Consider the following 52,295-nt stretch of genomic DNA (forward strand, 5'->3'; position numbering starts at 1 on the left):
TGTTGCCGTTTTTGATTGGTAACTAAACAGAAAGTGTATTTACTCTCAAACCAAGGACTTACCTTGCAGGCTTACATTCAGACTTTAATTCAACGATTGGATAATCTAAATCAACAATGCATTGATCGTGCGTTGGCATTGATGGATTTACAAAGTCAGCGTGTATTCAATTTGATACCAGCACTTTTTCATTTTAACCACCCCATGATCCCAGGTTACTACGACCACAACGTTCCTTTTGGAATTCACAATTTCGAGTTAAATGAATTCCAAAAGCAATTTGTCGAAGATGCCGAATTGACTTTGGGCGGAAAGCTTGCAACAGATGACCAGCCTGAAATTCTAGGTCTGTATACCATGGGTAGCACGTCTTCAATTGGTCAAAGTACATCTAGCGATTTAGATATTTGGGTGTGCATCTCTCCTAAAATGGACAGTGCGACTCGCGATAGTCTCACCAACAAATGTTTATTGATTACCGATTGGGCTCAAACCCAAGGTGTTGAAGCCAATTTCTTTTTGATGGATGAAGAACGTTTTCGTTCAAATTATTCAGAGGAAATGACCGGTGATAACTGCGGTTCATCACAACACTTACTACTTTTAGATGAATTTTATCGCTCAGCTGTGCGTTTAGCTGGTCAGCGTTTGTTGTGGCAAATTATCCCGCCTGAAATGGAAGAGTGCTACGACGAATATGTAAGTGATCTTTGTAGTAATAACTACATTGATTGCTCGCAGTGGATAGATTTTGGCAAACTCAATCAAATCCCAGCAGAAGAATACTTTGGTTCTAACCTGTGGCAGCTCTACAAAAGTATCGACTCTCCGTATAAGTCTGTCTTGAAAGCTATCTTGTTAGAGGCTTACTCTTGGGAGTATCCACATACCCAATTACTCAGTATCGACACTAAACGCCGTTTTTTTGCTGATGAACCTGATCTGTATGGCATGGATACTTACTATCTAATGCTAGAAAAGGTAACTCGTTACCTAGAAAGAATTAATGATCATACTCGCTTAGATTTGGTACGACGCTGTTTCTATCTAAAGACTCATGAAAAGTTGTCTCGTGAAGCGGGTATTGGTTCCGTTCCATGGCGTAGAGAAGCACTCATTGAAATGACTCGTTCTTGGCAATGGGATGCAGAGACCATTGTTGAATTAGATGATCGCCGCAACTGGAAAGTGGAACAAGTTAAAGTGGTGCACCATGCGCTGCTTGATGCGTTAATGCTGAGTTATCGAAACCTCATTCAGTTTGCACGACGTAACGACATCACTTCCGCGATTAGCCCACAAGACATCAGTATTCTTGCGCGTAAGCTTTATGCTGCGTTTGAAGTGCTTCCTGGTAAAGTGACCTTGCTTAACCCGCAAATATCACCAGATTTACACGAATCAGATTTAAGCTTTATTGAAGTGCGCCAAGGGCAAACTAATAAAGCTGGTTGGTATTTGTATAAGCAGCCTTTGATTGCGCATCGTATTCTTGGGCAGCCATCGTTAGAGCACCATGAATATCTAAGTAAACTTGTGGCTTGGTCTTTCTTTAATGGGCTTATCACGGAGTCAACACGCCTTCATTCTGTTGTACGTGATGCTCAAATTGATATCGACAAGTTTTACCAAATGGTGAGTGACTTACGTAATACTTTCTCATTGCGTAAACGTCGCCCGAGTATGCAAGCTTTAGCTAGTCCTTGTGAAATAAGCCAACTGGCAATGTTTATTAACTTTGAGAATGACCCAACGTCAGAGCTAAGCGGTCGTTCGCTTAAAGTTGATTTGAAAAATGCTGATATTTTCAGTTTTGGTGAAGAAGGTAAAAGCTTAGTCGGAAGTGTTGATTTGGTTTATCGAAATTCTTGGCATGAAGTGCGTACGCTTCATTTCCAAGGTGAGACCGCAATGCTGGATGCTTTGAAGACGGTGCTTGGAAAAATGCACCAAGATGCTTTACCACCAGAATCCGTGGATGTTTTTTGTTACAGCAAAAATTTACGCGGTGTGATGCGTAATATGGTGTATCAACTTCTGGCTGAATGTATCGATTTACGTTTGAAGCCGATCGAACAAGAAAAACGTCGTCGTTTTAAAGCGATCCGCTTAGCGAATCAAATGTTTGGTTTGTTCTTTGAGCGTCGTGGTGTATCGGTACAGAAACTTGAAAACTCTGTGGATTTTTATCGCAGTATTTCATCGAATAAGCTACAAGGCTCTCCCCTGCTCATGCTAGATAAAGAGCAAGAATATCAGCTTCCCGATGTGGTTGATGGTTTTGCTAGTGAAGGGTTGATCCAGTTCTTCTTCGAAGACACGGAAAAAGGCTTCAATATTTATGTATTGGATGAATCTAATCAGGTTGAGGTATATCACCAGTTTAGTGGCGAAAAAGATGAGATGATCGCGAGCGTGAACTCTTTCTATACGTCGGTAAAAGATGAATCGAAGATGTCGTCTAAGTTGATTAACTTCAATTTACCTCAGTACTACCAGATCGTTCATCCGGAAGAAGGTAACTCTTATGTAGTGCCTTACCGCAATGATAATCAGGTTTGTTCTCGGGTATCAAAAATCGTTAATGCGTAAATAAACTAAATTTTTCAATAAAAAAGGAGTGAATCAATCACTCCTTTTTTGTTTTTATGGTTTAGGTTTTTTTTAAGGCTTAGGTTTAATGCGCGATTTTCCAGGATTACACCCAGTCAATCTCTTCGCCCGCATGCTTAACGCACTCTTCCTTAACCATCTCAAAAAGCTCCATCCCTGTTTTTGAACACGTCCACTTATCTTCAACAAGTTTGAAGTGGAAGCCTCCAGAACGAGACGCTAACCAAATTTCTTGCATCGGCTCTTGGCGGTTAATGATGATCTGGCTGCGGTCTTCAAATTCCAGAGTCATCACGTTTCCAGTCACTTCATAATCCACATCTGCCTCTGATTCATCGATAGCTTCTTCGATGTTTTGCATCTGTATATCGACCAGCTGATGAAATTCAGTATCGTTCATCCTTTCTATCCTATTGCTTTTCTTGAGTGTGGTGCGATTATAGGGGGCATTGAGTTAATAATCACGATATGCAAAATGAAAAAGTTAATTACTGCTCTATTTATGGTGTCCGTTATCGGTCTTTCTGGGTGTGGTCAGACAGGAGCGTTATATCTTCCTGATGAGCCACAGCAAAGCGAACCATCGCAATAAATGCCCAATCGCAACAAGTGAATAAACGCAACAATAGCAATCGTATTTATAAGGGATAAGAATTTTGGATTACTTTAACTATCAGGATGATGGTCAGCTTTGGGCTGAGAACGTCGCACTTTCACAATTAGCCGAGCAATATGGCACGCCTTTGTACGTCTATTCACGTGCAACACTTGAACGCCATTGGAATGCTTTTGACTCTTCTGTTGGAGAGCATCCCCATCTTGTTTGTTATGCAGTAAAAGCAAACTCAAACTTAGGTGTGCTGAATACACTTGCTCGTCTTGGTTCTGGCTTTGATATCGTATCAGGTGGTGAACTTGAGCGTGTTATTGCAGCCGGCGGCGAAGCGTCGAAAATCGTATTCTCAGGAGTCGGTAAAACAGAATCTGAAATGAAACGTGCGCTTGAATTAAACATTAAGTGTTTTAACGTTGAGTCTGAACCTGAATTAGAGCGCCTAAATAAAGTTGCGGGTGAACTAGGTGTGAAAGCGCCGATTTCTTTGCGTATTAACCCTGATGTCGATGCAAAAACTCACCCTTATATTTCAACGGGTCTGCGTGATAATAAATTTGGTATCGCTTTTGACCGTGCCCCTGCGGTTTATCAATTTGCACAAAGCTTAGATAACCTTGATATCCAAGGCATTGATTGCCACATTGGCTCTCAATTAACGGATATTGAACCTTTTATTGATGCGACCGATCGTTTGTTAGGATTGATTGATCAGCTACGAGCTGATGGTATTACGATTAAGCACCTTGATGTGGGTGGGGGTTTAGGCGTGGTATATCGTGATGAATTGCCTCCTCAACCATCTGACTACGCGAAAGCATTATTGGCTCGTTTAGATAATCATTCTGACTTAGAGCTGATTTTTGAACCTGGAAGAGCGATTGCGGCAAACGCTGGTGTATTATTGACAAAAGTTGAGTTCCTTAAGCCGACAGAGCATAAAAATTTCGCGATCATCGATGCTGCAATGAATGATTTAATGCGTCCTGCGCTATACCAAGCATGGCAAGATATTGTGCCAGTTAGCCCTCGTGAAGGTGAAGCAGTGACTTACGATCTCGTCGGTCCAATTTGTGAAACGGGCGATTTCTTGGGTAAGGACCGCGATTTGGTTCTTGAGCAAGGTGATCTATTGGCTGTTCGTTCAGCTGGTGCTTATGGCTTTGCGATGTCATCTAACTACAACACTCGTTCTCGAGCGGCTGAAGTGATGGTTGATGGCGAGAAAGCTCATTTGGTTCGTCAGCGTGAAGAGCTTGCGAGCTTATGGGAACTTGAAAACATTCTTCCGGAGTAATTTGAAGCGTTATGCATTTCCATTTTTCTAAAATGCATGGTTTGGGTAATGATTTCATGGTCGTAGACTGTATTACCCAAAACATTTTCTTTTCCCCTGATTTGATCCGTCGCTTGGCGGATCGTCATACTGGGGTTGGTTTCGATCAGTTGCTTGTTGTTGAAGCACCTTATGATCCTGAAACAGATTTTCATTATCGAATTTTCAATGCGGATGGCAGTGAAGTAGAACAATGTGGCAATGGCGCACGTTGTTTCGCTCGCTTTGTTCGCATGAAAGGCTTAACCAATAAATACAGCATCAATGTCAGTACTAAAAAAGGCAAAATGGTACTGAAGATTGAAGAGAATGACCAAATCACTGTGAATATGGGCGTTCCTGAGTTCGAGCCAAATAAAATTCCTTTTAAAGCAAAACAAACTGAAAAGACCTACATTTTACGTACTGAATCACACACCTTATTTTGTGGTGCAGTAAGCATGGGGAACCCTCATGTCGTGACGGTGGTAGATGATATTGATACTGCTGATGTTGATACATTAGGTCCACTTCTGGAATCTCATGAACGTTTTCCTGAACGTGTGAACGCTGGTTTCATGCAAGTGCTTAATCGCAATGAAGTTCGTTTACGTGTTTATGAGCGTGGTGCGGGCGAAACTCAAGCCTGCGGAAGTGGTGCATGCGGTGCTGTTGCTGTGGGGATTTTACAAGGTTTACTTGATGAAGACGTAAAAGTCTCTCTGCCTGGCGGTAATTTGCATATTAGCTGGCAAGGTCCTGGTAAGCCTCTGTATATGACAGGTCCTGCGACACACGTGTTTGATGGTCAACTATCTTGCTAGCTTCTGAGTAAGCTAGCTTTTATGTACCTCATTTGTATCAATAAGCCAACGACGAAAATAAGTTGGTATTAATAAAATAAAGGAAAAGTTGTGTCTTACGTAGAAGCAGACGCACTAACGGCAGAAGTGGTCGCCGAATATTTACGTGATAACCCTGATTTTTTTCAGCAACGTAAAGAGTTGGTTGATCACCTCGCGATTAATAATGTTGAGCAAGGTGCCGTTTCACTAGTTGAAATTCAGTTGAAAAGACAGCGCCAGCGAATTGAAGATTTAGAAGAAGAAATTACTAGCCTGATGTCCTTAGCGGCGAATAATGACAAAACGTTCTACGAATTCATGACGCTACAAGACCAGATATTGAAATGCACCGATTTTATTGAAGTGATTACGGCTGTTGAAAAAAAAGCCGTAGAGTTAGGACTAAAAGCCTATATTCGCTTACTGTCTCAAGATTCAGGCTATTATCATTTAAGTAAGACAGGATATTCTCGTTTCTCTACTAACCATCTAAATGGTAAAGAAGCCTACCTTGGTCGTTTGAGAAAGGCGGACAGAAGTGATCTCTTTGATGAAATAGCGGTACCAGAACTTGGCTCGTATGTTGTTTTACCGCTTATTAAGCAAAGCCAGTTAGGCTTTTTAGCTTTTTCAAGTGAAGACGGTGGTCACTTTCAACCTTATATGGATACGCTTTTCTTACGTCACTTATCTCTTGTGGTGGCTCACTTAGCCGCGACATTACCTTGGCAGAAACTCGATGAGCAACCAGCCCAAAATACCTCTTCCATCTAGCCTACAAAAGCCTCTGGAACGCTTCTATGAATATTTAAGAAGCGAAAAGGGGCTCAGTTTACATACCCAACGCAATTACAAGCAGCAACTAGAGACAATGGCATTCCATTTGGTGGATCTTGGTTTGAAAAGCTGGAACCAAGTGGATGCGGCTTGGGTGCGTCAATTGGCAAGTAAAGGCATGAGAGAAGGAATGAAAGCGAGCAGTTTAGCAACTCGCTTATCATCGTTACGCAGCTTTTTTGATTTTCTTGTGTTACGTGGCGAGATGTCTGCGAACCCTGCGAAAGGCGTATCTGCACCTCGTAAACAGCGTCCACTACCGAAAAACTTAGATGTCGATGAAGTAGGGCAGTTACTGGAAGTTAACGAAGATGACCCTCTGTCTATTCGTGATCGTGCCATGATGGAAGTCATGTATGGGGCGGGCTTACGTTTAGCGGAACTTGTTGGCATCAACATGAAAGATGTACTGAGCCGGCAAGGTGAGATTCGAGTCATTGGTAAAGGGGATAAAGAACGTAAAGCTCCCTTCTCAGGGCTTGCAAAAGAATGGGTTGATAAGTGGCTCAAAGTACGAAGTGAATTAGCTCATCCAAGTGAGAAGGCGCTGTTTGTTTCTAAATTAGGGACTCGAATTTCTCATCGTAGTGTGCAAAAAAGAATGGAGGAGTGGGGTAAGAAGCAAGCTGTTGCTAGCCACATAAGCCCACACAAATTACGTCATTCATTTGCAACGCATGTATTGGAATCCAGTCAGAATTTAAGAGCAGTACAAGAGCTTTTAGGGCATGAGAATATTTCTACGACTCAAGTGTATACCCATTTAGACTTTCAACATTTAGCTCAAGCTTATGACCAAGCTCACCCACGAGCGCGTAAGAAAAATAAAGAATAACGAGGTTTATTAGAATGCATGTTTACCGAGGCACTGCTCCCATTAAAGCGATGACGTTCGATTTGGATGATACGCTGTATGACAACTGGCCTGTCATTATGAAGGTTGAGCGTGAGATGGTGCTTTGGTTACATCAACATCATCCTGTTTCAGCTTCCATTAGCCTAGAACGGTGGCAACAAGTTAAACAAGACGTTGCAAGCATGAATCCAATGCTCAAGCACGACGTTACTTTATGGCGTCAAACTCAAATTGAGCAAGGCTTAATCATGTTAGGTTATGGTCAAGCGAAAGCGGAGAATGCCGCACGAGAAGGTATTGCTCATGCGTTATGGCTGCGTAACCAAGTTGATGTACCGCAAGAGAGCCATCGTGTTTTAGCTGAGTTAAGCCAGAAAATGCCGTTAGTGGCTATAACGAATGGCAATGTGGACCCTCATAAAATCGGTCTAGGATGTTACTTCCAATTGATTCTTAGAGCTGGGGCGGATGGACGAGCAAAGCCACATCCAGACATGTTTGACCGTGCTCAACAATTCTTAAATGTGAACCCAGCCGAGATATTACATGTTGGTGATCACCCTATTACCGATGTTTTAGGTGCAAAACAAAATGGCTACCAAGCTTGCTGGTTTAATGACCAAGGTAAAACCCCTTACCACACATCAAAAATGCGAGTGCTACCTGATTTAGAAATTACACAAATCAGTGATTTACTGATATTAATGTAAATCACTGAACTTACTTAATAATTCGCATTTATAAGACTGAGTTGATACATTGGTAATTAGTGAGGCATTATCTATAGGGTCACCACAGCATTAAATATTAGAACCAGTGGTTGCCAACACGTTAATAATTATAAATTGTGAACAAGGCTTGGCATGCAAACGTATACTTTTTTAGCTCATACTGAGGAATTATTAGAGTCTCAGTTGATGGAACATCAATGGAATAGTAACCATAGTTATCTCATTCAATTATTTTCTACTCAACCTGCTGATGTAGCTCAAAGCTTTGCTCGTGTTGCCCTTTCTAATATACCTTCCCCTGTTATTATTGGGCAAAGTGCTTGCCACATCATTCGTGATAACCTTCTTCAAAATACTGGAACGATACTGATTATTAGCGAGTTCTCACAAACTCGTTTAACTTCAGCCGTGCAAATCTTTACGGAACAGCCGGAAAGAGATAGCCAATTTCTTGTAGAACAACTGAAAATTTCCTCTGACACACAAGCGGTGATTAGCTTCAGTGATCAGCTGTATGCGCGGGATTATCCAATTTACAGCGCATTTGAGCAGCTTCCTTATGTAGTTCCTGTTGCTGGTGGATTATGCCAAGAGAACAAGTTTGGTCGATGGGTTTTACATAATACGGATGTCTACCAACATGCTTGTGTCGCGGTCTCACTGACAAATCCAGATTTAAAAGTATGGTCAGACGCTTATTCGGAGTGGAATCCTATAGGGATGAAGTTACGTGTAACCAAGGCTGAAGGTCATCGAGTGTACTCCTTAAACGACAAACCAATCTTTGAAGTATTTAAGCATTATTTGTCTGATGGGAAAGATTTACCTTTGAGCCAGATGATGAGCTTTCCGCTTTATCGAGAGTCCAGAAAAGACAAAGGCATATCAACACCACTTCGGATTAACAGTGACGGCAGTATTGAGTTCGATAGTGTTTGGGAAACCGGTCAGTATGCTCAGTTTTGTTATAACCACCCATCTCTTACCTCTGAAAAAGTACGCCATGGGGCAGAAGTTCTGTCCATTCATCAGCCCGAATCCGTCTTTATTTACAACTGTGCTTCTCGGCTAGAGTTTATTGATGGCACAACAGAATTGATGCCATTTAAAGGGGTTGCTGAAACGACAGGGGCCTATTGCATGGGGGAGTTGTATTGCGATAACGGTAAACAAGAGATCCTCCATCATAGTTTAACCTATCTCGCGATACGTGAATCTCAAGATCTTAGGGAGTTTTATCGCTCTGAGCAAAAGTCAGAATCAACCGTTTCTCCATTATTGAATTTAGTTCGAAATGCAGTCGCAGACCTTGATCAGATAAATGCTGAAATGGAAAAGAAGTTACATCAACAAGCAAGAAAGTTGACGGATAACTACCGCATTGATTCTAGGACTGGTTTGCCGAATCGGATGGCTTTAAAAGAGCGGTTGGATGAACTGGCATTCAGTGAGCACTTGTTGACTTTAAAGCTGACCAATTTTAATCATGTGAATGAAAAGTATGGCTATCAGGTTGGTGACCAACTGCTGCTCGACCTTTCTAGCCACTTTATTCATCGCCTTGAAAAAAGGCTGAGTCAAGTTCCACTAAAGATAAGCTTGTTTAGTATCGGAGTGGGAGAGTGGGCTTTGATTTTTAACGCCAACACTGAAAGTCATTTGATTAAGCAAAAATTTGTTCAATTTGCTGATGCTATCGAGCGAATTAACTTTGAGCCTTATGGTTTATCGGACGTAGATTATCTTTCTGTTTCTTTGTGCGGTGGGTTTGCTAGCCGATGTGATTTCTTAAATGAAACTGGCGATGAAATCTTGCTTAAAGCCATTGAAGCTAGGCGTTATGGTGTTCGAAACAATACCCACATTACCAATGCAAAAGATATTCAGGTCAGTGAGGAAGATCGTAAAGAGCGCATAGGGTGGCTAAGTTGTGTGAGCCGCGCAATTTTAGATCAAAAAATCATTACCTACACACAGCCAATTGTTTCTGCCAGAACCCATGAAGTGGTCGCTCAAGAATGCTTAGTAAGAATTATGGAGTCTGATGGCAAGATAGTCATGCCAGGTAAGTTCTTACCTATTATCACTGACACGCATTTATACACTCGCCTCAGCCGACATATGATAAAGAGTACTTTAGGGTATATGGCTGATAAGCAAGGTGCATTCTCCATTAACTTATCACCTCAAGATTTGTTTAGTGATAAAACGCTCGAAGTGCTAGAAAGTTCAATTCTTAATATGAATGATCCAACTCGACTTGGGTTGGAAGTTTTGGAGTCTGAGCAGATAAAAGACTACGGGCGCATGATTGAAGTGTGTAACCACTTTCGTTCATTAGGCGCTCGAATTATTGTGGACGATTTTGGTGCAGGATATTCGAATATCGATGAGATCATCAAACTCGAACCGCAAATCATTAAGCTAGACGGCAGCTTGATTCGCAATATAGATCAAGACATTAAACAGCGGAAAATCGCTTCGCAGCTAGTTCGGTTATGCCAAGTTTTCAATGCGAAAACTGTGGCCGAGTTTGTTCATAATCAAGCAGTATGTGATATCGCAAAGGATATGGGTGTCGACTATTTGCAAGGTTATCATTTAGGTAAACCGAAACGCTTGTTTTAGCAAAAAACGAAAGAAATTAACTGTATATTGGTGGCGCATTCCATAAACTGGATGACACGAACCTCACATTATTAATAAAGCTATCAGTTTTATTGCGTGCATAGCACTAAAAATGCGAGCAGAATAACAAGTCATTAACTTAAAGATTAATGTGAATATGCAGTCTATTTCAATCTTGGTACAAGATTTTGATCAGCTCCAAACGGAGTTAAGTCAGGTCTCTTTTTCATCTAATGAAAAATTATTAATTCAGGTCTTTTCTTCATTTGAAAAGAGTCGAGTTGAATCTGCATGTCTGGAGGTTAAAAAGACTTTCCCCAACGCTCAGCTCATTGGCGCAAGCGCAAACCACTTTATTCGTGAAGGTGAGATTGAGTACCAAGGTCTCTACCTTATTATCACTCGTTTCTCTTCAGTTTCCCTTTCTTGCAGCCTTGTTTCTTATAGTGATGACTTAGCTGCAGACAGCGCACAGATGTGGCATCAATTAGAGTGTACTAAGAACACTCAAGCCATTATTTGCTTTGCTGATCGTATGAATATGAGCAAACAGGCACTTTTCTCTTCTTTCAATCATTCTCGATTACAAATCCCAATTGCTGGTGGTGCTTCCACGATTACTGATTACGGTCGTTGGGTAATGTTGGATGGTCATTGCTTTGAAAATGCTTATGTAATGGTTGCCTTGCATGGCTCCGATTTGGCTATTTCCAAAGGCTTTTATACTGAGTGGAACCCAATAGGGAAAACTTTCCGTGTGACCGCTGCTGATGGAAAGTTGGTGTATGAATTGGATGGGCGTCCTGTTAGGGAACTCTACAATCATTATTTAGCGGATGGTTTGGAAGTACCTTTAGAACAACTGCATGATTTCCCATTAATGGTCGGTGAGCCTAAAGATCAAAGTATCTTTTTACCGATGAAAATCGTTGATGGTAATGCACTTGAGTTTAATGGGGAGTTTAATGTCGGTGATGAAGTACGCTTTTGTTACGACCACCCATCACTGACCCTTGAGCAAGTGCGAAATGGTGTCCAACAAGTGGCTCACCAAGCTCCTGAGCAGTTCTTCATTTATAACTGCACCTCTCGTCTTGATTTCATTGAAGGCAACCAAGAAGTCGCTATGTTCCAAAATTTGGCAGACAGCTTTGGTGTGTATTGCATGGGAGAGCTGTACAGAGATGATGACCAACAGCGTTTATTGCATCACAGCTTGACCTATATAGCGTTGAGAGAGGGAGAACGTTCCAGCGATCAAGCGACACCTACCAATAAAACGGCAAGTGCAATATCTCCACTATTTTCTTTGATCCGAAATGCGCTCGTTGATGTTGATGACATGAACCAAACCATGACGAGCAAAATACAAAAACAAGCGACTGAGTTGACGGTGAGTTATCGAGTCGATCGCCGAACTGGGTTGCCTAATCGAACTGTATTGAGAGAAAAGCTCGTTAAGATGAAACCTTCAAGCCATTTATTGAGCTTAAAGGTGAGTAACTTCAGCCAGATAAATGAAAAATACGGTTATCACGTTGGTGACCAATTACTGAATGATTTAAGTGAGTACTTTCAAGCGGCGCTCTGGAAGTTATTCGATAAAGACTGCTTGTTGTACTGCATTGGCATTGGTGAGTGGGCGGTTGTATTTGAAAGTATGCAAAGTGAAGAATTTATACAGATGCGCTTCTCTGAATTTGCAGATACAACAGAACATGTAAACTTTGAGCCAATGGGATTACCGGATATCGATTACTTATCGGTGTCTTTAAGTGCTGGCTTAGCGAGCCGCTGCGATTTCCCAAATCTATCAACTGACGATTTGTTACTTAAGTCGATTGAAGCACGTCGTGATGCGGTGCGTAATAATAAGCACCTAGTGAATGCTCGAACCTTAATTAAGTTAGAGCAAGAAAGACAAGAGCAGCTTGGCTGGTTATCTTGCGTCAGCCGTGCGGTTCTTCATAAAAATGTGGTTGCTTGCGCTCAGCCTATCGTGGCTGCTCATACCCACCAAGTGGAAAGCTATGAGTGTTTAGTTCGTATTGAAGAAGACGGACAGCTTATAGCGCCAGGAAAATTCCTTCCCATTATTGAAGGCACACACTTATACACTCGCCTCAGTCGACAAATGATTACTCGAACGTTTGAGTGCATGAGTGAAAGAACTGACTCATTTTCAATAAACTTATCCCCTCAAGATTTAACCAATGAGAAAACTTTATATCAATTGGAAGATGCTATTGGATTAATAAGCCATCCGCAGCGTATTGGGCTAGAGGTACTAGAAACCGAACAAATTAAGGATTACAGCCGGTTGATCGAGGTGTGTAATCACTTCCGTGATTTAGGAGTAAACATCATTGTGGATGATTTTGGATCTGGATATTCGAATATTGATGAGATATTAAAGCTAGAACCACAAATCATCAAATTGGATGGAAGCTTGATTCGTAATATCGATAAAGATGAGAAGCAAAGGAAAATCGCACAACAGTTGGTGAGTTTATGTCAGATATTGAATGCAAAAACGGTGGCTGAATTTGTTCATAATCAGCAGGTCTGTGAAATTGCTGAAGATATGGGTGTCGATTATTTGCAAGGCTTTTACTTTAGTGAGCCGAAACGTTTATTTTAGTTGCTCCGGTTTGAACCTAGTGGAATTGAAGCGGCATGGTGATAAGAGAGATGCTTTAAATAGAGTGGATTAAAGGGGCTGACGTTCCACGTGAAACACTCTTCATTTGATTGATGAAAAAAGGGAAGCGCTGGCTTTCCTTTTTTGTTGGCATCAACCTTTCGTTGCTTACTACCTATTTGAGTTTATGTCCGCATTTATCTGCTTTATACATTTGAAGGTACTGTGCAAAGTACCGCTCAATTTGATCCGCTTGCTGTTCTTGGTCAAGCTCTCTAAGTAATTGAATTCCCACTTCACAAGTACATAAATGCCCAGCCTCTTGGTTTCGCCTTAGTGTATACATGGAGTCTTGATTGGTTTGCAGATGAATCGCGGGTAATGCTTTTAGCCATGAACTTTTATTAAGCATCTTTTTAGCTTCTTGCCAGGTTCCATCCAGCATAATAAATATTGGTTGAATCTGATTCTTGCTCGCGGGCAGGTTTTTTATTGCTTGCTGACAAGGTTGGCTAGTCTCACTAGGGAAAAGTACAAAAGCCTGAAACTCAGGCTGTGCAATTTTATGAAGCAGTTCTGCTGGTGGCTCTTTTCTCTGCCACGTATAAACATGGCAGTTTTCTAATGTTTGATTGAGTAGCTTACCGGTATTGGTTTCGCGAGAGAGTTCATTCTCATGAGTTAAAAGGACCAAATCAATCGAGCTATCCACCTGTGGTTTCTGATCACAGATGCATTGGTGCTTAAACCCACAACCAGTGCATGCTTTAAGTGCTTGCTCTTCTTGTCGCACTTGCGGCTCTTGCATTAGAGCATGACTCCGTCTTGTGCTGGAGTGATTTTGTCAGCGAAGAGTATTGCATCGGTCACATCATTATTCTGAGCGACAGGTGCAACGCTAGGGTTCATTGGGTAGCTTACACCTGTGTAGCTTAATTTGTGCTGAGCTGGTGTTGCTCCGCCACCTCGAACATTGAAGATAAGATCTTGCCAGCCATGGTGTTGAGCTTTGCCTAATCGAATATCGTCTTGAACTAAGGTAATGCGGCTGTTGAAGCGCCAATCATCGTTATAGTTTTCGAAAATCAGTAATGTACACCCGCCAGAGCCACACCAATCTAACTGAGCTAATAGCTCATCATTACCATCGCCATTGAGATCATAGGTAAGCCAACGATACTTTGTGTTATCAGGAGAGGTTTGATGAATCTTGAAATAGTGGCGAATAGCATTGTCGACATCTTGATTAAACTCAGAACTGGAGTTGATCTGTTTTGCTGATAAATCTACAGATGTGCTTGGTGCTTTTTCAACTTGAGTGTTTAGCGTTGGCTTTGCTCTAAATAAGGTAAGTCCACCATTGGAGATAGGGTAAACCACGTTACCAACTTTCTCTTTTTCTGCCGTTATCTGATAACCATTCCGAGTAAAGATACGTTCAGAGATTAAGTATTGCTGTTGATGCTGCGTCATCACAACTTGTACTTGGTCTTTATTTAACTGCTGCCAAAAGCCTTGCTCGACAATCGAGGGCTCGCCAGAAGTATAAGAGTAAGTTGTCGTTGCACTATGGTTATCATGCAGCTCTAGTTGAACAGAAAACCCTACGTTATCGGTAGAGCTTGCAAAATATAGCCCAGACCAATCTAGAGTTGAGTCGACGTTAGCTACCGTTGCACACCCCTCTAAGTCTTTACTCCCGATAGCCAGTTGCGATTTCCAACCGTATATAGAATCGCTCATACCGTCGTTACAGGTTCCTTTTTGTAACTCAAGGGAACCATCATTCAGGCTATATTTCCTTTTATCAGAGCTTACGCGGCTTGATTGAATCGCTAGGTTCTGCGGCTTATCACCCATTGGTGTATAAGTGATTTGGTCTTTGTTAAAAGAAGCAGACCAAAAAGGTTCGGTACCAAAGGCGCGGGTTGAGCGTAACGGTTGAGAGCATCGTTCAGGGTTCTCAGTGGTCAGTAAATTAACTTGTTCTACAACAAAGCGTGCTGTGAAATCAGCATTATAACCAGTTTGGCTTGGCACACTAAGGTGACCAATCATTTCACCATACATGGTTTGATAAGGTCTTGAAGGCAAAATAAGAGCTTGCTGAAGCGACTCTTTAGGAAGGTCTAGCCAGTATTGTTGTTTACTGCCGCAAGGAGTGAAGGTACGAGTTTCATGCCCAACAACCACTTGTCCACGCATGATGAAGGTTTGAGGCTGAATGCTTTTGGGTTCATCTAAGGTTGCTGGTGGTAACTCAGGTTCAGTCATCACTTCAGGTGCAGTACTGCAACCTTGAAGTGCCAGAATAGCCAGCCACGTCGCTGGGTTTTTAAATGCCTTCATGTTATATCTTCCTATGAGCAACCGTTAACTGGATTTATTATGGCATATTGGTTATTTAAAACTGAACCCGACACATTCTCAATTAACACTTTACGGACACAAAACTCCTCCTGTTGGGAGGGGGTGCGCAATTATCAAGCAAGAAATATGATGCGAGATGATGTAAAGCTGGGTGACTTAGTGTTGATCTATCATTCTTCCTGCAAAAAGGTTGGGGTTGCGGGTATTGCTAAAGTGACCCGGGAAGCGTATCCCGATCATTTTCAGTTCGATCCAGAAAGTGATTACTACGATCCAAAATCTACTCAAGGAAACCCAAGGTGGATCATGGTCGATGTGGAGTTTGTACGAGTAACAGAAAGGCTCATACCGCTTGCGACATTAAAAGCTATGCCAGAGCTTGAGAATATGCCTTTGGTCAAGCGTGGAAATCGCTTATCTATCATGCCAGTTTCAGAGGCGGAATGGACGGCAATTTTAAGTAAAGAGACTTTACCTAAGCGCGGTTAATGTGTTTCTTTGAAGAATAAAAAAGCAACCGAGTGGTTGCTTTTTTGATGTGAGATTCAGCCTGTGTTCGCTTATCGCTTATCGCTTATCGCTTATCGCTTATCGCTTATCGCTTATTGCTTATAGCAAGTGCTCATGCAGATAATGAGCGACAGCGTCATCAGCGTTACTGCCAATCACTTCGTTATCAGGCAAAGCTTTCAAGACTTTTTCATGAGACGTTCCCATGACTAGCCCTTTACCTGCCATTGCAAGCATTTCTGCATCATTCATTCCATCACCAAAAGCGACACAATGTTCTAAGCCTAAATTCATAGATTGAGCTACGGCTTGTAAAGCGTGACCTTTAGAGACTTCAGCCGCCATTACTTCTAAACACCAAGGCGTTGAGAATGCGATGTTTAGCTTGTCACCCAATAGCTCATTGAGTTTGTCTTCAAACGGAACAAGGTATTCGTGTTCTTGGTTAGGGTGAGTGAAGAAAATTTTAGCAATGCCTTCTTGAGGGGCGTTGTTGATATCAAATAAACGATAAGTGAACCCGGTTTTGTCATGGAAATTTTTCATGTCTTCATCATCACGGTTCATTAGCCATTCGTCATTCATGTAAATGTGAATGAAAATTTCCGGGTCATCTTTCAGGACATCTACAATCTGTTGAACCAAGTGAGCAGGGATGTTCTTTGCGTAAGTCAGGTTGTCATCTAAGTCATGAACACGAGCGCCATTTGATGTGATCATGTAAGCCGGAATACCGGTTTGTTCACGTATGCCAGCTACATCAACATGGTGGCGACCTGTAGCAAAAATGAAGGTATAACCTTGCTGGTGCAATTCTGTGAGGGTTTGCTTTGTAAAGTCGCTTAGCTGGTGGTTTGGTGCGAGCAGTGTGCCATCTAGATCTGACGCGACAATTTTAACGATATCTTTTAATGCAGAAGTAGTCATTTAACCCTCATTGCGTTGGTATGAATGCCAGATGAGCTAGCATTGTTTTATTTGACCCATAAATTGTATTCGAAAACGGGAAAAGAAAAGAGGGTAAAGGTCACTGACTTCTCTTCCTCTTTAGTTGGTTTGTTATTGTTTAGCGCTTATCTTGAGCCGTTAAAAAATCACAGATCGCATCCAGAGTTTGGTTTCGGTACTGATCTTTTTCAAAAAGTACTTCGTGCTGAGCATCGCGAATAATCTTAAATTGGCAAAAAGGGTTAGTTTTAGCCAGCTTTTTGATGAAACGAACTTGAGCTTCATTACTTACAATTCTCTCGTGACCGGCTTGAACAATAAGTAGCGGGACTTGGATTTGTCGGGTTTGTTGGATGCATTGTTTTGCTGCCATCAAACCTTGCCACACCCAGCGAGTACTGGCTCCGCCTACTTTCAATTCAGGCATGTCCTCATAGAGCTTACGAAACCATTGGTAGCGGACACTACTTTGGGTTAAAGGATTATCTTCAAATGGTTTTTGGAAATACGCTTTCTGACCCGGAGCATAGGTGGCTTTGGTGCTAACGGCTGTGAGTAATTGGCTGAGTATCAGAGCGATAGGTTTTAAGTACCATTCTGTATTGACGCCATACATAGGTGCGCATAAAGCCACTTTATCAAAAGTGTGGTTTGGTGTTGTCTGCAAATAACGAGTTGAGATAGTACTTCCCATTGAATGGCCGAGTAAGTAACGCTCTTCATATCGTTCTAATTTGAAGCTTTTTACTAAAGTTGTCATATCAGAAACATAATCATCAAACTCTTGGATATGCCCAATATCTGAGTCTTTCACGAGTCGTTCTGATAACCCCTGACCTTGGTGGTCAAAGGAATAAATATCGTAACCTTTATTAAAAAGGTCATAGAAAAGCTCTTGGTATTTCCAGCATGATTCAATGCGACCATTAACAATCACCACCGCTTTATTGTGATTAGAACTGGTATAACTGCACCAATATGATTTTCTTTTATGGGATGTTGTTACATAACCTTCATTTCTCTGTTGCCAAAGGTTGGCAATTGGGTGTTTAATCGCTTGTTCGAACTGATGCTCTTGCGTATAAGAAGGGTGCGTGGCACCTGAATTCGCCATGATAAAAAGCCTAAATGAAAGTATGAGAGCGTACGCGCTACTAATAATATTAGATTAATGAACTTATAAGGAAATGCAATGGATACTCATGTCTGGTTAGCTTATGTTGTCACCGCGATTCTTTTTAGTCTGGCACCTGGTTCTGGTACCGTAAATTCAATCAGTAATGGCTTGAGTTATGGAACAAGAAAATCATTGGCATCCATTGTTGGTCTTCAACTCGGTCTCGTTTTTCATATTATTTTAGTGGGTGCTGGTATTGGCGCACTTGTCGCGAAATCGGCATTGGCATTTTCTATCATTAAATGGGTTGGCGTGATCTATTTGGTTTGGCTGGGAATTCAAAAGTGGCGAGATCGCTCAAGTTTGATCGCTCATACAGGTGAAGGTACGAAGTCGAGCTGGGATTTAATGCGTAATGCCGTTCTGATTAATTTGACCAACCCTAAGTCAATCGTTTTCCTTGTGGCACTATTCCCACAATTTATAAACCCAATGCAACCTCAGATGCCACAACTTTTGGTTCTAGGTGTTACGACGGTAGTGATTGATGGTATCGTAATGCTTGGTTACATTTCATTGGCGGCACAAATGGGACGATTTATTCGCTCTGACCGTGTAATGGGGAAAATCAATAAAGTATTTGGTGGTATGTTCATGGGCTGTGGAGCTCTACTTGCTGCTGCAAAAGCATAATAATCGCTTAATGGATTGAAATAGAAAGACAATGACTTCAACGTACGTCGCGCGACAACCAATCTTTAACCGGAAAAAACATACTTTAGGTTATGAATTACTTTTTCGGGATGGGGAAAAAAATGCTTACCCATCACACATAGGATCTAATCGCGCGACGTATCGATTAATTGTCGAAAACTTCTTATCTGTTGGGGTGAATCCTTCCATTCCTACTTCCCGTTGTTTTATCAATTTTCCGTATCAGAGCTTGATTCGTCGTTTACCATTTAGCTTGCCAAAAGATAAAGTCGTGGTTGAAGTGTTGGAGACGTGTTCGCCGACAGACGAGCTATTCGAAGCCATTAAAGATCTGTATCGGCAAGGTTATATGATCGCGCTTGACGATTTTACTCTCACTGAAGAGTGGAAGCGGTTCCTGAAATACGTCCATATTATTAAACTCGATATTATGCAGATGGGGCTTGAGGCTGCTTGTGAATTAGTTCGTGAGCATCATGGGCAGAAATACAGTTTTCTAGCCGAAAGAATAGAAACATTGAAAGAGTTTGAACAAGCGAAAGAAGCTGGGTTTAAGTTCTTCCAAGGTTATTTTTTTAGTAAGCCTGAAATCATCAAAACTAAATACGTCAGCCCAGAGCAAGCCATTGCTATGGAACTGTTTCAAGAAGTCTGCCAAGTAAATGTGAATTTTAAGAAAGTGGAAGGCATTGTCGCCAAAGACGCGGCACTCTCTTATAAGTTACTGCGTTTTGTGAATACCATGTCTCCTCGAATTGAAGTGACGATCTCTTCTTTTAGGCAGGCACTTGTCTATCTTGGTCAAGATAAATTGAAGATGTTTGTTTCACTGGCTGTCGCTTCGTATATTTCGGATTCTAAACCTAAAGAGCTGCTTAGCTTATCTCTTCAGCGAGCTCAATTCTGCCAATTGATGTCTCGTTATCAACCTTTTCAAAGTCATACAGAGCAAGCCTTTATGATCGGTTTGTTCTCTATGCTAGACGCGTTACTTGATCTGTCGCTTGAGAACTTGGTTGAACAACTCCCTTTATGCAAAGTCATTAAGGTTGCACTTTTACGTCGAGAAGGTCCTTATGGTGTGTTATTGGCACTGGAAGAAAGCTTTGAGCTAGCTGATTGGCAAAGCATTGAGGGTTATTGCCAACAATTAGGACTAAACGCAGAAGATGTGCAGCATGAGTTGGTTCAAGCTCAGCGCTGGAGCCAAACGATGCAATCCTAGAATCTAATATGAACATTTTATGACAAAACTAACGCACGCCTTGACGTGCGTTTTTTTATAACTAATATATACGCATATCCATATATGAGTATGTAGTTATGCTTCCTCACCAATTCTTTAAATTGCTATCTGATGAAACGAGAGTGCGCTGCTTAATGTTGATAGTACGCCAGACCTGTTTATCGGTTGGTGAATTAACACAAGCATTAGAAGAGAGTCAGCCAAAAATATCTCGTCACTTAGCACAGTTACGTTCGAGTGGCATTTTGACTGACGTTCGCCAAGGGCAGTGGGTTTTTTATCGCCTGTCACAAGATTTACCAGGTTGGATGCTAAAGTTGATCGACGACCTTATCGCATCGAACTGTTTGAAAACTGAATATCAGCAAGACATAGCGCGTTTAGAAGCGATGAGCTCACGCCCTGTATGTTGCGTTTAAATCCCAATTAAGCTTCACCACTAATTTAAATTTCACCACTAGCTGAGAGAAAAGACAATGACAGTTAAAGTAGGTATTAATGGTTTTGGTCGTATTGGCCGTCTAGCACTTCGCGCAGCATTCGACTGGGCAGAATTAGAATTCGTACAAATTAATGATGTAGCTGGCGACACAGCAACATTGGCGCACCTTCTTGAGTTCGATTCAGTACAAGGTCGCTGGAACCACGAAGTCGCTGTTGAAGGTGATGAGATGATCATCAATGGTCAGCGTATTAAAACTACTCAAGAGCGCGATCTTGATGCGATTGATTGGTCTGGTTGTGATGTTGTTATTGAAGCGACAGGTGTTCACCGTAAGACTTTTTTCTTAAACAAGTACCTAGAGCAAGGTGTGAAGCGTGTTGTTGTTTCAGCGCCAGTTAAAGAAGAAGGCGTTGCGAATATTGTTGTTGGTGTGAACGATGAAATCTTCGATCCAGCAGTGCACAAGATTGTGACCGCTGCTTCTTGTACAACTAACTGTCTTGCGCCAGTTGTTAAAGTGATCAACGAGAAGCTAGGTATCGAAAACGCAGCTTTCACTACTATTCATGATCTCACCAACACTCAAACTATTCTTGATGCTCCACACAAAGATTTACGCCGAGCACGTGCATGTGGCATGAGCCTAATTCCTACTACAACGGGTAGTGCAACCGCTATCGTTGAAATCTTCCCTGAACTAAAAGACCGAATTAATGGTCATGCGGTACGTGTCCCTCTTGCGAATGCATCACTAACAGACATCATCTTTGACGTGAAGCGCGATACAACTGCAGAAGAAGTAAATGCGTTACTTAAAGAAGCATCAGAAAATGAGCTGAAAGGCATTCTTGGCTTTGAAGCGCGCCCGTTAGTTTCTATCGATTATAAAGGCGACCAACGTTCAACGATTGTTGATGCGCAATCAACCATGCTGGTTGGTAAGCGTATGGTGAAGATCTACGCATGGTATGACAATGAAATGGGCTACGCGACTCGTACTGCTGAATTGGTTCGTACTGTTGGTCTAGCATAAGCTTTAGTTTCTAGGAGAAATACAATGACAAATTCTACCGTTCACCCAACGTGGGAACTTAACCTTGAAACAGGTGCTTTGGTACTGACTCCATGTCCTGGTACGAAAGAAGCGAACCTTGATGACTCTCTAGCACAGCTTAAAGCGCAAGGCGTGGAAGCGATTGTGACTGCGCTTGATGATGCTGAGCTTGCAGGTAAAGATGTTTCAGAGCTGGGTCAAAAAGCTCAAGCACTTGGTATGCAATGGTTTCAAATTGAAATCGAAGATGATCGCGCTCCAGGAGCTGACTTTGATGCCAAATGGCAAGCGGCTAGCCCAACACTGCATGATGTAGTGAATAACGGTGGCAAAGTGGCTATGCACTGTATGGGTGGCTCTGGTCGTACAGGTTTACTGGCTGCTCACTTGTTACTTGAAAAAAATTGGGGCATTGAAAAAGTGGTTCAGGAAGTTCAAGCACTTCGCCCAGGTGCTTTTACAAAGCCAATTCAAGTTGAATACATTCATGGTGTTGCTGCTCAGTAATTATTAATGCTCTAGACCGAGTTAATAGCTCGTTATAGTAAGGCTAAGTGATTAAGACTGTTAAAGAGCTTTTGGGACACCATGATCCAAAAGCTCTTTTTATTTGAGCCCATGGTTTGAATTTGTGAGAAACGTATGTTTTCAAACTTAAGTAAAAGTGTTCGCCAATATATGTTGGTGACATTCAATTATTGGAATTTCACCATTACTGATGGTGCTCTTCGTATGCTGGTGGTTTTGTATTTCTACGACCTTGGCTACAGTTCGTTAGAAATTGCCTCTCTGTTCCTTTTCTATGAGTTCTTTGGTGTGGTGACCAACCTAATCGGTGGCTGGTTAGGGGCACGTCTTGGTTTGAATAAAACCATGAATATTGGACTCGGGATGCAAGTTCTTGCTTTAGGTATGCTGGCGGTACCTAGTGCGATGTTAACGATTCCTTGGGTAATGGCGGCGCAGGCATTGTCGGGCATTGCAAAAGATCTCAATAAGATGAGTGCTAAGAGCTCGATTAAGACTCTAGTACCGGATGATCAGCAAGGTGCGCTTTATAAGTGGATTGCGATTCTGACTGGTTCTAAGAATGCGCTAAAAGGTGCGGGCTTTTTTATTGGTGGCTTACTGCTTTCAACTATCGGTTTCCAATATGCGGTGCTCGCGATGGCTGCTGTACTCACACTAGTCTTTATTGGCAGCGTATTTAGCTTAGAAGCGGATATGGGTAAGGCAAAAACCAAACCTAAGTTTAAACAAATCTTCTCGAAATCAGACTCAATCAATATTCTTTCTGCGGCGAGAATGTTTTTGTTTGGTGCTCGTGACGTGTGGTTTGTGATTGCGTTGCCGATTTACCTAGGCAGTGTGTTTGGTTGGGATCACTCATGGGTAGGTGGCTTCTTAGCGGCTTGGACAATTGCATACGGATTTGTGCAAGGTATCGCACCTAAGATAACGGGTAAGGCACAAGGTAAAGTGCCGGATGGACATGCGGCTTTATTGTGGGCAGGCGCATTAGCGGCTGTTACTGCAGCGATTGCTTATGCTGTACAAATCGGTTGGCAGCCAGAATTGGTTATTATCGGTGGTTTAATGATCTTTGGGGCAATTTTTGCTGTTAACTCATCTTTGCACTCTTACTTGATTGTCAGTTATGCGAAAGGAGATGGCGTGTCTCTTGATGTGGGCTTCTACTATATGGCAAATGCGATGGGACGTTTGATTGGGACAGTCTTATCTGGTTTAGTTTTTCAAATGGCAGGCTTGTCTGCATGTTTGTGGGTGTCGTTTGCTTTCTTAGCACTGACCACTTTGATTTCTCTTCGACTACCTAAGGTTCCGCAAGCTTCAGCAGCATTGCCTAAATAAGCGATATGTAATTCCTTTAACAATAAGCTGACTTGGCATGTATGCCGGCCAGCTTTTTTATTGCTATAGTTTGATGATTGAATACTAATCAGATACTTAAATGGAATAGAAAGCTCTATGAAGCAACGAGTATTGTTTTTTGACTTAGCAAGATGTGTCGCGGCGGTTGCCGTTATCGCCATTCATGTGTTGGCACCTTATCGACATGAATTGAATAGCATTCCATTTGGGGAATGGTTTACTGCAATTAGCGTAAACGGTTTTAGTCGCTGGGCGGTTCCGGTATTTATTCTGATTACTGGTGCGCTTATGCTAAGTGACCAACGCCCGTTTGATGCAAAATATTATGTGCAGCGCCGGTTAGGGAAAGTTCTCATTCCTTTTATTGTTTGGTCTTTGTTTTACACCTACTTATCAGGTTGGTCATTAGAAGGCTTTGATAGCGGTGTTAGCTGGCAAGTATTGGCTGACAGCTATCACCATTACACCTATTACCACTTAGGTTTCTTTTATTACTTCATCCCTTTGTATTTCGTAATCCCTTCCCTACAAATCATGGTCCGAAAATATGGTGATAAAAGCGTTTATGGCCTAACGGGTGTGTGGCTGTTCACAACGTTACTCTTTTTACTAGGCATTGATGGACCTTGGAGCCATGAGTTGTGGCTTTACACTGGTTACCTGCCGTTAGGCTACATCCTTTATAAAAAGGTACCGCTGACTAAAACAACCATGTACTCGGTCGTTACTCTTGGTGGGTTAGCGCTGTTCGCGACCGTATTTATGGTGGTGGATGCCAGCTTAGCTGCTGAGAAATACACAGTTGGTCGCTGGCTATCATACAAAACGCTGAATACCGTAATTATTGCCAGCATGGTGTTTCTACTGTGCCGTTATTTCGGAGAAGGACTGTCTGATAAAAGTAACCAAGTCGTGAGCTTTATTAGTAAATACAGCTTAGGTATTTATCTATTACATCCAATCTTCTTATGGCCGATGAAAGAGTTTGGTTGGTATCAGGGGCACCCAGCTTGGGTTATCCCATTATGGGTGTTGATTAGTGGGGCTGGAGCGTTGTGGATGAGCTGGCTCTTGGCGAAATCCAGTAAGACTCGTTGGTTACTTCCGTAGCCTGGTAATTACTATATTTTGATAATTATCGTAGTTTGGTAATTGCCGTAGCTTGGTTGTTTATCATGGGTTGGCTTTTACCATGGATTAGCTTTTATTATAGAAGGGAACTGCAGAGCTGGTTGGAAAAAGCTCTGCATTTTGAATCGAGAAGTTTAACGCTTTAATGCAAAGTGCAAAAATTTATCACCTTGGTAAGTCATGGTTCCTTTGTCTCCAGGAGATAGGGCATGAAAATAATGGATCCCGACTTGAAACTCACGCTTCGGACCAATGCGACCTTTTTGTACATATATCCAATACTCTTGGTCTTCTTGACCCGGTTCAGCATCAGGAAGATCAATCGATTGTTTATCTAGAATAGTGACATCAGCTTTTTGTTCAGGCGCATTCTCACCTTGCATGTGTTTTCGATAAAAACTCACAAATACCCAACCAGCGAGTAGGGCAAGTGTAAAAATGGCAAAAAACAGTGTGCTAGGCATATAACCCTCCAAATAATCGTAGGTGATATTTTAGTGTTACGGGCGTTTATAGGTTGTGTGTTAAGCCGCTATATCGCTAATTCCCATATTGATAGATGATTATTTTTCGGCTGATATCACATTTACAAATCAGCAAGGGATAAGGCATTGTTATTTATTGTCTCTTTCTCACGTAAAAAAATTTGGGTTTATAGAAGAATAGACAAATGCTCAACTAGAATAATGAGTAGAGTAGGAGGGCCGAAATGACAGACATAGAACAAGTAGTGACAAGAACTCGAAATATTGAAAAGTTATTGAGGCTTCAGTATCACGCTGAAGGTGAAGGATTACATGAACTCATCACAAGTTGCGAAGAGCGACTGCCTCATGATGTGGTGAGTAAACTTAGATACATAGCAACGTGTCGTAATAAAGTCGTGAAGGATGATAAATCTGAACTAGAAGATCAGGCTAAATTTACATTGATGTGTGATGACTGTGAAAAAGAGCTCACACCTAGGAGTAGTCGATTTATCTGGCGAGTGGCTATTTTATTGATGGTAGTGATGACATTAGCAGCAGGTGGCTTTTATTACGCCAATTGGGATGTACTTACGCATCATTTTTTATCTAAATAATCCGATTTACTAAAGAAAAAGGGACGCATTAGCGTCCCTTTTTCTTTAGTAACTTTATAAGTTACTTAGTACATCATCGGCAGTGTCATTAGGCCAACAACTACTGCGATCATTACAAGCCCTTGTTTTTGTGAAGAAGAAATCATAACACTGCCCCTTGATTTGGTTGATACTCTTTATGCTGATTAGAATAGCACTGTTTTTGGTGTTTATTCAAGCATTACTTTTGAAGTCTCCAAAAGTAGCATTAAAGTTTGCTTAAACTGGGTGGTTTTATCTATGTTTAGTTATTGTTTTGATGTGGTTGTTAATCGCTCTAAGTGCTTTTAAATTGAGCCTTTGTTTTTTAACTTATTGAAATTATATAAGTTTTCAATGTAATGAATATTGTTAATAGTTGTTAAAGTGTATTAATGGATTTCATGGTTGGGTATGTTGTACTGAGGCTTGTTTGTTGGTTTTTGCTAGGTTTATATGTTGGTTTTAAACTCATTGGAGCATTATTTTCGTAGTTATTGATGTATTTTATTTAAATCTCGTTGATTTAAATGCTTGGTGGCGGTCTGATAGTTATTAACTTAACAAGTGACGCTTTGTGATTTTAACTGTTTGTTTTGTATGTGGTTGTTGAGTTGATTTATATTTTTTAAAGGTTTCTTTAATCAAGGTTTTCGAGAAGGTGATTGAGGATGAGCTTAAAGTTAGTAAGCTCTGAAGGTGGAAATCGATCTCGCGGTGAATAATTGTCATAAAGTAGTTAAGGTCAGGAAATTAGAATAGTTCATTATTAAATTCTCTTATCTAATTTTTACCGTAGCTTTTTAGTGGAACCGTAATCAAGATCCAATTTTGAAGCGCTGGCTCTTTACATCAAAGCCAGTGTGCCTAGACTGACCGCGATTTGTAGTAATAAGGTAAGCGTATGTGGAGTTGGTTGGCGGTTTCATTAGCAAGTATTGGAGCTGTATCAGGTACGAAACATGGGTTTATCGCTCAGTCCTTACTGTATAAAATTTTCACCTTTGCCTTGCTGATCATCATTGCCATGACTCAAGCTCCTATCTATGAGCATACTTATTGGATAGTGGGTGGTTTAGGCGTTTCTGCACTTGCTGATACTTTGCATACCCTAAAGCGAAAACGTACTTTTCATTTTCTTTGTTTCCTAGTTGCTCAACTGTGTTACAGCAAAGCATTTTGGCTTCAATTGTCCGGAGAAATGGTCTGGTGGCTCTTTGCCTTACTACTTGCCGCAAGTATTGTCGCTTTCTTCTTGTTGCTTCCACAGCTAGATAAATTGGTATTCCCAGTTGTTATTATGGGAATTATGCTTATCCAACTGTCTTGGGCGTCAGGGGAAGTGTGGTTAACCTCACCAACGCTTGCGAGTGGTATCGGTTTCGCCGGTGCATGTGTATTGCTGCTTTCAGCCCTAGCCTATGCACTGAATAGCTATCGCAGCCCTATCCGCCGTTCCTATGTTTGGGTCACAGGCAGCTACTTTTTAGCACACGGATTAATTGTTTCATCGCTTGTTCTTTAGCTGTTAGCTCATTACTCGGCTAAGGTTTTACCAATGAGCTAGAGTGGCGACATTTTCAATATTCTAAACAAGGGCTGACTACTGGCATTTATTGTGAATAGAGACTATCTACACCGTGTCGTGCACTCAGATCCGTCATTAATTAATTAAATCCTGTTTAGCATCAAATTGCTTTTTTCGTACATCAGTATTCTGTGTCTTCGTTGATTAAAATGAGACTCATACGATGACAACTGAAATTCATGCCCATAATGTTTTAAACCTGCTGAATGAAACTCCTCTGACACGAGCTGAACTTGAAACAGTATTGGCAGAGCAGTATGGAGCCGATGCCCGCTTTCATACCTGTAAACTCAACGACTTAGATTTAGACCGTTTATTGACCTTCTTTCTAAAGATGGAAAAAGTAGTGCTCGTAGGTGACAAGCTAAGCACAAACATGAACCGTGTGTGCAGTCACTAAGTTTATTATTGCGTACTAGTTCATTGATATGCTTTGATTTTTTGGTTTTATAATCTCTGAAATAATAGTGTGTCTAGAGTTCGAAAAGCGAGATTGAGGCTGCTATACTCCGCGCAACTTCGCTTTTCGAGACAAACCTTATGGAAATCTTATCCGCAGCTACCATGCTGTTTCTTATTATGGATCCGCTTGGTAATTTACCAATCGTCCTTTCTATCCTTAAGCATATTGACCCAAAGCGTCGCCGTATCGTTCTTGTCCGAGAGCTGATCTTTGCACTCATAATCCTGCTGCTATTCTTATTCGCAGGTCAAAGCATCATGAACTTCTTACATGTTCAGCCTGAAACCTTAAGTATTTCTGGCGGTATTATTCTATTCATTATTGCCATTAAGATGATTTTCCCAAGCGCAGGTAGCATTACAGGGTTAGCGGCAGGTGAAGAGCCGTTTATCGTGCCAATGGCTATTCCTATGATTGCGGGTCCATCGGTGATTGCTGCATTGATTCTGCTTTCGACACAGCACCCTGACAACATGTTAGAGCTCTCGGGCGCGGTTATGCTGGCGTGGGGCGCGACCTTCTTTATTTTGATGTTTAATGGCTTCTTCCTACGAATCTTAGGAGAGAGAGGCTTGAAGGCGATAGAACGTTTGATGGGCTTGTTGCTAGTTATGCTTTCGACTCAGATGTTCCTAGATGGTGTAAAAGGCTACCTTGGGTAGTTTCTAAGTTAATTGAATACAAAAAGGCAGCTCAAGTGAGCTGCCTTTTTGTTTGCTTTTCTAAATTTGGGGTCTCTCTTAATAAGGAGTCGTTTCCCTAAAAGATTTTTACATGAATCTGGTTACATCATGTGTTTGCGTCGGATATCAAGCAATGCAAAAATGCCAAAAATTAGAATTGACCACTTCTCCCAACGACTCATCGATATTTTGTCGCCAAAAGCTCCAATGAAAATCAACATTTGCAAACCATGCATGAAAAACAAAAATGCCGTCATGATGTATAGCGCAATCGCTGAGTTACCAGGGAAAGGGTTAAATATATTGATGATTAAAACTAGCCAAACAAAAGCAATTGCTGCTTTGGCTAAGGTAAGCAATATTTTCATTCTGTTGCCCTATCTATTTATGATTCTTCGGATTCAGCTAGTGTTCTATTGAACAGTCGGTAACTGGATTGACCGGTTGTTTTATCTCGGTACAGCTCCCAGTTTTCTGGCATGGACTCTAGCGTGAGCTCTTTTTCTGTCTCCACATAGATGATTGCATCATCAGTGAGCCAGCCATTTTTCTCAAGTAGTTGAACCGTTTCTGCGAGTAAGCCTTTACGGAAAGGTGGATCAATAAACACCAGATCATGTGGCGTACCTTGATTGCGAAGGTAAGAAAGCGCATCAGTATTCACAACGTTAATATTGTCAGCTTTTAATTCTTTCGCATTATCCGATAGCTGTTTTGCTGCCTTTGGGTTCATTTCCAGCAAAGTGACAAGCTTAGCTTGGCGTGAAGCCGCTTCAAAGCCTAAGCCACCAGAGCCGGAGAAAACGTCTAAGCATGTGGAATGAGGTACTTCTTGGGCTAACCAATTGAAAAGCGTTTCTTTTACGCGATCAATGGTTGGTCGTAACCCTTCTAAGTCATGAACTGGGAGTTTTCTTCCTCTCCAAGAGCCACTGATGATTCGAACAAAGCCACCTGATGGCTTTTTTTGTGATGTGTTTTGCTGGCGACGTCTTACCATAGATTTTTTGACCGCTAATAAAGTGATACTATACCGAGCCCAAATTTAATTTGGCTCGGGTATTAAATAAATTTGCAATGACAAAGTGTAGCAAGCTAAACGAAAAGTTATCACTGCTTTGTCATTTTTCTTTACTATTCGCTTATGCAAAATACGAATTGCATCAGTAGCGTAAAGAGTCGCGTGCATTAGTCAATATAGTTAATAAGTAGATCTAGGGAACCCCTCTGATGGCGGAAAAAAAGAAGCGCGGTTTATTATCGTGGCTTGGCTTTGGTGAAGAAGAACAAAGCCCACAAACGCAAAACGAATCAAAAGCAGAACAGCCGGCAGAATTAGAAAAAGAGGTTGTTGAAGCAAAAATTGTTGAAACAGAAGAATCTCAGGTTGAACCAGAGCAAAACAAACTAGTTGAGCAACCAGAAGCAGATCTGGAAGTCGAATCCAATCAGGAAGAGATTCAGGAACAAGGACTTGAACCTGTAGAAGAGGAACCTAACACTGAGCTAGCAGAAGCAGAAGCAGAAGCAGAAGCAGAAGCAGAAGCAGAAGCAGAAGCAGAAGCAGAAGCACCAGTTGTTCCTCGTGTTCAAGAACAAGAAAAACCAACTGAAAGCTTTTTTACACGATTAAAGCGCAGCTTAAGCCGTACTAAAGCAAATATTGGTGCTGGCTTCTTTGGTCTATTCAAAGGCAAAGAGATTGATGAAGATCTTTTTGAAGAGTTGGAAGAACAGCTATTAATTGCTGATGTTGGTATGCCAACAACCGTAAAGATCATTGAAAACTTAACAGATAAAGCAACACGTCAAGATTTGAAAGATGGCGAGGCGTTATACGGTCTGTTAAAAGAAGAGATGGCTGAAATTTTAAGCCAAGTTGAACAACCACTAGTCGTGGATACTACGAAAACGCCTTACGTTATTTTAATGGTAGGTGTGAACGGGGTAGGTAAAACAACCACTATTGGTAAACTAGCGAAACAGTTCCAAGGTGAAGGCAAAAAAGTCATGCTTGCTGCGGGCGACACATTCCGTGCGGCTGCGGTTGAACAGCTACAAGTATGGGGTGAACGTAACAACGTACCTGTTATTGCTCAACACACTGGTGCTGACAGTGCTTCCGTGATTTATGATGCGATTGAAGCCGCTAAAGCGCGTGGTGTAGATGTGGTTATCGCAGATACTGCTGGTCGCTTGCAAAACAAGAGCAACTTGATGGAAGAGTTACGCAAAATTGTACGCGTAATGAAGAAAATTGATGATTCAGCACCACATGAAATTATGCTGACATTGGATGCTGGTACTGGTCAAAATGCGATTAGCCAAGCGAAGCTATTCAGCGAAGTGGCGCCTGTAACTGGGATTACGTTGACTAAACTGGATGGAACAGCAAAAGGTGGCGTTATCTTCTCTATCGCTGATCAATTCCAAATTCCAATTCGTTTTATTGGGGTTGGTGAAGGTATCGATGATTTACGTCCGTTTGAATCTCAAGATTTCATCGAAGCGTTATTCAGCCGAGAATAATAATTCTTGCCGTGAGTTTACGTAGTAAAGTGTTTTAAACGTTAAAGTACTACGATTTAAATTTGATAGTAGTGATCGTAAGAGGAATGTTCGGTGATCAAATTTCAGCAAGTGAGTAAAGCCTACCGAGGCGGGCGCCAAGCATTACAAAAAGTGGATTTTCACCTTCGACGTGGTGAAATGGCTTTTTTAGGTGGTCACTCAGGGGCGGGTAAAAGTACCTTGTTGAAATTGATCTGTGCGATTGAACGTCCAACTGATGGGAAAATTCGTTTTAACGATCACGATATCACTCGTATCCCCTCTAAAGATATTCCGTTTTTACGCCGTAATATCGGTATCGTTTTTCAAGATCACCGACTACTTATGGACCGCTCTATTTTTGACAATGTCGCACTGCCAATGCGTATTGAATCGATTTCAGAAAATGAGATAAAACGTAGAGTTAATGCCGCACTTGATAAAACGGATCTATTGGATAAAGCCCGTTGTTTACCAAGCCAGCTTTCTGGTGGTGAGCAGCAACGAGTCGGTATTGCACGAGCTGTAGTAAACCGTCCAACGTTACTTCTAGCCGATGAGCCTACCGGCAACTTAGATCCAGAGCTTTCCAACCGAGTATTACGACTTTTTGAAGAGTTTAACCGTGCAGGCGTTACTATTCTTTTAGCAACACATGATGTGGGGTTAGTGAATACTCGCCCTCAATATCGCCATCTTGAACTGAACCAAGGTTTTTTGAGTGAGGTTGAAGATTATGGCAGGTAACAAACGTCTCAAAAAGCCGGCGCCGAAAGCGAGTAGAGCCAATAATCGACCTGCCAGTGATGGCTTTTTTAGAATTCATTTAAAACAAGCAAAATCCTCTTTTTCTGAATTATGGCAAAGACCAATTGGTAACATTTTAACGCTCGCAGTTATCTCTATGGCGTTGGCTATGCCTGCTTGCTTGTACTTATTGGGAAAAAATATCAGCGAAGTCGCAAAAGATGTCGCAAGCCCGTCACAAATAAGTGCTTACATAGAAGAAGGCACACCAGAACCAAGAGTGATGGTGCTGAAAGATGAAATTGAAAGTTGGGATCAGGTTGCGCTAGTTGAATATATTTCACCGCAACAGGGCTTAGAAGAGTTAAGCCAGTATTCCGGTTTTGATGACGCATTATCATTGTTGGATGATTATTCTCTGCCTGGTGTTTTAGTTATTACACCAAGTGTTGAAGATAATTCAGCAACAAAAAGTATATCGAGCAAAGTTAAGCAACAACCTTCTATTACGGATGTTCGATTAGATGAAGATTGGTTAGCAAGGCTTGATGCTATTAAAGCGTTAGCTGCTGTTATCGTGATCACCCTGACATTACTGATGCTTGGAGCGGTATTCTTAATTATTGGTAATACGCTGCGCTTTAATGTTTTGGCACGAAAAGAAGAAATTCAAACCATGAAGTTAATTGGCGCAACGGACAGCTTTATTCTGCGCCCTTACCTTTATTCAGGTATGTGGTTTGGTGTATTAGGCGCCGTGACGGCATGGGTAATGACAGCATTAATTACGATACTACTGAATGGTGCGGTGGACGAACTGGCTCAGTTATACGATAGCCACTTCAGATTGATTGGACTAAGCTGGGATGAATCTCTTTTGCTATTAATAGTAGGTACCTTGTTAGGCAGTGTTGCAGCTCGGCTTTCAGCGCAGCGACACCTAAAAGAAATTGAACCAGTTTAGTTGAATGCGGTCATATTTAGACAAAAAATAGGCAAGTATTACCCAGTAATTGCCTTGTATAGACGAAATGATTATGCATAATAACTTCCCCCTCCTTGAATCCTGTTCATTTTAGGTTCAAGATTAGCGGGTTTAATAGCAAAAATACTCCAGATCAGCGATTGATGAGGAACCGAATGGCAAACGCGTATCAAATGTCTCTAGTTACACAAGATAGTTTAGACAGCTATATCCGTTCAGCGAACAGCTACCCAATGCTGAAACCTGAAGAGGAACGTGAACTTGCAGAAAGACTACATTACAAAGGTGAGATTGATGCTGCGAAAGGCTTGATCCTTTCTCACTTGAGATTCGTTGTGCACGTAGCGAGAGGTTACTCTGGTTACGGGTTACCAATGGCAGACCTCGTTCAAGAGGGTAATATCGGCTTGATGAAGGCGGTTAAACGCTTTAATCCAGAAGTTGGTGTTCGATTAGTCTCCTTCGCGGTTCACTGGATCAAAGCTGAAATTCACGAGTATGTATTGCGTAATTGGCGTATCGTTAAGATCGCAACGACAAAAGCTCAGCGTAAATTGTTCTTCAACCTACGTAAGTCTAAAAAGCGTTTAGGTTGGTTCAATAATGGCGAAGTGGAAACGGTCGCTCGCGAATTAGGTGTTGAGCCTTCTGAAGTTCGAGAGATGGAATCTCGCCTTGCTGCGCAAGATGCCACATTCGAAGCTCCAATGGATGATGATGACTCAAGTTCAGCGTATACCGCTCCTGTTTACTACTTAGAAGATAAAGCGTCTGATGTAGCGGATACAGTCGAAGCTGCGAACTGGGAATCACATACGAACAACCGTTTAGGTTTAGCGTTAGCAAGCTTAGATGAGAGAAGTCAGCATATTGTGCGTTCTCGTTGGTTGGATGATGAGAAATCAACCCTTCAAGATCTTGCGGATACTTACGGTATTTCAGCAGAGCGTGTTCGTCAGCTAGAAAAAAATGCGATGAAGAAGCTTAAATTGGCGGTAGGTGACTTTTAGTCCTTTCGCATGATATGCATTTGATGCATGCAAGTTTATATAAAGCCGAGATCGAGAGATCTCGGCTTTTTTATTTGGATCGCAAAAGTAACAGAAGTGATCGATATTACTTCAATGAAAATGTGGATAACTCTGTGAGAAGTTTATTTATCACTTGTCGAAAAGCAGGGTGTTATAAGGCTACAGAGCGATTTCCCTAGTGGGGATATGTTTCCATTCACACACAGTTAGATCAGGATCATTACTACATCTAGTGGATCTATTTTTGAAAAGACACTTTATTCACGCAATCCACAGTTTTATCCACAAATGATGGAAAAGTGATCATTGGTGGATAACCTTAATAACTGGATGTGATTGTTCGTCTTGGGATAGGTTACAATGGCAGCAAATAAAAATAGCCATAAAAGAGAAGGTAATGGACCAATTTAAGCATATCGATGTTCAAGGTGCGCAAGCTTTGATTCAGCAAAAAGAAGCAAGGCTAGTGGATATTAGAGACCCACAATCTTTTGCTGTTGCTCATCCGGAAACGGCATATCATTTAACGAACGATACTATGGTCTCGTTCATGGATGAGGTAGAGTTTGAACAACCGGTTTTAGTGATGTGCTATCACGGGATCAGTAGCCAAGGTGCCGCTCAATATTTAGTGAATCAAGGTTTTGAAGAGGTATACAGTGTCGATGGTGGCTTTGAAGCATGGCATCGATCTGAATTACCCGTGATTACTGGCTAGAAAGCCGCAAGCGAGAGGAAATATGATTCGATTAATAGCAATAGATAACCCAAGACTTGCTCAAGCATTTATTGATTATATGGACTCTCGCCGCATCCCAATCCAATTGGCTCCAGATGGAGAGGGGAAGTTCGCTCTATGGCTAACAGACAATCAATATCAAATTGAAGCTGAATCAGAACTACAACGTTTCTTAGCTGAACCCACTCATGCTCGTTATCAAGCTGCATCTTGGAATATGGCGGAAACTCGTAAGAATAACCTGCATTACCGTACCCCTAGCTTTATCAGCATGATTAAAGCGAAAGCAGGACCTGTAACCTTGAGCTTAATGGTTGTGTGTATTGTCATTTTTGCATTACAACAGGTAGGTTTTGGAAACGAAATTTTTTCTGCTTTGCATTTCCCTGCCGTTGAAGGGCAGCAGTGGCAGTTATGGCGCTGGCTCAGCCATGCTGTACTCCATTTCTCTGCTATGCACATCGCTTTTAATATTTTGTGGTGGTGGCAGTTAGGTGGAGACATCGAGAAGAGACTTGGTGGTTTGAAACTTCTGCAAATCTTTGTTGTATCTTCAGCTTTATCTGGCGCAGGTCAGTATTGGATAGAAGGGGCTAACTTTGGTGGCTTGTCTGGGGTTGTTTATGCTCTGGTTGGTTACTTATGGTTATTGAGTGTTAGAGCACCACAATTAGGCTTAGGTATTCAAAAGCAAGTTGTTGGCTTTATGCTTATCTGGTTAGCATTGGGCTATGTTCAACCATTTATGGCGATAGCGAATACGGCTCATTTAGCGGGTTTGCTTTCGGGCATTGCTCTTGGTTGGCTAGATGCAGCTAAGAGCTCTCAAAATCGTACATAGTTATTATAGATAGGCTATGCATCGATAGGTAATGTATGACCAATTTTGGTTTTCATTGTCGGCGTTTGATGGCTGAAGTTACTCTGCAATCTATTTTGGCGATAAAGCTATAATCAAAAAACAATAATAAAAAAGCGGCTTGATAGCCGCTTTTTTAATGAATGTAATTTATTGATACAAATATTTAGTAAACAGTAAATCTGCAATTACTGTTTTGCCAGTTTCTGGCAGTAAAATTTTGTTCAAATGATCGACTAAATTTTTTCTTAAGTCTTCACGACCAGAAAGAGACTTGATGGTGTCTTCACTCTGTTTACCAAGAAGTTCAATCACAGCATCTCTGATCAAAGGCTGATGCAATTCAATTGATTCAAGGTCGATACTATTTGCGACCATGATATCGATACGAACTTGAATGTAGCCAAGCTTCTTACCTTTTGTGTGGAAATTAGTCGTTAGATCCGGCTCAAGCGTAAAGTATGCAAGTTGAGGCGTTGCATTTTCTTCTTCTGCAAAGCTTGGTACCGAAAAAAGTAGGCTAATCGCGAGAATTATTTGGGTTACATAACGTTTGTGCATATTTCTGACTTTTCTTTAGTTTAATCGCGATATTCGAAACGCGTTTGTCTTGTTACAATGAACGGTCTAAATCTAAATACGTTTATAACATAGCTAATGGTTAATTGTGGTCATTAGTTGCAGGTTTATTGTACGCGTAAAGCCACTTATTGAATACTAGTATGAATCAGTCAATACCGCTCTATCTGAATTTGTTAATGAATGTCGATTGGCAAAATACCGAAACATTCGCTTTTCCAAGCAAAACTGCAAAGCGGTGGCTTATGGAGCAAGGGTCGCTTTCTCGTTTACTAGAGAAGCATTGCCAACACCTGTCAGTTGAGCTTTTACACAACCAAGTTATTGAAAGTTCACTTTTGAAAGAAGATGAAGAAAATCTGCTTTCCTCTTCAGATTGTTTGCTACGTAAGGTGATTTTACAAGGTGATGATGCTGAGTGGGTGATCGGGCGAACGTTAATTCCACGTATCACCCTTGAAGATCAAAGCTATGACCTTTCCCAGCAGGGCAATATCCCTTTAGGGCTAACGGTATTTAGCGCTGAAAATGTTAAAAGAGATGCGTTGCAAGTCGGTTGGGTGGAAATGGACGGTGTTCGTTTATTAGCTCGCCGTTCTCGCTTATGGATGAATCATAAGCCTATGCTTGTCGCTGAACTTTTCTTACCTGAATCACCAATTTATGCCAAGGAGAATGTGTAAATGCTTGCCACCAAAGCGAAAGCGTATTGGCAATTAACGCGAATGGATCGCCCAATTGGAACGTTATTATTGCTATGGCCAACCTTATGGGCATTGGTTATCGCCGCGGAAGGCATGCCAAGCATAAATGTACTGATTGTGTTTATCTTAGGCGTGTTTTTAATGCGCTCGGCTGGGTGTGTTATCAATGACTTTGCTGATCGTAAAGTAGATGGTCACGTTAAGCGAACTAAAAACCGACCTTTGCCATCAGGCGTAGTCACGAGTAAAGAAGCCATTGGGTTATTTATTATCTTAGCCGTGGTTTCATTTTTACTTGTGCTAACAATGAATCCACTAACGGTGAAGCTTTCTTTTGCAGGAATCGGGCTGGCATTTATTTACCCATTCATGAAGCGCTTTACCCATCTTCCTCAACTGTTTCTTGGGCTTGCTTTTAGTTGGGCAATACCAATGGCTTGGGCAGCTCAAACTAATGAACTGCCTAATATCGTTTGGTTTATCTTTGCGATTAACGCTCTGTGGACGATCGCTTATGACACACAGTATGCAATGGTAGATAGGGATGATGATTTAAAGATTGGCATCAAATCTACGGCTATTTTATTCGGGCGTTTTGATAAGTTAACCATAGGTTTGCTTCAGTTAATCACTCTAGCGATGTTGATTGCTTTAGGTATGCATTACCAGTTAGGTGATAGCTTTTACTGGAGCTTATTGGTAGTTGGTAGCCTGTTTGTTTATCAGCAACATTTGATGCGCCATCGTGATAGAGATTTATGCTTTCAGGCATTCTTAAATAATAACTATGTAGGCATGGCGATAACGGTAGGCTTGCTGGTGGCATTCTGGTAGTTAAACAGGCTCAGGTAACAGGTTAGATTAAGCTTGAAACACGTTATTTGAAGTGACTTAATAATATCAGCAAGAGAAAAGGCATCCAATGGATGCCTTTTTTGTCTTTATGGTTTACCTAAAACTATTCATGCTCACTGGCTATTTCAGCTTGGTGAATACTTTCTTGAATCGTTAAACGAACTTCAGGGTAAAGCATTGAGTAGAGTAGGTAAGCGAACGGCTTAGTTTTCTCTAAGTCACAGTTACCATCTTCATCTAGGTATTGCTGTTGCTTTAATGTCGTAAACATTGCAGCAAATACACCTTTATCAAAGAACTCTGGAGCGTTGATACCATGAAGGCGACCAAGGCGTTGTGCAATGTCTTGGCTCTTTTGTTCCAATTCAGCTTTGTCTAACTCAGGAGTTTGAACCAGCAAGTTAAGCGCAATTGAGTAACGCTGCAAAGTTTCCGAAATTGTGCGACCTAATAGCATCAAAGGTTGGCTATTGGATTGGTTGATCGTGATTTCGTTTTCTTCAACAACAATCATCCCTTGCTGAGCAAGCTCGGCGATAATGTCCGCTACAACGCAATCCAGTTTGTTTTCGTCATAACTTAAGAACAGCTCTTTCTTCAAGAATGGATACAGAGTTGCGATATTCTTCTGGATAGTATCGATAGACAAACTACGCTGGCGAATGAGCATCTGCGCAATCAAAGAAGGCAGAGCAAATAAGTGGATGATGTTATTGCGGTAGTAAGTCATCAAAATGGATTGGTGACGGTCTAAAGAAATAATATCGCCCATAGAGTCCGATTCAATTAAGAACTTATCTAACGACTCCGCGTGTTTTACCAAATCTTCTGCGCTATCTGTAGGGATAGTGTAAGTCGATGAGTAAGGTACATTTTTCAGGATCGATAGATAACATTCAATTTGTGACACAAGAGAGTCACGAGACAATGCGCGCTGGCGAGAAGCAAGCAAAGCGGTCGCACATAATGTCAGTGCGTTTGTCGCTGCAGCATCATTAATGTGTGTCATCATTTTAGTTGCAAGGTCATTCACAACAGGTGTCATCCATTGTGGTTTGTTTGCACCCATTGGGTCGATGTCTTGAGTCCACTCTGGAGCATGTTCATTTAAGTATTGGTTCAGCGGAATTGGCTCACCAAAGTTAACATAGCCTTGCCCAAAGTTTCTTAGCTTACGAATGGTGCGAATTACTAGGCTCGCATTCTCTTTCTCTTTGCGTTTACCACGTAATTCTTTTGCGTAAGTACTTACTTCCATTACGTGCTCATAACCAATGTAGACAGGCACTAATGTTACTGGGCGATCTAACCCTCGTAGCATTGCCTGAATGGTCATGGCTAGCATGCCTGTTTTGGCTTGAAGTAAACGACCTGTACGGGAACGACCACCTTCACTGAAGTATTCAACTGAATAACCTTTAGTGAATAGCTCCGCTAAATATTCGCGGAAAATGGTTGAATAAAGTTTATTTCCTTTAAAGCTACGGCGAATAAAGAAAGCGCCACCACGACGGAAAATTGGTCCTGCCGGGAAGAAGTTAAGATTAATGCCTGCTGCAATATGAGGAGGAACCATACCTTCGTGATATAAGACGTATGAAAGCAGTAAGTAGTCCATGTGGCTGCGGTGACACGGTACATACACAATTTCATGACCATCTTGAGCAAGCTTACGAACTGTCGATGCATTGTTTATGTGCAAGCCTTGGTACAGCTTATTCCAAAGCCAACCCAGAAGCTTTTCACCACGTTTGATCAGCGAATAAGAAAAATCAGCTGCAATTTCATCCATGATGTCTTGCGCTTCTTTATTCGCTTTCTCAATTGAGATGTTCTTTGCTTTTGCTTCGTCTTCAATGGCTTTTTTGATGGCTTCTGATTTTAGAAGGCGATCAAACAACGCTTGGCGGCTAGGAAGGTTTGGACCTGAAGCCGCCAGTTTTTGACGAGAAAAGTGAATACGAGCGACACGCGCGAGTTTGTGCGCAATTGATGTATCCGTTCCGTGAGAATCTGCCATATAACGCAGTGAAACCACTGGGCTGAAACGAACCAAACAATCTCTACCCGCTAGTAGGACTGCTTTTGCTTTTTCAGGACCATTCATTGCCTGTAAATACGGCTTTTGTTTGTTCTCTTTACCCGGTTTTCTACCCCAAAGTACGGTTGCGGGGATCACTTGAATATCCAGCTCTGTATCTTCACCGTGCTGCTTTAGTAATTCACTAAACAGTTCAATAGACGAAGTAGGTACATACTCATCATTTTTAAGCAGTGTTGGGCGTGATGAGATAAACACATAGCGTTGCAGTGTTTTACCATTTAGCTCTAATGGGCTAAGTGGGTCAGGTAAGCCTAATTCAAGTGCGTGTTTTTGTAGAGTAAGTATGTCGACACTTGAACGGAAAGGTAAGGCATACACAATCGGTTTATTTACATCAATGTTCAGCTCTTCAATCGGGTTAGAAGGAATAGAGGTTCCTTTTACTAATACCGATAAAGGAAGTTTCATTAATGAACGTGAAAAAGATTGTCCAGAAGACATAAAGGTTCTCTGCCTCAAAAGTTAGGGAACAATAGTTATGTAGCTATGCTTAAGCGCATCTCTATTTCAAACTGTAGAAGGTAAAAACCAAAGGTGAAATGGAGATAGGCCTAGGCGCAAATTTTAAGCGGAGCAAGAATACCAGAAACTGGTCGAACCTTTTACTGGAATTAGTCATGTTGGCGTTAAGTTTAGTCAAAATCATTCATTGCCTGATTGATTATAGGCGGGGATTCATGAGTGGGTTACAAGGGTAATTCAAACAAGCAGGTGCTTATATTTATAGAGATTAGAGGTGTGAGTATTATTTTGTGAATCTTTTCATGAGGTTTCGTGCGGTATTTTCTTTAAGTTGGTTAAGAATTACTTAAAATGAATTAAAAACAACCAATTGCTTTGCTTTTACGCACTCACTGGATATACTCACAGTTAACTGTATAAAAAGACAGGTGACTCATGAAGCCGTTAACGCCCCGCCAACAAGAAGTATTCAATCTTATTAAGAGTAAAATTGAAGACAGCGGTATGCCACCAACGCGTGCAGAGATTGCTCGTGAACTTGGCTTCCGTTCTGCTAATGCAGCAGAAGAACATTTAAAAGCGCTTGCTCGTAAAGAAGCCATTGAGATTATCCCGGGAGCTTCTCGCGGTATTCGTATTTTACTTGAAGATCCAGCTAATGATGATCAAGGGTTACCTTTGATTGGTCAGGTTGCCGCTGGTGAGCCAATTCTTGCGCAAGAGCATGTTGAAATGCACTACCAAGTTGACCCTGGTATGTTTAAGCCTCAAGCCGATTTCTTACTTCGTGTAAATGGCGAGAGTATGAAAGACATCGGTATTATGGATGGCGATTTACTTGCTGTGCATAAGACACAAGATGTTCGCGATGGTCAAGTTGTGGTTGCGCGCGTTGATGATGACGTAACGGTTAAACGCTTAGAACGTAAAGGATCAACAGTGTTACTGCATGCTGAAAACGAAGAGTTTTCACCCATTCAAGTTGACCTTGAGTCGCAGCACTTAGCGATTGAAGGGCTAGCCGTTGGTATTATCCGTAATACTGATTGGATGTAATCGTTATAAGCTTCAAGCTGCTATTTATTAGCAATCATCAATTGTGATACTGATATTCATTCTCAATAGCTTGATGTTGTAATTGATATTCATTATCATCTTCTCTATGGTGACATAAGGAAGATGATGATGCCCCGCCCAACGAAACCCGACTTACCCCTGCTAACAGCAAAGAAACCGTCTAAGCAAGAATTTCAAATTCCTGCTAGCTTGGTACAACCTCTTTGGTTTCGTAGCCGTGAAAGCTTAGTGGATAATGGGCTCGTTTATGATCCAATTGCTGCTCAAGCTTGTACCCGTTGCAAACTTGCCCCTGAATGTTTATCGGGCGATGTCGATCAACAACAACTTCTTCACGCCACATTAACTCAACTCTGTGATTACCAAGTTCGTCATTTTATTTCCCAACACCCTGATGCGTGGATCATTAATGTTGGTGCTGGGCTCGATACTCGCTTTTATCGAATTGATAATGGACGTTGTCATTGGGTTGAGCTGGATGTCACTGAGAATTTAGTATGGCGACAACGTTTGTTCCATAAAAATGAACGCTATCAACTAGAATGCGGTTCAGTGGAAGATATTAGTTGGCTCGACCACCTTAATATTCCTGAGCAGTCACCTGTTATGATCGTATGTGAGCATGCATTGCTTGATTGTAATGATAAGCAAACGGCACACTTTATACAGAATTTAGGGCGTCACTTTGTTCATGCGGAAGCGTGCTTAGTTCTTGCTGGAGACAAAAGCTCGACGACATTAGGTCAAAAGCTTGGGGCAGGTCAGTATGCTCATGGTTTATCGTCACCTGCCGACAGCATCTTAAACTGGTTGCCTTGGGCTCAGTCGGTTAAGTCGTATTCTCCGCTTGATCAACAATGCAGTCGTTGGAAATTATGGCAACGATGGTTATGCAAGCTCTCTCAATTTAAAACGCGCTTAACGCCTCAGCTCATTCAAGTGAAGTGGTAATCTCCCTTAATAGCTTAGTAGATTAGTAGATTAGTAGATTAGTCGACTAAGTTTAATGTCATTATGAACGCCAAATATCCTGCGACTTAAAAAGTAGTTCATGAAATAGGGCTAGGTTAGACTATCACCTCGTTAAAAGAGGTGCTCGTGAAGTCATTAAGTTCTCAATTCCAATCCATTCATCAAATCTTATTAGATCAAGCAATGCACAAAAAGGTGCTGTTGCTTGCTATTCCTATGGTTTTATCCAATATCACAGTGCCTTTGCTTGGGCTGGTGGATGCCGCTGTGATTGGTCACTTAGAGCATGCCTGGTATTTAGGTGGCGTTGCTCTGGGCGGTACGATGATCAGTGTGACCTTTTGGTTGCTTGGCTTTCTGAGGATGTCGACAACAGGGTTAGCTGCACAATCCTTTGGGGCGAATGATACAAAGCAGTTAGGGCTTGTCTTTGTACAAGGCGTAATGATGGCTTTAGGCTTTGCTGGCGTATTTTTACTGCTACACGGTGTCGTGTCTGATGCAATATTTTCATTTAGCCAAGCAAGTGACGAAGTTAAACATTACGGGCAGCAGTACTTTTCTATTAGAGCGTGGAGCGCCCCAGCTTCATTAGTGAATTTTGTTATCTTAGGTTGGTTGCTTGGGACACAAAATGCGAAAGCACCGATGTGGATGGTCATTATTACTAACCTAACGAATATTATATTTGATGTGTTATTCGTTATTGGTTTTGGTTGGCAAGTGGAAGGTGCTGCTCTTGCTTCGGTACTTGCTGATTACACAGGACTTCTTTTTGGATTAATCTGCGTGTGGCGTATTTGGGTTAAAAAGCAGTTACCTTCTTTATCTTCATTACTAGAACAAACGACCTATGGGCTAGGGCGCTTTGTAAAACTTAACCGAGACATATTTCTTCGTTCTTTGTGCCTGCAAGCCACTTTTACCTTTATGACTTTCCAAGGTGCCAGCTTTGGCGATGAAGTGGTTGCTGCCAACGCGGTGCTCATGAGCTTTTTAATGATGATCTCTTATGGAATGGATGGCTTTGCCTACGCAATGGAAGCGATGGTCGGAAAAGCCATGGGAGCTAAGAGTAAGCATGAACTCAAGCAATCATTGGTTGGAACTTTCTTTTGGAGCCTCATTACGTGCATTTTACTGACCTTAGTATTTGGTGTTATGGGATCTAACTTGATCAATATGATCACCACAATTCCAGAAGTAAAAGCCGAAGCATCCATCTATCTACCGTGGCTGGTTGCGATGCCGTTAGTGTCTATGTGGTGCTTCTTGCTCGATGGTATTTTTGTAGGGGCGACTAAAGGAAAAGACATGCGCAATAGCATGTTCGTAGCAACTTGCTCATTCTTTGTGATGTTTTACTTGGCAAGTGGTGCTGAAAATCATGCTCTGTGGTTTGCGATGCTGAGTTTTATGGGGATGCGTGGGGTTGGTTTAGGTGTGCTGTTTATCCGACAATGGAAAAGAGGGGAATTTCTTGCCTGAACTCGACTTCCTTTGACCGCCTTACCATCATTCATAAACAAAACAGCAAGCCATATTTAGCTTGCTGTTTTTGTATAGGTTAGATGATTGAGCGTTAGAAGAGGCGATTTAAACCGTTCAGAGCCGCCACGCGATATGCTTCTGCCATTGTTGGGTAGTTAAACGTGGTATTCACGAAATACTCAATGGTATTGGCTTCCCCTTTTTGTTCCATGATGGCTTGTCCGATATGAATAATCTCAGCGGCTCTTTCGCCAAATACGTGAATACCTAGAATCTCTTTAGTCTCACGGTGGAATAGAATCTTCAAACTGCCAATGTCTTTACCTGCAATTTGCGCTCTTGCGAGATGCTTAAATGACGAACGCCCAACTTCGTAAGGGACTTTTGCAGCTGTCAGTTCTTGCTCAGTTTTACCAACCGAACTGATTTCAGGAATGGTGTAAATGCCGGTTGGGATATCTTCAATTAAGTGTCTGTCCGCTTTTCCTTTCACAATCGCTTGTGCAACAAATCGACCTTGATCATAAGCTGCGCTGGCTAAGCTTGGGTAACCAATCACGTCACCTACCGCATAGACATGATCGACAGAAGTTTGATAATTGCTGTTAATTGCTACTTGCCCACGGGAGTCAGCTTCTAGTCCAACGGCTCCGAGGTTGAGTTTATCAGTATTACCCGTTCGACCATTGGCGTACAGCAAGCAGTCGGCACGCATTTTTTTGCCTGATTCTAAGTGGATGATCACGCCATCATCCGTACCTTCAATCTTCTCAAATGTCTCATCGTTGCGGATCACGACACCACTGTTCCAAAAGTGATAAGACAATGCATCAGAAGTTTCGTTATCTAAGAAAGATAAAAGACGGTCGCGAGTATTGATAAGATCCGTCTTCACGCCTAAACCGCGGAAAATTGAAGCGTATTCACAACCGATAACACCAGCACCATAAATGATGATGTGCTGCGGGTCGTGCTTAAGAGACAAGATTGAGTCGCTGTCGTAGATACGGTCATGCAGGAAATCAACGTTATCTGGTTGATAAGGGCGTGAACCTGTTGCGATAACAAACTTATCGGCACTGTAATGTTCTTCAGTGCCGTCACTTTGCATGACAGAAACGGTATGTGAATCAATAAAGTGAGCAGTGCCAAAGACTAGTGTGCATTGGTTACGGTCATAAAAGCCTTGGCGTAAACGAGTTTGTTTGTCGATGACGGATTTAGCGTGACCTAAGATATTCGAAAAAGTGGAATGAATGGTGGAATTGTTGTCGCAGAAGAGTGGGTTACTATTAAATTCGATAATACGGCTAACGGCATGTCGGAGAGCCTTAGACGGAATAGTACCCCAGTGAGTACAACCACCACCTACACTGCTTTCTTTTTCAATAATAGCGACATTCAATCCGGCTTTGGTTAATCCCATCGCTGCCCCTTCTCCTCCGGGACCACTACCAATTACGATCACATCAAAGTGGTTGGAATGTGGCATAGATATCTTCCTTGTTATATTTGATTAACATTGCTGTAGCGAGATTTTAACTGATTCTATTGTTTGATACATGAAAAGCGCACTATAGAGTGGATGGGATCACGCAGAATTCAAGAAAAGTCTGATTTGGTATGCTGTATGTCTACAATTGACAGCGCAAAGATTGAAATTAATGCTTCGAACGTATTAACTTCGATACGTGAACAAAGAGGTGGATTGAATGTCTTATATAACCGCGAGTTTCGCGTTATATTGACTTAAGAATTAAACACACCTTTTTAGGCTGTAGACAGAAGATATAAATTAAGTATGAAACCTATGGGAATCCGCGCACAGCAAAAAGAAAAAACACGCCGAAGTTTAATTGATGCCGCGTTTAGCCAATTGAGTGCTGATCGTAGTTTTTCGAATTTAAGCCTACGCGAAGTAGCAAGAGAAGCTGGAATTGCGCCGACCTCTTTTTATCGTCATTTCAAAGATATGGATGAGCTAGGCTTAACTATGGTTGACGAAGGCGGCTTATTACTTCGTCAATTAATGCGACAAGCAAGGCAGCGAATCGTAAAAGAAGGCAGTGTGATTCGTACCTCGGTTGAAACTTTTATGGAATTCATAGAAAGCAGCCCGAACGTATTTAGATTATTACTACGCGAGCGCTCTGGAACATCGTTTGAGTTCAGAACAGCAGTTGTTCGTGAGATACAGCACTTCTCTGCTGAGTTAACGGAATACCTTATTACAACTGGAATGACGAGAGATGAAGCTCATACCCAAGCGGCGGCTTCAGTCACTTTAGTTTTTAACTCAGGGGCAGAAGCTTTAGATTTAGATCGACGTCAGCGAGATGAATTAGCTGAGCGGTTGATCATGCAGCTGCGAATGATGGCCAAAGGGGCTTATTGGTATCGCAAAGAACGTGAACGTAACCGATTAAAAGGCGGGATTGAATAATGTCGAATGAAAATAATACAGTGAACCGTGGTTCAGAAAAAAAAGCACTTGTACTTGCTCTTGTCGCAGGTGTTTGTGGTGATGCATTGTTGTCTTGGGTAACGATGAGTGAAGTGACTTTCTCTATTTTCCCACTTATTGCTCTTGTTCTGTCAGTACAAGCGTTGTATCAAGAATATTTAGCTAACCCAGTATCAGAAGAAATTCCACTATTAGGTTTAGCCTGTTTCTTTGTAGGTGCATTTGGTCATTCTGCTTTTGTAAAAGCGCAGCATCCAGACGCAGGATCGAACTTCTTCGCAATTATTGTCGCAATGCTGCTATTAGCATGGGTAGGCAAGAAGCTAGGTTACATGTCTAAAACGGCTTAATGTTTTAAGTTCGATTTTCGATAGATAATAAAAAACGAGCCATTTGGCTCGTTTTTTTGTTTCTGCTCATTTTAGAAAGCCAAAAGTTTAGATAATCAAAAACTTTAGAGTTGCTTGAACGAGTATTTGAAACCCTAAGCTTTACGTTCTAAAAAGACACCGGCTTCCATATGGTGGGTATATGGAAATTGGTCAAACAATGCAAAACGAGTGACATCGTGTGTTTGGCTTAAAATGTCTAAGTTCTCTTTCAATGTTTCAGGGTTACAAGAGATATACATAATGCGCTCATAGCCTTGAACCATCTTACAAGTATCTTCATCCATACCTGAACGTGGCGGATCAACAAAGATGGTGTTGCAGTTGTAGCTCTTAAGATCAACATTCGCTTGCTGTAAACGGCGGAACTCACGCTTACCTTCCATTGCAATCGTGAAGTCTTCTGCTGACATACGAATGATCTGAACATTATCAATCTTGTTAGCAGCAATGTTGTATTGCGCAGACTCTACTGATGGCTTTGCTAATTCTGTTGCCAAGACTCGTTCAAAGTTTTTCGCCAGTGCAAGTGAGAAGTTACCGTTACCACAGTAAAGTTCTAGCAAGTCACCTTTGCTATCTTGAGTACAGTCGACAGCCCACTCCAGCATCTTTTCAGCTACTTTGCCGTTTGGTTGTGTAAAGCTGTTCTCTACTTGCTGGTAAATATAGCTGTCACCGTTTACGTCTAGCTTTTCAATTACGTAGTCGTGGTCCAATACGATTTTCATCTTACGAGCACGACCAATAAGGTTTAGGTTAAAACCTTCATCGTTCAATTGCTGCTTTAGTGCTTTAGCATCTTTAATCCACTGCTCACCCAATTGACGGTGGTAAAGCAGCGACACCAAAATCTCACCACTTAGCGTAGATAGGAAATCAACTTGGAAGAGCTTGTGGCGTAGAGAGTGGTTCTCTTTCATTGCATCTGTTAGTAGAGGCATTAAGTCGTTGATAAGACGGCTAGCAGCAGGGAACTGATCGACACGGTATTTTTCTTTAGTCTCTTGATTGAACATGACGTAGTACATATCGTCACCTTCATGCCATACGCGGAATTCTGCACGCATGCGATAGTGTTGCTCTGGAGATTCGTACACTTCTAACTCAGGCACATTGTATTGTGCGAACATATCGGTAAGACGCTCGGTCTTTTCTGCCAGTTGTTCTTGGTAGCTTTGCGGGTTTACGTCTAGAGTCGCCATGTTTATGCCTTTTGCTTTGGTGCATTCAAATCAAGAGCGCAGATTTTATTCAATCCCTAGCCGTTGTCCAGTGCTGTCGTGTAATCTGCTTAAAACATATTCTAAAAACTATAGCTTATACCAATCTTTAACTAGACAAAGTATCTACAGAACAATATTATCCCCGCAAGCTGGTGCCATTTGGATGTATAGATGGCTGAAGAGGGAATCTGGTGGAAATCCAGAACTGACGCGCAGCGGTAAAAGAGAACGAGTATTCAAAGACACTGCGCATAGTATTGCGCGGGAAGTCGAATGTTAGGTAACCATTAGTTAGAAAACTAGTCGGTTGTGCTCTTAAGTCCGAATACCTGCCAGTAGCTAAGCCATACAATGTGGTTTGGTAGGAATTTACGCGACTTAGGATCACAACATGAACAAATCTCTTTTAGCGGTTGCTGTTGCATCGCTACTTTCACCTATCTCCAATTTACACGCCCAAGAAGCATCTGCTGACGAAACGATGGTCGTTACTGCTAACCGTTTTGAGCAGCAAGCACATAAAACTTTAGCTGATGTCGAAGTTGTTACTCGTGAAGACTTTCAACGCACCCAAGCGAAAACAATTCCTGATGTTCTGAGACGCTTAACCGGCATTCAGATCACTCAAAATGGTGGTCGTGGGCAACTTGCTTCTATTTTTGTGCGAGGCACAAGCTCTGATCAAGTTTTAGTATTGGTCGATGGTGTACGTTTTGCCCGTGCAGCGAAAGGCGCGGTAGATTTCAACCAAATTCCCCTAAGCTATGTTCAGCGTATTGAATACGTTCGAGGTGCTCGAGCGTCTTTATATGGTTCTGAGGCGATTGGTGGCGTAATCAATATTATTACTCTTGCTAGAGCGACAGAAGAATCGACCACACTAAGTGCTGGTTTAGGAAGTCTTGATTATCAAGAATTGAGCCTAGCATCAGGTATTTCGACATCTGAAAACGGTCAACTGAACCTCGCGATTAGCCAAGAAAGTGATGAAGGCTACAATGTTAAACCTGCACCCGGCGTGAATGATGGCGATCGCCATGGTTTTGAAACACTGAATGGTTTAATTGGGTATACACATAAAGTGGGTGAGAGAGTTTCTCTGTTTGGTAACCTAAGGGCTTACGAAAATATCTATCAATACGATAGTACATTCGGCACTTCACGTAGTTACATGGAATCTGAGAAAGATGACTTTTCAGTAACACTTGGTGGTACCTATAAAGGTGATAACTGGAATTCAGAGCTTCAAGCGACCGCACAAAAGCAAGATTCTTGGAATTATAAGCACGGTTCTAGCAAAACATCAGGTTCTCAAGATGAGCTAGAACAGAATAATGTGCAATGGACAAATAGCTACCAACTTAATAACTCGGTTGTATTTGCTGGTGGTGTAGATTGGCGTGATGAGTCTTATGTTGATAAGACTGCGAATAAAACTTTCGATCGCTCAAACTTAGCTGTTTTTGGTCTATCTTCGATTACTGTTGATGCTGCTACTGCAGAAGTAAGTGCACGACTTGATGATAACGAGGAGTTTGGCTCTGAAGCGACTTATAACTTAGGGGCTGGCTACCAATTCATACCTGAACTCGGTGTGAAAGCATCATATGGAACAGCTTTTAAAGCGCCAAACCTTTATCAGCAATATGACCCTACCTACGGTACGAGTGACTTAAAGCCTGAGGAATCAGATGCTATTGAGCTTAGCTTCAGCGGTATCATCCAAAATGTATATTGGTCACTTACGGGTTATGATTACAAGATCACTAATCTTATCGATTATCACCCAACGACTTATAAATATCTGAACGTAGATGGTGAAACACACATTCAAGGTGTTGAACTTGTAGCTGAATTTGATACGGGCATTGTACAGCACCAATTAAGTGCTGATTATAAAGATGCGGAAGGCGATGATGGTAAGCAACTACAACGTCGTGCTAAAGAGCTTTATAAATGGAACGCTCTTGTCGCCTTTGATGATATTGATTGGTCGGTTAGCTACCAGTATGTAGGTAAGCGCCCTGATGTGAACTATGGCACTTGGCCTTATTCAGATATCACGTTGCCTTCATATTCATTAATTGATACTGCGGTAAGTTATTACGCAAATGAGCAAACAACGCTTAGCGTTCGTGTCGATAACCTTCTTGATGAAGAGTATGAGACAGCACTGGGCTACCCAGCGGCAGAACGCGCTTACTACATGAATGTCACATACGTATTTTAAAGTTATCTAAACCGCCTCCGGGCGGTTTTTTCTTATTGGGTATATTAATGAGAAAGAAAGTCGTCATAAGCTGGTCATCAGGTAAAGATTCAACACTCACACTTGAAAGGCTACTTAACGATCCAAGTTATGAAGTCGTTGGGTTGTATACCACTTATGTTGGTGATGAAGTGCCGTTCCAGGTGACTCCATTATCTGTTGTTGAAATGCAAGCCAAACTGATTGGATTACCGCTGATTTTAATCGAACTGCCCGAAGTCTTCCCAGCTAATGAGATTTATCAATCTACAATTATCAAGGCACTAAAACAGTCGAACTTAGAAATAGATGCCGTCGCTTTCGGTGATATGTTTTGTAATGGTATTGCTGACTATCGAAGAAGTTATATAGAACCTGCGGGCTGGGAGTGTGTTTTTCCTCTGATGGGGCAAAGCAGCAGTGATCTTGCTGATGAAATAATTAATCTAGGCATTCAAACCTGGCTGGTAACAGTCGATGGTAATGCACTTAACTCCGAATTTTGCGGAAAGCTTTATACAAAAGAGTTGCTAGAGGCGTTTCCCGAAGACGTTGACCCATGCGGCGAAGATGGTGAATTCCATACTTTAGTTACTCATGCTCCGTGCTTTAACGGCTATCTGGAAATTAATAAGACAGAAATAGAAAAGGGAGAGAGATTTACACATCAGCGTTATGAGGCAATTCTTTACTCAGAATGATATTAGTAGAGTGATATTGGCGAAAATCCTACAAGCGAGTATTATTGTCAGGAATAATATAGATAGGTAAGAACCGTGTTGGAACAGCGACAAAAGAATGTATTGGTCTTTGACTCTGGAGTCGGTGGGCTTTCTGTTTATAACGAAGTCAGTTCGCTGCTACCCAACTTAAACTATATCTATGTATTCGATAATGAAGCTTATCCATATGGTGAGTTAGAGCCTGCTACATTAATACGCAGAGTTTCTTGTATTATCGATGACTTTACTCAAGCTCATCATATTGATCTGGTGATCATTGCCTGCAATACCGCGAGTACGATTGTTTTACCAACTCTACGTCAATCTCATTCCATTCCTATTGTGGGGGTAGTCCCTGCAATTAAACCTGCTTCATTAATATCACGTAAGGCGGTTGGATTGATCGCGACGCCCGCAACGATAACGCGTGAATATACCCATGACTTGATAAAAAACTTTTCAAATGACAGAGATGTAAAGCTGCTTGGTTCAACACGGTTGGTGGATATGGCAGAAAATAAGCTAAGAGGTCGTGAGGTTAATTTAGAAGAGCTTGCAGAAATCCTTTCCCCACTGATGAATCAAATTGATGTGGCTGTCCTAGGGTGTACCCATTTCCCACTTTTAAAAGACGAGATACAAGCCGTCCTTGGTCAAGATGTCGTGATGATAGATTCAGGGAAAGCAATAGCTGATCGAGTGAGCAGTTTGCTGGATGAAAAAGTGAATATTAAGAAGGTTGGCACGAGGGAGGTATTTTGTAGTGCACTCCCTATGGAAGAAAGTGCACTAAACGTTACTTTGAATCAGTTAGGTTTTACACCAACCCAGCTTCATCCGATTCTGGATGTTTAGGGTCGTTTGCAATGCGCACTTTTAGAGAGCGTTGCATGTAATCTTTATCGTTAAGTTCAGCAATAGCCGCTTGCACGTCATCACTCGCCATAACAACAAAACCAAACCCTCTTCTTTTACCAGTGCGTTTATCTTTCATTAAACGTACTGCAAACACTTCGCCGTGTTCCGAGAATAGCTCACGAACGTGAGACTCATTTGCTTTATAAGGTAAATTACCCACATAAAGCGTTTTAGTTGATGCCTTCGGCTCTGATTCAGTTTGTGACTGGTTACTTGAAAGGTTTACAACAAAAGCGGATACCAAGACACCAATAATAAAGGTAATAGCAGGAGATATTTCTACCTGAGAGAAAACAATGCCGCCAAGCACAGCGAGTGCGACAATTAATAACATCGGTTTTTTTGAGTTCATATTTGAATACTACACATTAATAAATGAAATAGACGCATCTACCATTAACAAAATAGACACATGAATCTTACGTTCATGGTTTCCATTTTTCCAATATATTGCTGTGATATGTTTCAAATGTTTAGTTTTTATTCGAAAAATGCCGATTTGATGGTGTTTTAAGCGAACGAAAAGTTTATTTCATTTTTATTTCGAAAAGCCCTTGTGCTCCTAAGCAATCTCTCTATAATGCCGCCTCACCGACACGGAGTGAGACGAGAGTCACACAGCGAAATCGGTAGAGAGAAAAGAAGTTGAAAACAACGCTTGACTCTCAATTCGGTGCGAGTATAGTACGCACCCCTAGCAAGTGAGATGTTAATCGCAAATGCTAGAGCTCTTTAACAATTTAAACCTATCAATCTGTGTGGGCACTCGTTGATGAATATCAAAATTTGTTTTGCATTAGCAAAGCAAGATTTCCTCGGAAATCAATTTG

At 41.6% G+C, this 52,295-nt stretch carries 50 protein-coding genes and 1 riboswitch; of the genes, 37 read left to right on the forward strand and 13 right to left on the reverse strand.

Going from position 1 to position 52,295, the window contains the following annotated elements:
• Window positions 1–63: 63 nt before the first annotated feature.
• Window positions 64–2,592 (forward strand): class I adenylate cyclase, encoded by a 2,529-nt coding sequence (locus F0226_RS06755; protein ID WP_171734933.1) that lies wholly within the window; start codon window positions 64–66, stop codon window positions 2,590–2,592.
• Window positions 2,593–2,698: 106 nt separating this feature from the next.
• Here F0226_RS06755 and cyaY read toward each other — a convergent pair whose 3' ends face one another.
• Window positions 2,699–3,013, reverse strand: a complete 315-nt coding sequence (gene cyaY, locus F0226_RS06760; protein ID WP_171734934.1) for an iron donor protein CyaY — start codon at window positions 3,011–3,013, stop codon at window positions 2,699–2,701.
• Here cyaY and F0226_RS06765 point away from each other — a divergent pair.
• The 8 genes from F0226_RS06765 to F0226_RS06800 all read left to right on the forward strand — a co-directional run bounded on the left by F0226_RS06765 (window position 2,993) and on the right by F0226_RS06800 (window position 13,079).
• Window positions 2,993–3,205, forward strand: coding sequence for a lipoprotein (locus tag F0226_RS06765; RefSeq protein WP_137375465.1), 213 nt, complete (start codon window positions 2,993–2,995; stop codon window positions 3,203–3,205). The genes cyaY and F0226_RS06765 overlap by 21 nt on opposite strands.
• A gap of 64 nt (window positions 3,206–3,269) precedes the next feature.
• Window positions 3,270–4,523 (forward strand): diaminopimelate decarboxylase, encoded by a 1,254-nt coding sequence (lysA, locus tag F0226_RS06770; RefSeq protein WP_171734935.1) that lies wholly within the window; start codon window positions 3,270–3,272, stop codon window positions 4,521–4,523.
• Between the two features lie 11 nt (window positions 4,524–4,534).
• Window positions 4,535–5,365 carry a diaminopimelate epimerase gene (dapF, locus tag F0226_RS06775; protein WP_171734936.1) on the forward strand — a complete coding sequence of 277 codons (831 nt, stop codon included), beginning with the start codon at window positions 4,535–4,537 and terminating at the stop codon, window positions 5,363–5,365.
• 90 nt (window positions 5,366–5,455) lie between these two features.
• Window positions 5,456–6,160, forward strand: a complete 705-nt coding sequence (locus F0226_RS06780) for a DUF484 family protein (protein WP_171734937.1) — start codon at window positions 5,456–5,458, stop codon at window positions 6,158–6,160.
• Window positions 6,126–7,058 carry a tyrosine recombinase XerC gene (gene xerC, locus F0226_RS06785; RefSeq protein ID WP_171734938.1) on the forward strand — a complete coding sequence of 311 codons (933 nt, stop codon included), beginning with the start codon at window positions 6,126–6,128 and terminating at the stop codon, window positions 7,056–7,058. Before F0226_RS06780 ends, xerC begins: the two co-directional genes overlap by 35 nt.
• 14 nt (window positions 7,059–7,072) lie before the next feature.
• Window positions 7,073–7,789: a 5-amino-6-(5-phospho-D-ribitylamino)uracil phosphatase YigB gene (gene yigB, locus F0226_RS06790; protein WP_171734939.1), complete on the forward strand. Its 717-nt coding sequence runs from the start codon at window positions 7,073–7,075 to the stop codon at window positions 7,787–7,789.
• 153 nt (window positions 7,790–7,942) lie between these two features.
• On the forward strand, window positions 7,943–10,438 hold the full coding sequence (locus tag F0226_RS06795) for an EAL domain-containing protein (protein ID WP_171734940.1): 2,496 nt from the start codon (window positions 7,943–7,945) through the stop codon (window positions 10,436–10,438).
• 157 nt (window positions 10,439–10,595) lie between these two features.
• On the forward strand, window positions 10,596–13,079 hold the full coding sequence (locus F0226_RS06800) for an EAL domain-containing protein (RefSeq protein ID WP_171734941.1): 2,484 nt from the start codon (window positions 10,596–10,598) through the stop codon (window positions 13,077–13,079).
• A 175-nt stretch (window positions 13,080–13,254) separates the two neighbouring features.
• On the opposite strand, the gene F0226_RS06805 is transcribed toward F0226_RS06800, so the two are convergent.
• Both F0226_RS06805 and F0226_RS06810 read right to left on the reverse strand, forming a co-directional pair.
• Entirely contained in the window at window positions 13,255–13,887 is a 633-nt protein-coding gene (locus F0226_RS06805; protein ID WP_171734942.1) for a DTW domain-containing protein, read from the reverse strand.
• Window positions 13,887–15,428, reverse strand: coding sequence for a hypothetical protein (locus F0226_RS06810; RefSeq protein ID WP_171734943.1), 1,542 nt, complete (start codon window positions 15,426–15,428; stop codon window positions 13,887–13,889). The genes F0226_RS06805 and F0226_RS06810 overlap by 1 nt, the downstream gene beginning before the upstream one ends.
• Before the next feature lie 39 nt (window positions 15,429–15,467).
• Between F0226_RS06810 and F0226_RS06815 the strand changes: the two genes are divergently transcribed.
• A complete protein-coding gene (locus F0226_RS06815; RefSeq protein ID WP_171734944.1) occupies window positions 15,468–15,938 on the forward strand; it encodes an EVE domain-containing protein in 471 nt (156 codons plus the stop codon).
• A gap of 120 nt (window positions 15,939–16,058) precedes the next feature.
• Here the strand turns inward: F0226_RS06815 and F0226_RS06820 are convergent, their stop codons facing one another.
• Both F0226_RS06820 and F0226_RS06825 read right to left on the reverse strand, forming a co-directional pair.
• Entirely contained in the window at window positions 16,059–16,886 is an 828-nt protein-coding gene (locus tag F0226_RS06820; protein WP_171734945.1) for a Cof-type HAD-IIB family hydrolase, read from the reverse strand.
• 139 nt (window positions 16,887–17,025) lie between these two features.
• Window positions 17,026–18,021 (reverse strand): alpha/beta fold hydrolase, encoded by a 996-nt coding sequence (locus tag F0226_RS06825; RefSeq protein WP_171734946.1) that lies wholly within the window; start codon window positions 18,019–18,021, stop codon window positions 17,026–17,028.
• 78 nt (window positions 18,022–18,099) lie between these two features.
• Between F0226_RS06825 and rhtB the strand changes: the two genes are divergently transcribed.
• From rhtB to F0226_RS06860, 7 genes are all read left to right on the forward strand, one after another.
• Window positions 18,100–18,717 (forward strand): homoserine/homoserine lactone efflux protein, encoded by a 618-nt coding sequence (gene rhtB, locus F0226_RS06830; RefSeq protein WP_171734947.1) that lies wholly within the window; start codon window positions 18,100–18,102, stop codon window positions 18,715–18,717.
• A 31-nt stretch (window positions 18,718–18,748) separates the two neighbouring features.
• The gene (locus F0226_RS06835; RefSeq protein ID WP_171734948.1) at window positions 18,749–19,963 is read left to right on the forward strand and encodes an EAL and HDOD domain-containing protein; all 1,215 of its coding nucleotides are present in this window, start codon (window positions 18,749–18,751) and stop codon (window positions 19,961–19,963) included.
• A 98-nt stretch (window positions 19,964–20,061) separates the two neighbouring features.
• Window positions 20,062–20,403, forward strand: a complete 342-nt coding sequence (locus F0226_RS06840; RefSeq protein ID WP_171734949.1) for a metalloregulator ArsR/SmtB family transcription factor — start codon at window positions 20,062–20,064, stop codon at window positions 20,401–20,403.
• A gap of 57 nt (window positions 20,404–20,460) precedes the next feature.
• Entirely contained in the window at window positions 20,461–21,462 is a 1,002-nt protein-coding gene (locus tag F0226_RS06845; RefSeq protein ID WP_171734950.1) for an ArsJ-associated glyceraldehyde-3-phosphate dehydrogenase, read from the forward strand.
• 24 nt (window positions 21,463–21,486) lie between these two features.
• A complete protein-coding gene (locus F0226_RS06850) occupies window positions 21,487–21,990 on the forward strand; it encodes a cyclin-dependent kinase inhibitor 3 family protein (RefSeq protein ID WP_171734951.1) in 504 nt (167 codons plus the stop codon).
• A gap of 135 nt (window positions 21,991–22,125) precedes the next feature.
• Window positions 22,126–23,355 (forward strand): organoarsenical effux MFS transporter ArsJ, encoded by a 1,230-nt coding sequence (gene arsJ, locus F0226_RS06855; protein WP_171734952.1) that lies wholly within the window; start codon window positions 22,126–22,128, stop codon window positions 23,353–23,355.
• A 117-nt stretch (window positions 23,356–23,472) separates the two neighbouring features.
• On the forward strand, window positions 23,473–24,486 hold the full coding sequence (locus F0226_RS06860) for an acyltransferase (protein ID WP_171734953.1): 1,014 nt from the start codon (window positions 23,473–23,475) through the stop codon (window positions 24,484–24,486).
• 155 nt (window positions 24,487–24,641) lie between these two features.
• Here F0226_RS06860 and F0226_RS06865 read toward each other — a convergent pair whose 3' ends face one another.
• Complete coding sequence (locus F0226_RS06865; protein ID WP_137375485.1) at window positions 24,642–24,971, reverse strand: DUF2500 domain-containing protein; 330 nt, start codon at window positions 24,969–24,971, stop codon at window positions 24,642–24,644.
• Window positions 24,972–25,216: 245 nt separating this feature from the next.
• Between F0226_RS06865 and F0226_RS06870 the strand changes: the two genes are divergently transcribed.
• The 4 genes from F0226_RS06870 (at window position 25,217) to F0226_RS06885 (ending at window position 28,322) form a co-directional block, all read left to right on the forward strand.
• A complete protein-coding gene (locus tag F0226_RS06870) occupies window positions 25,217–25,591 on the forward strand; it encodes a DUF4145 domain-containing protein (protein ID WP_171734954.1) in 375 nt (124 codons plus the stop codon).
• Window positions 25,592–26,513: 922 nt separating this feature from the next.
• On the forward strand, window positions 26,514–27,134 hold the full coding sequence (locus tag F0226_RS06875; protein WP_171734955.1) for a lysoplasmalogenase: 621 nt from the start codon (window positions 26,514–26,516) through the stop codon (window positions 27,132–27,134).
• 226 nt (window positions 27,135–27,360) lie between these two features.
• Window positions 27,361–27,597, forward strand: a complete 237-nt coding sequence (locus F0226_RS06880) for a YecH family metal-binding protein (RefSeq protein ID WP_171734956.1) — start codon at window positions 27,361–27,363, stop codon at window positions 27,595–27,597.
• Between the two features lie 140 nt (window positions 27,598–27,737).
• Complete coding sequence (locus F0226_RS06885; RefSeq protein WP_171734957.1) at window positions 27,738–28,322, forward strand: YhgN family NAAT transporter; 585 nt, start codon at window positions 27,738–27,740, stop codon at window positions 28,320–28,322.
• A 122-nt stretch (window positions 28,323–28,444) separates the two neighbouring features.
• Here F0226_RS06885 and F0226_RS06890 read toward each other — a convergent pair whose 3' ends face one another.
• Complete coding sequence (locus tag F0226_RS06890; protein ID WP_137375490.1) at window positions 28,445–28,711, reverse strand: DUF1145 domain-containing protein; 267 nt, start codon at window positions 28,709–28,711, stop codon at window positions 28,445–28,447.
• A 17-nt stretch (window positions 28,712–28,728) separates the two neighbouring features.
• Window positions 28,729–29,343, reverse strand: coding sequence for a 16S rRNA (guanine(966)-N(2))-methyltransferase RsmD (gene rsmD, locus F0226_RS06895; protein WP_171734958.1), 615 nt, complete (start codon window positions 29,341–29,343; stop codon window positions 28,729–28,731).
• A 230-nt stretch (window positions 29,344–29,573) separates the two neighbouring features.
• Between rsmD and ftsY the strand changes: the two genes are divergently transcribed.
• From ftsY to glpG, 6 genes are all read left to right on the forward strand, one after another.
• Window positions 29,574–30,872, forward strand: a complete 1,299-nt coding sequence (gene ftsY / locus F0226_RS06900; RefSeq protein WP_171734959.1) for a signal recognition particle-docking protein FtsY — start codon at window positions 29,574–29,576, stop codon at window positions 30,870–30,872.
• A gap of 93 nt (window positions 30,873–30,965) precedes the next feature.
• Window positions 30,966–31,640, forward strand: coding sequence for a cell division ATP-binding protein FtsE (gene ftsE / locus F0226_RS06905; RefSeq protein ID WP_171734960.1), 675 nt, complete (start codon window positions 30,966–30,968; stop codon window positions 31,638–31,640).
• Window positions 31,630–32,604, forward strand: a complete 975-nt coding sequence (ftsX, locus tag F0226_RS06910; RefSeq protein ID WP_171734961.1) for a permease-like cell division protein FtsX — start codon at window positions 31,630–31,632, stop codon at window positions 32,602–32,604. The genes ftsE and ftsX overlap by 11 nt, the downstream gene beginning before the upstream one ends.
• Window positions 32,605–32,780: 176 nt before the next feature.
• On the forward strand, window positions 32,781–33,635 hold the full coding sequence (gene rpoH / locus F0226_RS06915; RefSeq protein ID WP_171734962.1) for an RNA polymerase sigma factor RpoH: 855 nt from the start codon (window positions 32,781–32,783) through the stop codon (window positions 33,633–33,635).
• 418 nt (window positions 33,636–34,053) lie between these two features.
• Window positions 34,054–34,374 (forward strand): thiosulfate sulfurtransferase GlpE, encoded by a 321-nt coding sequence (gene glpE / locus F0226_RS06920; RefSeq protein WP_171734963.1) that lies wholly within the window; start codon window positions 34,054–34,056, stop codon window positions 34,372–34,374.
• Window positions 34,375–34,396: 22 nt separating this feature from the next.
• On the forward strand, window positions 34,397–35,236 hold the full coding sequence (glpG, locus tag F0226_RS06925) for a rhomboid family intramembrane serine protease GlpG (protein WP_171734964.1): 840 nt from the start codon (window positions 34,397–34,399) through the stop codon (window positions 35,234–35,236).
• A 168-nt stretch (window positions 35,237–35,404) separates the two neighbouring features.
• Here the strand turns inward: glpG and F0226_RS06930 are convergent, their stop codons facing one another.
• Entirely contained in the window at window positions 35,405–35,815 is a 411-nt protein-coding gene (locus F0226_RS06930; protein WP_171734965.1) for a flagellar basal body-associated protein FliL, read from the reverse strand.
• Window positions 35,816–35,976: 161 nt separating this feature from the next.
• Here F0226_RS06930 and F0226_RS06935 point away from each other — a divergent pair, with 161 nt between their 5' ends.
• Entirely contained in the window at window positions 35,977–36,516 is a 540-nt protein-coding gene (locus F0226_RS06935; RefSeq protein WP_171734966.1) for a chorismate lyase, read from the forward strand.
• Complete coding sequence (gene ubiA / locus F0226_RS06940; RefSeq protein WP_171734967.1) at window positions 36,517–37,371, forward strand: 4-hydroxybenzoate octaprenyltransferase; 855 nt, start codon at window positions 36,517–36,519, stop codon at window positions 37,369–37,371.
• Window positions 37,372–37,495: 124 nt separating this feature from the next.
• On the opposite strand, the gene plsB is transcribed toward ubiA, so the two are convergent.
• Window positions 37,496–39,937, reverse strand: coding sequence for a glycerol-3-phosphate 1-O-acyltransferase PlsB (gene plsB, locus F0226_RS06945; RefSeq protein ID WP_171734968.1), 2,442 nt, complete (start codon window positions 39,935–39,937; stop codon window positions 37,496–37,498).
• Window positions 39,938–40,393: 456 nt separating this feature from the next.
• On the opposite strand from plsB, the gene lexA reads away from it, so the two are divergent.
• The 3 genes from lexA to dinF all read left to right on the forward strand — a co-directional run bounded on the left by lexA (window position 40,394) and on the right by dinF (window position 43,495).
• Window positions 40,394–41,014 carry a transcriptional repressor LexA gene (gene lexA, locus F0226_RS06950; protein ID WP_171734969.1) on the forward strand — a complete coding sequence of 207 codons (621 nt, stop codon included), beginning with the start codon at window positions 40,394–40,396 and terminating at the stop codon, window positions 41,012–41,014.
• Window positions 41,015–41,143: 129 nt separating this feature from the next.
• Window positions 41,144–41,986: a class I SAM-dependent methyltransferase gene (locus tag F0226_RS06955; protein WP_171734970.1), complete on the forward strand. Its 843-nt coding sequence runs from the start codon at window positions 41,144–41,146 to the stop codon at window positions 41,984–41,986.
• Between the two features lie 204 nt (window positions 41,987–42,190).
• On the forward strand, window positions 42,191–43,495 hold the full coding sequence (gene dinF, locus F0226_RS06960) for an MATE family efflux transporter DinF (protein WP_171734978.1): 1,305 nt from the start codon (window positions 42,191–42,193) through the stop codon (window positions 43,493–43,495).
• A 94-nt stretch (window positions 43,496–43,589) separates the two neighbouring features.
• Here the strand turns inward: dinF and sthA are convergent, their stop codons facing one another.
• Window positions 43,590–44,990 carry a Si-specific NAD(P)(+) transhydrogenase gene (gene sthA / locus F0226_RS06965; RefSeq protein ID WP_171734971.1) on the reverse strand — a complete coding sequence of 467 codons (1,401 nt, stop codon included), beginning with the start codon at window positions 44,988–44,990 and terminating at the stop codon, window positions 43,590–43,592.
• 309 nt (window positions 44,991–45,299) lie between these two features.
• Here sthA and fabR point away from each other — a divergent pair, with 309 nt between their 5' ends.
• Window positions 45,300–45,941, forward strand: coding sequence for an HTH-type transcriptional repressor FabR (fabR, locus tag F0226_RS06970; RefSeq protein ID WP_137375505.1), 642 nt, complete (start codon window positions 45,300–45,302; stop codon window positions 45,939–45,941).
• Window positions 45,941–46,312, forward strand: coding sequence for a YijD family membrane protein (locus F0226_RS06975; protein WP_171734972.1), 372 nt, complete (start codon window positions 45,941–45,943; stop codon window positions 46,310–46,312). Before fabR ends, F0226_RS06975 begins: the two co-directional genes overlap by 1 nt.
• A gap of 134 nt (window positions 46,313–46,446) precedes the next feature.
• Here F0226_RS06975 and trmA read toward each other — a convergent pair whose 3' ends face one another.
• The gene (gene trmA, locus F0226_RS06980; protein ID WP_171734973.1) at window positions 46,447–47,556 is read right to left on the reverse strand and encodes a tRNA (uridine(54)-C5)-methyltransferase TrmA; all 1,110 of its coding nucleotides are present in this window, start codon (window positions 47,554–47,556) and stop codon (window positions 46,447–46,449) included.
• A 154-nt stretch (window positions 47,557–47,710) separates the two neighbouring features.
• Window positions 47,711–47,929, forward strand: a riboswitch (cobalamin riboswitch).
• 39 nt (window positions 47,930–47,968) lie between these two features.
• On the opposite strand from trmA, the gene btuB reads away from it, so the two are divergent.
• The 3 genes from btuB (at window position 47,969) to murI (ending at window position 51,402) form a co-directional block, all read left to right on the forward strand.
• Complete coding sequence (gene btuB / locus F0226_RS06985; protein WP_171734974.1) at window positions 47,969–49,807, forward strand: TonB-dependent vitamin B12 receptor; 1,839 nt, start codon at window positions 47,969–47,971, stop codon at window positions 49,805–49,807.
• A 47-nt stretch (window positions 49,808–49,854) separates the two neighbouring features.
• Window positions 49,855–50,526, forward strand: coding sequence for an ATPase (locus F0226_RS06990; RefSeq protein WP_171734975.1), 672 nt, complete (start codon window positions 49,855–49,857; stop codon window positions 50,524–50,526).
• A 75-nt stretch (window positions 50,527–50,601) separates the two neighbouring features.
• The gene (gene murI, locus F0226_RS06995; RefSeq protein WP_171734976.1) at window positions 50,602–51,402 is read left to right on the forward strand and encodes a glutamate racemase; all 801 of its coding nucleotides are present in this window, start codon (window positions 50,602–50,604) and stop codon (window positions 51,400–51,402) included.
• Here murI and F0226_RS07000 read toward each other — a convergent pair.
• Window positions 51,365–51,817 carry an RNA-binding protein gene (locus tag F0226_RS07000; RefSeq protein WP_137375511.1) on the reverse strand — a complete coding sequence of 151 codons (453 nt, stop codon included), beginning with the start codon at window positions 51,815–51,817 and terminating at the stop codon, window positions 51,365–51,367. The two genes, murI and F0226_RS07000, sit on opposite strands and share 38 nt — an antisense overlap.
• Window positions 51,818–52,295: the final 478 nt, after the last annotated feature.

This window comes from Vibrio sp. 99-70-13A1 (assembly GCF_013114625.1).
Classification (GTDB): domain Bacteria; phylum Pseudomonadota; class Gammaproteobacteria; order Enterobacterales; family Vibrionaceae; genus Vibrio.

What these genes read in the sequence shown, in the direction of transcription:
- rhtB (WP_171734947.1), top strand. Translation starts at nt 18,100, where the DNA reads ATGGATACTCATGTCTGGTTAGCTTATGTTGTCACCGCGATTCTTTTT.
- arsJ (WP_171734952.1), top strand. Translation starts at nt 22,126, where the DNA reads ATGTTTTCAAACTTAAGTAAAAGTGTTCGCCAATATATGTTGGTGACA.
- btuB (WP_171734974.1), top strand. Translation starts at nt 47,969, where the DNA reads ATGAACAAATCTCTTTTAGCGGTTGCTGTTGCATCGCTACTTTCACCT.
- F0226_RS06825 (WP_171734946.1), bottom strand. Translation starts at nt 18,021, where the DNA reads ATGGCGAATTCAGGTGCCACGCACCCTTCTTATACGCAAGAGCATCAG.
- xerC (WP_171734938.1), top strand. Translation starts at nt 6,126, where the DNA reads ATGAGCAACCAGCCCAAAATACCTCTTCCATCTAGCCTACAAAAGCCT.
- F0226_RS06800 (WP_171734941.1), top strand. Translation starts at nt 10,596, where the DNA reads ATGCAGTCTATTTCAATCTTGGTACAAGATTTTGATCAGCTCCAAACG.
- yigB (WP_171734939.1), top strand. Translation starts at nt 7,073, where the DNA reads ATGCATGTTTACCGAGGCACTGCTCCCATTAAAGCGATGACGTTCGAT.
- fabR (WP_137375505.1), top strand. Translation starts at nt 45,300, where the DNA reads ATGAAACCTATGGGAATCCGCGCACAGCAAAAAGAAAAAACACGCCGA.
- dapF (WP_171734936.1), top strand. Translation starts at nt 4,535, where the DNA reads ATGCATTTCCATTTTTCTAAAATGCATGGTTTGGGTAATGATTTCATG.
- F0226_RS06885 (WP_171734957.1), top strand. Translation starts at nt 27,738, where the DNA reads ATGGAAATCTTATCCGCAGCTACCATGCTGTTTCTTATTATGGATCCG.
- rpoH (WP_171734962.1), top strand. Translation starts at nt 32,781, where the DNA reads ATGGCAAACGCGTATCAAATGTCTCTAGTTACACAAGATAGTTTAGAC.
- F0226_RS06880 (WP_171734956.1), top strand. Translation starts at nt 27,361, where the DNA reads ATGACAACTGAAATTCATGCCCATAATGTTTTAAACCTGCTGAATGAA.
- F0226_RS06845 (WP_171734950.1), top strand. Translation starts at nt 20,461, where the DNA reads ATGACAGTTAAAGTAGGTATTAATGGTTTTGGTCGTATTGGCCGTCTA.
- F0226_RS06795 (WP_171734940.1), top strand. Translation starts at nt 7,943, where the DNA reads ATGCAAACGTATACTTTTTTAGCTCATACTGAGGAATTATTAGAGTCT.
- lexA (WP_171734969.1), top strand. Translation starts at nt 40,394, where the DNA reads ATGAAGCCGTTAACGCCCCGCCAACAAGAAGTATTCAATCTTATTAAG.
- F0226_RS06860 (WP_171734953.1), top strand. Translation starts at nt 23,473, where the DNA reads ATGAAGCAACGAGTATTGTTTTTTGACTTAGCAAGATGTGTCGCGGCG.
- sthA (WP_171734971.1), bottom strand. Translation starts at nt 44,990, where the DNA reads ATGCCACATTCCAACCACTTTGATGTGATCGTAATTGGTAGTGGTCCC.
- F0226_RS06840 (WP_171734949.1), top strand. Translation starts at nt 20,062, where the DNA reads ATGCTTCCTCACCAATTCTTTAAATTGCTATCTGATGAAACGAGAGTG.
- ftsY (WP_171734959.1), top strand. Translation starts at nt 29,574, where the DNA reads ATGGCGGAAAAAAAGAAGCGCGGTTTATTATCGTGGCTTGGCTTTGGT.
- ftsX (WP_171734961.1), top strand. Translation starts at nt 31,630, where the DNA reads ATGGCAGGTAACAAACGTCTCAAAAAGCCGGCGCCGAAAGCGAGTAGA.
- F0226_RS06815 (WP_171734944.1), top strand. Translation starts at nt 15,468, where the DNA reads ATGGCATATTGGTTATTTAAAACTGAACCCGACACATTCTCAATTAAC.
- F0226_RS06890 (WP_137375490.1), bottom strand. Translation starts at nt 28,711, where the DNA reads ATGAAAATATTGCTTACCTTAGCCAAAGCAGCAATTGCTTTTGTTTGG.
- F0226_RS06990 (WP_171734975.1), top strand. Translation starts at nt 49,855, where the DNA reads ATGAGAAAGAAAGTCGTCATAAGCTGGTCATCAGGTAAAGATTCAACA.
- rsmD (WP_171734958.1), bottom strand. Translation starts at nt 29,343, where the DNA reads ATGGTAAGACGTCGCCAGCAAAACACATCACAAAAAAAGCCATCAGGT.
- F0226_RS06850 (WP_171734951.1), top strand. Translation starts at nt 21,487, where the DNA reads ATGACAAATTCTACCGTTCACCCAACGTGGGAACTTAACCTTGAAACA.
- dinF (WP_171734978.1), top strand. Translation starts at nt 42,191, where the DNA reads ATGCACAAAAAGGTGCTGTTGCTTGCTATTCCTATGGTTTTATCCAAT.
- glpE (WP_171734963.1), top strand. Translation starts at nt 34,054, where the DNA reads ATGGACCAATTTAAGCATATCGATGTTCAAGGTGCGCAAGCTTTGATT.
- F0226_RS06975 (WP_171734972.1), top strand. Translation starts at nt 45,941, where the DNA reads ATGTCGAATGAAAATAATACAGTGAACCGTGGTTCAGAAAAAAAAGCA.
- F0226_RS07000 (WP_137375511.1), bottom strand. Translation starts at nt 51,817, where the DNA reads ATGAACTCAAAAAAACCGATGTTATTAATTGTCGCACTCGCTGTGCTT.
- F0226_RS06865 (WP_137375485.1), bottom strand. Translation starts at nt 24,971, where the DNA reads ATGCCTAGCACACTGTTTTTTGCCATTTTTACACTTGCCCTACTCGCT.
- F0226_RS06935 (WP_171734966.1), top strand. Translation starts at nt 35,977, where the DNA reads ATGAATCAGTCAATACCGCTCTATCTGAATTTGTTAATGAATGTCGAT.
- F0226_RS06765 (WP_137375465.1), top strand. Translation starts at nt 2,993, where the DNA reads ATGAAATTCAGTATCGTTCATCCTTTCTATCCTATTGCTTTTCTTGAG.
- F0226_RS06955 (WP_171734970.1), top strand. Translation starts at nt 41,144, where the DNA reads ATGCCCCGCCCAACGAAACCCGACTTACCCCTGCTAACAGCAAAGAAA.
- F0226_RS06875 (WP_171734955.1), top strand. Translation starts at nt 26,514, where the DNA reads ATGTGGAGTTGGTTGGCGGTTTCATTAGCAAGTATTGGAGCTGTATCA.
- F0226_RS06870 (WP_171734954.1), top strand. Translation starts at nt 25,217, where the DNA reads ATGACAGACATAGAACAAGTAGTGACAAGAACTCGAAATATTGAAAAG.
- glpG (WP_171734964.1), top strand. Translation starts at nt 34,397, where the DNA reads ATGATTCGATTAATAGCAATAGATAACCCAAGACTTGCTCAAGCATTT.
- F0226_RS06930 (WP_171734965.1), bottom strand. Translation starts at nt 35,815, where the DNA reads ATGCACAAACGTTATGTAACCCAAATAATTCTCGCGATTAGCCTACTT.
- F0226_RS06810 (WP_171734943.1), bottom strand. Translation starts at nt 15,428, where the DNA reads ATGAAGGCATTTAAAAACCCAGCGACGTGGCTGGCTATTCTGGCACTT.
- plsB (WP_171734968.1), bottom strand. Translation starts at nt 39,937, where the DNA reads ATGTCTTCTGGACAATCTTTTTCACGTTCATTAATGAAACTTCCTTTA.
- F0226_RS06820 (WP_171734945.1), bottom strand. Translation starts at nt 16,886, where the DNA reads ATGACTACTTCTGCATTAAAAGATATCGTTAAAATTGTCGCGTCAGAT.
- F0226_RS06835 (WP_171734948.1), top strand. Translation starts at nt 18,749, where the DNA reads ATGACTTCAACGTACGTCGCGCGACAACCAATCTTTAACCGGAAAAAA.
- cyaY (WP_171734934.1), bottom strand. Translation starts at nt 3,013, where the DNA reads ATGAACGATACTGAATTTCATCAGCTGGTCGATATACAGATGCAAAAC.
- ubiA (WP_171734967.1), top strand. Translation starts at nt 36,517, where the DNA reads ATGCTTGCCACCAAAGCGAAAGCGTATTGGCAATTAACGCGAATGGAT.
- F0226_RS06805 (WP_171734942.1), bottom strand. Translation starts at nt 13,887, where the DNA reads ATGCAAGAGCCGCAAGTGCGACAAGAAGAGCAAGCACTTAAAGCATGC.
- trmA (WP_171734973.1), bottom strand. Translation starts at nt 47,556, where the DNA reads ATGGCGACTCTAGACGTAAACCCGCAAAGCTACCAAGAACAACTGGCA.